Source organism: Xanthomonas bonasiae, from assembly GCF_014836395.1.
GTDB classification, from domain to species: Bacteria; Pseudomonadota; Gammaproteobacteria; order Xanthomonadales; family Xanthomonadaceae; genus Xanthomonas_A; species Xanthomonas_A bonasiae.
The window spans coordinates 56,549-112,155 of sequence record NZ_JACSQX010000011.1; the positions used below are offsets into that span (position 1 = coordinate 56,549).

47 protein-coding genes are annotated in these 55,607 nt (G+C 70.3%); 24 read left to right on the forward strand and 23 right to left on the reverse strand.

The features are described 5' to 3' along the window. Positions 1–107 precede the first annotated feature (107 nt). Together H9658_RS17700 and H9658_RS17705 are read right to left on the reverse strand one after the other, a co-directional pair. Positions 108–749 (reverse strand): NrsF family protein, encoded by a 642-nt coding sequence (locus H9658_RS17700; RefSeq protein ID WP_191826367.1) that lies wholly within the window; start codon positions 747–749, stop codon positions 108–110. Beyond that, entirely contained in the window at positions 746–1,309 is a 564-nt protein-coding gene (locus H9658_RS17705; protein ID WP_191826368.1) for a sigma-70 family RNA polymerase sigma factor, read from the reverse strand. The genes H9658_RS17700 and H9658_RS17705 overlap by 4 nt, the downstream gene beginning before the upstream one ends. A gap of 498 nt (positions 1,310–1,807) precedes the next feature. On the opposite strand from H9658_RS17705, the gene H9658_RS17710 reads away from it, so the two are divergent. The 7 genes from H9658_RS17710 (at position 1,808) to H9658_RS17740 (ending at position 6,166) form a co-directional block, all read left to right on the forward strand. Beyond that, entirely contained in the window at positions 1,808–2,095 is a 288-nt protein-coding gene (locus H9658_RS17710) for a BufA1 family periplasmic bufferin-type metallophore (protein WP_191826369.1), read from the forward strand. A gap of 16 nt (positions 2,096–2,111) precedes the next feature. Then, positions 2,112–2,954, forward strand: coding sequence for an MNIO family bufferin maturase (gene bufB, locus H9658_RS17715; protein ID WP_179570424.1), 843 nt, complete (start codon positions 2,112–2,114; stop codon positions 2,952–2,954). Continuing rightward, positions 2,951–3,712, forward strand: coding sequence for an HvfC/BufC N-terminal domain-containing protein (locus H9658_RS17720; protein ID WP_191826370.1), 762 nt, complete (start codon positions 2,951–2,953; stop codon positions 3,710–3,712). Before bufB (H9658_RS17715) ends, H9658_RS17720 begins: the two co-directional genes overlap by 4 nt. Continuing rightward, positions 3,709–4,167 carry a DoxX family protein gene (locus H9658_RS17725; protein WP_191826371.1) on the forward strand — a complete coding sequence of 153 codons (459 nt, stop codon included), beginning with the start codon at positions 3,709–3,711 and terminating at the stop codon, positions 4,165–4,167. Before H9658_RS17720 ends, H9658_RS17725 begins: the two co-directional genes overlap by 4 nt. Before the next feature lie 86 nt (positions 4,168–4,253). After that, the gene (bufA2, locus tag H9658_RS17730; RefSeq protein ID WP_191826372.1) at positions 4,254–4,529 is read left to right on the forward strand and encodes a BufA2 family periplasmic bufferin-type metallophore; all 276 of its coding nucleotides are present in this window, start codon (positions 4,254–4,256) and stop codon (positions 4,527–4,529) included. A 66-nt stretch (positions 4,530–4,595) separates the two neighbouring features. Next, complete coding sequence (gene bufB / locus H9658_RS17735) at positions 4,596–5,432, forward strand: MNIO family bufferin maturase (RefSeq protein ID WP_191826373.1); 837 nt, start codon at positions 4,596–4,598, stop codon at positions 5,430–5,432. Then, positions 5,429–6,166 carry an HvfC/BufC N-terminal domain-containing protein gene (locus H9658_RS17740; protein WP_191826374.1) on the forward strand — a complete coding sequence of 246 codons (738 nt, stop codon included), beginning with the start codon at positions 5,429–5,431 and terminating at the stop codon, positions 6,164–6,166. The genes bufB (H9658_RS17735) and H9658_RS17740 overlap by 4 nt, the downstream gene beginning before the upstream one ends. Positions 6,167–6,207: 41 nt before the next feature. On the opposite strand, the gene H9658_RS17745 is transcribed toward H9658_RS17740, so the two are convergent. From H9658_RS17745 to H9658_RS17760, 4 genes are all read right to left on the reverse strand, one after another. Then, the gene (locus H9658_RS17745; protein WP_191826375.1) at positions 6,208–7,224 is read right to left on the reverse strand and encodes a TIGR00266 family protein; all 1,017 of its coding nucleotides are present in this window, start codon (positions 7,222–7,224) and stop codon (positions 6,208–6,210) included. A 267-nt stretch (positions 7,225–7,491) separates the two neighbouring features. Next, positions 7,492–8,355, reverse strand: coding sequence for an acid phosphatase (locus tag H9658_RS17750; protein WP_191826376.1), 864 nt, complete (start codon positions 8,353–8,355; stop codon positions 7,492–7,494). 378 nt (positions 8,356–8,733) lie between these two features. Then, on the reverse strand, positions 8,734–9,519 hold the full coding sequence (locus tag H9658_RS17755; protein ID WP_191826377.1) for a rhomboid family intramembrane serine protease: 786 nt from the start codon (positions 9,517–9,519) through the stop codon (positions 8,734–8,736). Between the two features lie 96 nt (positions 9,520–9,615). Continuing rightward, positions 9,616–10,569 carry a TerC family protein gene (locus H9658_RS17760; RefSeq protein ID WP_179570442.1) on the reverse strand — a complete coding sequence of 318 codons (954 nt, stop codon included), beginning with the start codon at positions 10,567–10,569 and terminating at the stop codon, positions 9,616–9,618. A gap of 256 nt (positions 10,570–10,825) precedes the next feature. On the opposite strand from H9658_RS17760, the gene H9658_RS17765 reads away from it, so the two are divergent. From H9658_RS17765 to H9658_RS17810, 10 genes are all read left to right on the forward strand, one after another. Beyond that, positions 10,826–12,007 carry a class I SAM-dependent rRNA methyltransferase gene (locus H9658_RS17765; RefSeq protein WP_191826378.1) on the forward strand — a complete coding sequence of 394 codons (1,182 nt, stop codon included), beginning with the start codon at positions 10,826–10,828 and terminating at the stop codon, positions 12,005–12,007. Positions 12,008–12,735: 728 nt separating this feature from the next. Then, positions 12,736–15,903, forward strand: coding sequence for a TonB-dependent receptor (locus H9658_RS17770; protein WP_191826379.1), 3,168 nt, complete (start codon positions 12,736–12,738; stop codon positions 15,901–15,903). A 137-nt stretch (positions 15,904–16,040) separates the two neighbouring features. Continuing rightward, positions 16,041–16,805, forward strand: coding sequence for a SapC family protein (locus H9658_RS17775; RefSeq protein WP_191826380.1), 765 nt, complete (start codon positions 16,041–16,043; stop codon positions 16,803–16,805). Between the two features lie 5 nt (positions 16,806–16,810). After that, the gene (locus H9658_RS17780; protein ID WP_191826381.1) at positions 16,811–17,830 is read left to right on the forward strand and encodes a cupin-like domain-containing protein; all 1,020 of its coding nucleotides are present in this window, start codon (positions 16,811–16,813) and stop codon (positions 17,828–17,830) included. A 72-nt stretch (positions 17,831–17,902) separates the two neighbouring features. Next, positions 17,903–19,426 carry a tryptophan halogenase family protein gene (locus tag H9658_RS17785; RefSeq protein ID WP_191826382.1) on the forward strand — a complete coding sequence of 508 codons (1,524 nt, stop codon included), beginning with the start codon at positions 17,903–17,905 and terminating at the stop codon, positions 19,424–19,426. 76 nt (positions 19,427–19,502) lie between these two features. Continuing rightward, positions 19,503–20,042, forward strand: coding sequence for a hypothetical protein (locus H9658_RS17790; RefSeq protein ID WP_191826383.1), 540 nt, complete (start codon positions 19,503–19,505; stop codon positions 20,040–20,042). Between the two features lie 147 nt (positions 20,043–20,189). Continuing rightward, positions 20,190–21,440 carry a dipeptidase gene (locus H9658_RS17795; protein ID WP_191826384.1) on the forward strand — a complete coding sequence of 417 codons (1,251 nt, stop codon included), beginning with the start codon at positions 20,190–20,192 and terminating at the stop codon, positions 21,438–21,440. Between the two features lie 160 nt (positions 21,441–21,600). Then, a complete protein-coding gene (locus H9658_RS17800) occupies positions 21,601–22,752 on the forward strand; it encodes a glycerate kinase (protein ID WP_191826385.1) in 1,152 nt (383 codons plus the stop codon). A gap of 217 nt (positions 22,753–22,969) precedes the next feature. Further along, positions 22,970–23,374, forward strand: a complete 405-nt coding sequence (locus H9658_RS17805; RefSeq protein WP_179570456.1) for a DUF2628 domain-containing protein — start codon at positions 22,970–22,972, stop codon at positions 23,372–23,374. Positions 23,375–23,558: 184 nt separating this feature from the next. Further along, a complete protein-coding gene (locus tag H9658_RS17810) occupies positions 23,559–24,770 on the forward strand; it encodes an MFS transporter (RefSeq protein WP_191826386.1) in 1,212 nt (403 codons plus the stop codon). A 235-nt stretch (positions 24,771–25,005) separates the two neighbouring features. Here H9658_RS17810 and H9658_RS17815 read toward each other — a convergent pair whose 3' ends face one another. From H9658_RS17815 to H9658_RS17845, 7 genes are all read right to left on the reverse strand, one after another. Then, the gene (locus H9658_RS17815) at positions 25,006–25,722 is read right to left on the reverse strand and encodes a DUF6882 domain-containing protein (RefSeq protein ID WP_191826387.1); all 717 of its coding nucleotides are present in this window, start codon (positions 25,720–25,722) and stop codon (positions 25,006–25,008) included. Further along, on the reverse strand, positions 25,719–27,143 hold the full coding sequence (locus H9658_RS17820; protein WP_191826388.1) for an amino acid permease: 1,425 nt from the start codon (positions 27,141–27,143) through the stop codon (positions 25,719–25,721). The genes H9658_RS17815 and H9658_RS17820 overlap by 4 nt, the downstream gene beginning before the upstream one ends. Positions 27,144–27,283: 140 nt before the next feature. Next, complete coding sequence (locus H9658_RS17825) at positions 27,284–27,895, reverse strand: response regulator transcription factor (RefSeq protein WP_191826436.1); 612 nt, start codon at positions 27,893–27,895, stop codon at positions 27,284–27,286. Between the two features lie 8 nt (positions 27,896–27,903). Further along, on the reverse strand, positions 27,904–28,977 hold the full coding sequence (locus H9658_RS17830; protein ID WP_406848143.1) for a sensor histidine kinase: 1,074 nt from the start codon (positions 28,975–28,977) through the stop codon (positions 27,904–27,906). Positions 28,978–29,020: 43 nt separating this feature from the next. After that, positions 29,021–29,749 carry an MgtC/SapB family protein gene (locus H9658_RS17835; protein ID WP_179570464.1) on the reverse strand — a complete coding sequence of 243 codons (729 nt, stop codon included), beginning with the start codon at positions 29,747–29,749 and terminating at the stop codon, positions 29,021–29,023. Then, complete coding sequence (locus tag H9658_RS17840; protein ID WP_191826389.1) at positions 29,749–30,177, reverse strand: hypothetical protein; 429 nt, start codon at positions 30,175–30,177, stop codon at positions 29,749–29,751. The genes H9658_RS17835 and H9658_RS17840 overlap by 1 nt, the downstream gene beginning before the upstream one ends. 476 nt (positions 30,178–30,653) lie before the next feature. Then, positions 30,654–31,277: a glutathione S-transferase family protein gene (locus tag H9658_RS17845; RefSeq protein WP_191826390.1), complete on the reverse strand. Its 624-nt coding sequence runs from the start codon at positions 31,275–31,277 to the stop codon at positions 30,654–30,656. Between the two features lie 199 nt (positions 31,278–31,476). Between H9658_RS17845 and rmuC the strand changes: the two genes are divergently transcribed. From rmuC to H9658_RS17860, 3 genes are all read left to right on the forward strand, one after another. Beyond that, positions 31,477–33,069, forward strand: a complete 1,593-nt coding sequence (rmuC, locus tag H9658_RS17850) for a DNA recombination protein RmuC (RefSeq protein ID WP_191826391.1) — start codon at positions 31,477–31,479, stop codon at positions 33,067–33,069. Between the two features lie 184 nt (positions 33,070–33,253). Beyond that, a complete protein-coding gene (locus tag H9658_RS17855) occupies positions 33,254–33,643 on the forward strand; it encodes a hypothetical protein (protein ID WP_191826437.1) in 390 nt (129 codons plus the stop codon). 243 nt (positions 33,644–33,886) lie between these two features. Next, positions 33,887–34,432: a glutathione peroxidase gene (locus H9658_RS17860; RefSeq protein ID WP_191826392.1), complete on the forward strand. Its 546-nt coding sequence runs from the start codon at positions 33,887–33,889 to the stop codon at positions 34,430–34,432. Positions 34,433–35,737: 1,305 nt separating this feature from the next. Here H9658_RS17860 and H9658_RS17865 read toward each other — a convergent pair. From H9658_RS17865 to H9658_RS17890, 6 genes are all read right to left on the reverse strand, one after another. Then, on the reverse strand, positions 35,738–36,799 hold the full coding sequence (locus tag H9658_RS17865) for an MlaA family lipoprotein (protein ID WP_191826393.1): 1,062 nt from the start codon (positions 36,797–36,799) through the stop codon (positions 35,738–35,740). A 4-nt stretch (positions 36,800–36,803) separates the two neighbouring features. After that, positions 36,804–37,118, reverse strand: a complete 315-nt coding sequence (locus H9658_RS17870; protein ID WP_191826394.1) for an STAS domain-containing protein — start codon at positions 37,116–37,118, stop codon at positions 36,804–36,806. Beyond that, positions 37,108–37,773, reverse strand: a complete 666-nt coding sequence (locus H9658_RS17875) for an MlaC/ttg2D family ABC transporter substrate-binding protein (RefSeq protein ID WP_191826395.1) — start codon at positions 37,771–37,773, stop codon at positions 37,108–37,110. Before H9658_RS17875 ends, H9658_RS17870 begins: the two co-directional genes overlap by 11 nt. Continuing rightward, entirely contained in the window at positions 37,770–38,315 is a 546-nt protein-coding gene (mlaD, locus tag H9658_RS17880; RefSeq protein WP_191826396.1) for an outer membrane lipid asymmetry maintenance protein MlaD, read from the reverse strand. Before mlaD ends, H9658_RS17875 begins: the two co-directional genes overlap by 4 nt. Before the next feature lie 100 nt (positions 38,316–38,415). Beyond that, the gene (locus tag H9658_RS17885; RefSeq protein WP_003466288.1) at positions 38,416–39,165 is read right to left on the reverse strand and encodes an MlaE family lipid ABC transporter permease subunit; all 750 of its coding nucleotides are present in this window, start codon (positions 39,163–39,165) and stop codon (positions 38,416–38,418) included. Then, positions 39,165–39,956 carry an ABC transporter ATP-binding protein gene (locus H9658_RS17890; protein WP_179570478.1) on the reverse strand — a complete coding sequence of 264 codons (792 nt, stop codon included), beginning with the start codon at positions 39,954–39,956 and terminating at the stop codon, positions 39,165–39,167. The genes H9658_RS17885 and H9658_RS17890 overlap by 1 nt, the downstream gene beginning before the upstream one ends. Positions 39,957–40,361: 405 nt before the next feature. Between H9658_RS17890 and H9658_RS17895 the strand changes: the two genes are divergently transcribed. Then, the gene (locus H9658_RS17895) at positions 40,362–40,649 is read left to right on the forward strand and encodes a DUF6916 family protein (protein ID WP_179570480.1); all 288 of its coding nucleotides are present in this window, start codon (positions 40,362–40,364) and stop codon (positions 40,647–40,649) included. Here H9658_RS17895 and H9658_RS17900 read toward each other — a convergent pair. The 4 genes from H9658_RS17900 to H9658_RS17915 form a co-directional block, all read right to left on the reverse strand. Continuing rightward, positions 40,642–41,190 (reverse strand): GNAT family N-acetyltransferase, encoded by a 549-nt coding sequence (locus H9658_RS17900; protein WP_191826438.1) that lies wholly within the window; start codon positions 41,188–41,190, stop codon positions 40,642–40,644. The two genes, H9658_RS17895 and H9658_RS17900, sit on opposite strands and share 8 nt — an antisense overlap. A 16-nt stretch (positions 41,191–41,206) precedes the next feature. Further along, positions 41,207–41,746, reverse strand: coding sequence for a phage tail protein (locus tag H9658_RS17905; RefSeq protein ID WP_191826397.1), 540 nt, complete (start codon positions 41,744–41,746; stop codon positions 41,207–41,209). Between the two features lie 60 nt (positions 41,747–41,806). Continuing rightward, positions 41,807–42,334: a phage tail protein gene (locus H9658_RS17910; protein ID WP_191826398.1), complete on the reverse strand. Its 528-nt coding sequence runs from the start codon at positions 42,332–42,334 to the stop codon at positions 41,807–41,809. 67 nt (positions 42,335–42,401) lie between these two features. Beyond that, complete coding sequence (locus H9658_RS17915) at positions 42,402–42,947, reverse strand: phage tail protein (RefSeq protein ID WP_191826399.1); 546 nt, start codon at positions 42,945–42,947, stop codon at positions 42,402–42,404. A gap of 313 nt (positions 42,948–43,260) precedes the next feature. On the opposite strand from H9658_RS17915, the gene H9658_RS17920 reads away from it, so the two are divergent. The 3 genes from H9658_RS17920 (at position 43,261) to recB (ending at position 55,581) form a co-directional block, all read left to right on the forward strand. After that, on the forward strand, positions 43,261–47,994 hold the full coding sequence (locus H9658_RS17920; protein WP_191826439.1) for a putative Ig domain-containing protein: 4,734 nt from the start codon (positions 43,261–43,263) through the stop codon (positions 47,992–47,994). A 325-nt stretch (positions 47,995–48,319) separates the two neighbouring features. Beyond that, positions 48,320–51,733, forward strand: coding sequence for an exodeoxyribonuclease V subunit gamma (recC, locus tag H9658_RS17925; protein WP_191826400.1), 3,414 nt, complete (start codon positions 48,320–48,322; stop codon positions 51,731–51,733). Then, positions 51,730–55,581: an exodeoxyribonuclease V subunit beta gene (gene recB, locus H9658_RS17930; RefSeq protein WP_191826401.1), complete on the forward strand. Its 3,852-nt coding sequence runs from the start codon at positions 51,730–51,732 to the stop codon at positions 55,579–55,581. The genes recC and recB overlap by 4 nt, the downstream gene beginning before the upstream one ends. The last annotated feature ends 26 nt before the right edge of the window (positions 55,582–55,607 follow it).

Below are 55,607 nucleotides of genomic sequence, written 5' to 3' on the forward strand. Positions count from 1 at the left end.
GGAGAGGGCGGAGCCGGCGCGAGCATACCGGGATCGGCCTGCACCGCCCACGACCGGAGGTCATGCACGCTGGCGCACGCGGCGGCACCGCGCGAACGCGGCGCCGGCTACCAGCGCAGCAGGCGCGGGCCGAGCGCGGCGCCGAGCGCGGTCGGCAGCGCCATCCCCAGCGCGTACCAGAGTGCCCAGAACGGGACCGCCATCTCCGGGCAATGGAGGCAATAGGCCATGGTCGCCAGCGCGCCGCCGAGCAGCCCGCCGACGGCGCCGGCCGCGCGCAGGCGGGTCGGCGCCAGTCCGCGCAAGGCCCAGAACACGCTGGCGAAGGTCGGAATCGACAGCAGCGCGATGTTGAACGGACAACTGTGCCAACTCTGGCCCTGCAGCAACGGCAGGCGCAGGTCCGCCGGTGCCGTCCACAGCGCGGCGATGGCGGCGATCCACACCGTTGCGACCGGGACGCCGATCGCGACGGCGGCTGCGCCGACCCGCCGCCCCGGCGTGGCCAGGCGCCAGGTCGCCAGGCCGGCGACGGCGGCCATGCAGGCGGCGAAGCCCAGCTTCGCCCAGAACGCCGGATCGACGGCCGCCGCGGCCAGGTCCGGGCGGACACCGAACACCGCCGCCGCCAGCAGCAGCGCCCCCAGCATCCCGCACGGCAGTGCCAGCGCGAACCGCCGGGCGGAGACATGCCGGTCCACGCGCAGCGGTTCCTGCGCCAGCAGCGCGATCAGCTCATCGGTCTTCATGTCGTACTCCTGATCTTCAGCGCCAGCGCCTTGAGTCCGCGATGCACGCCGATCTTGACCGCCGATTCGGACATGCCGGTCAGCCTGGCGGTCTCGCTGACCGACAGGCCTTGCAGCTTCACGTGCACGATCGGCAGGCGGTGCCGGTCCGGCAATTGTTCCAGCAGCCGGCCGATCTCATGGCGTGCGTGCGCCGGAGCGTCGTCCGCATGCGCGAACAGGTCGTCGGCGGCATCCAGCGGCAGATGCAGCGGACGCTTGCGCGCGTGCGCCCGGTAGAAGTCCAGCAGCTTGTACCGGGCGACCGCATATACCCACGCGGTCAACGGTTCGCTGCGGCGGTAGGTGTGGCGGCTGTTGTGGATGGCCAGCAGGGTCTCTTGCAAGATGTCCTCCACGTCATCGGGCGCGTGGGTCAGGCGTCGGCGCAGGAAGCCGCGCAAGTGGGCGCTGAGTTCGTCGAGGAAGGCGCGGTAGTCGCGCGCGTCGCCATCCAGGCCGGCCACGAACAACAGGCGCAGACGCACCTCCACCGCCTGCAGCGCGTCCAGGCGGCTCATTGCGCCACGCGGCCGGCGGCCGGGCGAGGGATGCGGCGGGAACGGCGGAGGACGGACATGCGGCGTTCTCCAGGGCGGCCTGGCGGACGCCGGCCAGGCAGGATACGACGGCGCTGTCCTGGCCGCAGGACCGGCCCCCCGTGCCCGCCCGTCATCGCTGCCGCCACCAGGCAGCGCCAGGCGCCGCAGCCGGTCGTGCAAGGCGGGCAACGCACGCGCCCGCCGCCGCAATGGATCGCGCTGCAGGCGCAGCCCGTCCGTCCACGGCCGCCACCGGCGTCTGGCTGTTCACGGTTGCTTCCCCGTCTGTGGTCATGTCAGCGGTAGTTCGCCGCATCCGCGGCGGCGGTTACAGCCGACGCCGCCTTCTTTCTTTTTCGCCCGCATCGGCGACCGGCTGTAACCGCGGCGGCGTTCGCCGCGAATGCAGAAGGGTTCCGGCCGCCGCGTGCACTCGCGGCCCGGTCCGTCCCTTCCCTTTTCCGCAGGAGCATTCCCATGAACGTACGCAACGCTGCAACGGCGGCCCTGACCCTGGCCGCTCTCGTCGCCGGAGCCGCGATGGCACAGGGTGCCGATCCCGCTGCCCAGCCCAAGCCGATGGAGAAGTGCTACGGCATCGCCAAGGCCGGCCAGAACGATTGCAAGGCCGGCGCGGGGACCAGTTGCGCGGGCACGTCGAAGCGCGACTACCAAGGCAACGCCTGGAAGAACGTGCCGGCCGGCACCTGCGTCGGCATCAAGACGCCGAAGGGCCATGGCACGCTGACCCCGATCGGCGCCTGAGCGCGGCGCCGCGGCCATGCAGCTCGGCGCCGGCATCGGCCTGAAGCCGCAGCACTACGCGCAGGCGCTGGACTGCACTGCGCCAGGGCTGTGGTTCGAGGTGCACCCGGAGAACTATCTGGTCCAGGGCGGGCCGCGGCTCGCCTGGCTCGAGGCGATCGCCGCGCGCCACCCGCTGTCGCTGCACGGCGTATCGCTGTCGCTGGCGGCCGATGCCGATCCGGACGCGCGGCACCTGCGCCGTCTGGCCGCGCTCGCCGAGCGGGTCCGGCCGTGGCAGGTGTCCGAGCACCTGGCCTGGTCGGTCTGGCGCGGCCGCTACCATCCGGACCTGTTGCCGGTACCGCGCAGCGCCGCGGCGCTGGCGCGCGTGGTGAGCAATGTCCAGCAGGCGCAGGAGGCGCTCGGCCGCCCCCTGGCGATCGAGAACCCGAGCCATTACCTGGCGCTGCCCGGGCACGCGTGGAGCGAACCGGAGTTCCTGGCCGAACTGGTGCGCCGCAGCGGCTGCCGGCTATTGCTGGACATCAACAATGTCCATGTCAGCGCGCACAACCTCGGTTTCGATGCCTACGCCTATCTGCACGCCTTCCCTGCCGATGCGGTGGTGGAAGTGCATGTGGCCGGCCATGCCGAGGATGCGGCGGACGAGCGGACCCTGCTGATCGATTCGCACGATGCGCCGGTGGACGACGCGGTCTGGGACCTGTACGCGCATTTCCTGGACCTCGCCGGGCCGCGGCCGACGTTGATCGAGCGCGATGGCGACGTGCCCGCGTTCGAGGCGCTGCTGTTGGAGCGCGATCGCGCGCAACGGCTGCTGGAGCGGGCCGCGACGCGTCGGCGGTGGGCGGCATGAATGCGTTGGCGCAGTTCCAGGACGGATTCGCGCGCGCGCTGTACGGCGATGGCGACGCCGGCGGCCTGGCGGCGCAACCGGGATTCCGCATCTATCGCAACACCGTGCTGCGTGCCTGCATCGACGCGCTGCAGGCGAATTTTCCGAGCGTGCAGCGGCTGGTGGGCGCGGCATGGTTCGAGGAGGCGGCGCGTGCCTATGCCCGGCGCTGCCCACCCGACGATGTGCGCCTTTTGAACTACGGCGGCGACTTCGATGCGTTTCTCGCCGCGCTTCCCGAGGCCCGGCAACTGCCCTACCTGCCGGGCGTGGCGCAACTGGATCGCAGCTGGCGCGAGGCGCATGTCGCGGCCGATGCCGCGGTACTCGATCCGCAGGCCGTGGCCGCCTTGCCGCGCGAGCAACTGGCCGGCGCGCGCGTGGCCGTGCATCCGAGCGCGCGCTGGCATTGGTTCGAGGCGCTGCCGGTGTACGCGATCTGGTGCGCGCAGCGCGATGCGGCGCCGGTGCCCGAACTTGCGTGGCGCGGCGAAGGCGCGCTGCTGCTGCGGCACGGCGGCCAGGTGCATCGGCAGGCGCTGGGCCTGGGCGGTTGCGCGCTGCTGGAGGCCTGCCGCGGCGGCGCCACGCTGCAGGCCGCCGCAGCGCAGGCGCAGCAGGCCGAGCCGGCGCTGGCCTTGGCGGACACGTTCGCGACGCTGCTGCGCACCGGCGCGTTTTCTTCCCTCGACCTTTCCTCCACGCAAGGAATTCCATGACGCCCCCTCTCGCTTCTTCGGACCCGCGCGCAGCGTGGAATCGTCTCGCCGCCGCGCTGTCGCAGCGGGTCGGCCACTCCGCGCTGGCCCTGCTGTTCCGGCTGTCGATCGCCGCGATCTTCTTCCTGTCCGGACGTACCAAGGTCAGCGGCGTGCTGACCATCACCGACAGCACCTACGCGCTGTTTCGCGAGGACTACCGCGTGCCGCTGCTTCCGCCGGAACTGGCCGCGCACCTGGCCACCTATGCGGAGCACCTGTTCCCGTTGCTGCTGGTGCTGGGCCTGTGCACGCGCCTGTCGGCGCTGGCATTGCTGGGCATGACCGCGGTGATCGAGATCTTCGTCTATCCCGATGCCTGGCCCACGCACCTGAGCTGGGCCGCGCTGTTGTCGTACCTGCTGGTACGCGGCGCCGGCACGCTATCGCTGGACCGTGTGTTGCGCATCGCCTGACACGCGTAGCGCGCTGTAACCGCAGCGACGCTTGCGGCGAAGTACCCGCTGCCAATTCGGCATCTGTCCATCCCCGAGGAACGTCCATGATCGCTACCCGTACCGTCACCGGTTTCGCCGCCACCGCCGCCCTGCTCGCCGTCGCCGCCGCCAGCGTCCCCGCTACCGCCAGCGCCGCCGCCAAGGGCGATGCCAAGCTCGTCGCCTGCTATGGCATCAACAGCTGCAAGGGCCAGTCCGATTGCAAATCCGGCAGCCACGAGTGCAAGGGCCAGAACGCGTGCAAGGGCCAGGGCTTCAAGGACGTGACGGTGAAGCAGTGCACGTCGGCCGGCGGCTCGCTGACTGCACCCGCCGCCTGAGGCGACGCCCCTGTTCCGGCCGGCGCCGCGCGCCCGGCCGGGACGACGCACGAGACCTTGCGCCAGATGGACACGATCGCCCCTTTCCACGGCTTCGGGCTGGGCCTGCGCCCGCCGCACTATCCGCTCTATCTCGAGGAACCGCCCGCGCTGGATTTCGTCGAGGCGATCTCGGAGAACTTCATGGTCGCCGGCGGCCGGCCGCTGCACGTGCTGGACCGCGTGCGCGAGCGCTACCCGGTGGCGCTGCACGGCGTGTCGATGTCGCTGGGCTCGGCCGATGGGCTCGATCGCGACTACCTGCTGCGGCTCAAGCGCCTCGCGCGGCGCGTGCGTCCGTTGTGGGTCTCCGATCACCTGAGTTGGAGCGCGGTCGGCGGGTTCAACGCGCACGATCTGCTGCCGCTGCCCTACGACGGCGAAGCGCTGGACGTCGTCTGCGCCAACATCGCCCATGCCCAGGACGTGCTGGAGCGGCCACTGCTGCTGGAGAACCCGTCCACCTATCTGGCCTTCGCAGGCGCCACCATGAGCGAAGCGGCGTTCCTGCGCGAAGTGTGCGCACGGACCGGCTGCTATCTGCTGCTCGACGTCAACAACGTCTACGTCAGCGCCAGCAATCACGGTGCCGACCCGCAGGCCTATCTGGATGCGCTGCCCTGGGACCGCGTGCGCCAGGTGCACCTGGCCGGCCACAGCCAGGGCCGCGAGTTGCTGATCGATACCCACGACCAACCCGTCTGCGATCCGGTGTGGGCGCTGTACGCGGCGGTGTGCCGCCGTATCGGCGCGATGGCGACGATGATCGAGCGCGACGACCGGATTCCGCCGCTGCCCGAGTTGCTGGACGAGCTACAGATCGCACGGCGTATCGCCGCCGACGTGGCACGCGCGGCCGCATGAGCCTGCTGGAGTTGCAGCGTCGCTTCTCGGGTTGGCTGCGCGATCCCGAGGCCGATGCGGACGCCTACCTGGATGCGCGTCAGCACCCGGGCCTGCGCGTGTATCGGCACGCTTACCGCGCGCAGCTCGGCGACGCGTTGCGCGACACCTACGCCACCACCCTGGCCTGGCTGGGCGAGGCCACGTTCGACGCGGCTGCGGCCGGCTACGTGGCGCGGCATCCTCCGTCTGCCTGGAACCTTGGCGCCTACGGCGACCGGTTCGGCGCCTACCTGGCGACGTGCCATCCCGAGCGTCCGGAACTCGCCGACCTGGCCTGGCTCGACCTGGCGCTGCGCCGCGTCTTCGATGGGACCGATGCGACGCCGGTGACGCTGGCGTCACTGGCCGGCGTGGACTGGGAGCAGGCGCGCCTGCGCTTCGTGCCGACCCTACGCCGCCGCCGCATGCGCAGCAACGCCGCGGCGATCTGGCTGGCCCTGTCGGAGGGGCGTGCGCCGCCCGCGGCGGTGCGCCTGCCCGAGGCGGTGACGCTCCGGGTCTGGCGCAAGGGCTTGTCGCCCTATTTCCAGAGCATGTCGCCGCTTGAGGCGAGCATGCTGCGCGATGCGCTCGCCGGGGCTCCGTTCGGAGTGTTGTGCCGGCACGCGCCTGGCGACGATCCGGCGGTGATCGGGCAGGTGCTGGAGCAGTGGTTGCGCGACGAACTGCTGGAGGCGGTCGCACCGGCGTAAGTGACGCATGCTTGCGCCGCCGCGACCGCGCCGGCGCGGCCTCAGAAGTTGTTGTCGCCGTCCAGCATCCGGCCCAGGCCGCCGAGCACCGAACCTTCGCCCCGGTTCTGCCCGCCGCCCTGCGGCGCGGCGGCGAACATGCGTCCGGCCAGGCGCGAGAACGGCAGCGACTGCAGCCACACCTTGCCCGGGCCGGTCAGCGTGGCCAGGAACATGCCTTCGCCGCCGAAGAACATGCTCTTGATGCCGCTGACCGCGCGCACGTCCATGTCCACCGTGGAATGGAACGCGACCACGCAGCCGGTGTCCACGTCCAGGCGCTCGCCGGCGGCCAGCTCACGCTCGACCACGCAGCCGCCGGCATGCACGAACACCCAGCCGTCGCCCTCCAGCTTCTGCATGATGAAGCCCTCGCCGCCGAACAGGCCGGTCATGATCTTGCGCTGGAAGTGGATGCCCAGCGACACGCCGCGCGCGCCGGCCAGGAAGCTGTCCTTCTGGCAGATCAGGCGGCCGCCGTGCTGGTCCAGCTTCATCGCCAGCACCGTGCCGGGATACGGCGCGGCGAAGGCGACCTTGGCCTTGCCCTGGCCCTGGTGGGTGAACACGGTGGTGAACAGGCTCTCGCCGGTGACCAGGCGCTTGCCGGCCGAGAACAGCTTGCCCATCAGCCCGCCGCCCTGGCTGTTGGAGCCGTCGCCGAACACGGTGTCCATCTGCACCACGGCGTCCTTGAACATCAGCGCGCCGGCCTCGGCGACCGCGCTCTCGCCCGGATCCAGCTCGATCTCCACGAACTGCATCTCGTGGCCGACGATGCGGAAGTCGATGTCGTCGGCGCGACCGCTGCCGCCGGGCGGGGGCGGCAGGTCCGGCGGCAGGCTGGCCGCGCTCGCGCCGCGCAGTTCGTCGATCTGGTCGGCCGGCTTCCAGCCGCTTTGGCCCTGGCGCCAGGCCATTGCGGCGGGGTTGTTGCGGGCGAAGGCGATGGCGTCGGCGTCGTCGAACGGACCGGAGCGGGTCTGCTCGCTGCCGGTCAGGAAATACCACTGGGTCATGGCTGCAGGTCCTTGGCGGAAATCTGCGGCGAGTCTAGCCCGCCGTCCCGGTCGGTTCGCATCTGTCCAAAGGCATGGGGCGGCGGCCCATCGTGAAGTCGGGGACGGCAGTGTGGGAGGGGCTCCAGCCCCGACGCGTCGGACAGTCCGGCGTCGGGGTCGAAGCTCCTCCTACACGATGCGCTCGTTCTGGTGCGAGGTGCCTATGTCTCGTGACGCCGGCAGCGATTCGCCGGCGTCGTGGTCTTACGGCGGCTATCGCTTCGCTTACAGCGCGCTCTCCGGTCGCACCTGCAGGGTCGTGGCTTCCGTGGCGCAGTCCTGGGCCGGCGTCAGGCCCTGCGCGCGCGTGGCGGCGATCTCCTTGCGCGCGCCCTCCAGATCGGCGCGGAACGCCGGGTCGGCATGCAGCCGCGCCACCGTCGCCGCGCCCATGAAGCGGCCGGCCAGCACGTCGCTCTGCCAGTGCACGTTGCACACCAGCCGGCTTTCGCCGTAGTTGCGGCCGCGGGCGATCAAGGCGTCGGCGCGGTCGGGCGCGAGCTCGCCGAGGATCAGCGCCCAGGCCCAGCCGATGGCGCTGTGCCCGGAGGGATAGGCGCCGCTGTGGCGCAGCCCCTCCTCGTCGTCCGGGGTGCAGACCGGCTGCTGGTTGAGCATGAACGGACGCGGCCGCCGGTAGTGGTTCTTGGCGGCCTTGGTCGCGGCGCTGGCGTCGATGCGGCTGCGTTCCAGCAAGGTGTACAGGTGCGGGGTGCGTTGCGCATCGATGGACACGCCCAGCGCGCAGGCGAACTGGCCGGCGCCGGCCGGGAAGCTCAGATCGGCGTCGCGTGCGGCCTGTTGCCAGCGCGCGCTGCCGCGCAGCGCCAGCGCCTCGCGGTTCACCGCCTGGTCCAGCGCCTGCCCGGGCGAACCCTCGGCCGGCGGTGCCGGCACCAGTTGCAGGCTGGCCGGGACCGCGGCAGGCGCGAGGTAGCCGACCGCCTTGCCCGACTCGGCCGCGGCCATCGCCTGGTCCGCTGCCGGCGCCGCCGGCGCACGCGCGGGCGACGTGCTGCACCCGGCGAGCGCGAGCGCCAGCAGGGCGAGGGCGGCAGAACGGACACGGAAGGCAGGGGACGCGGGCATGCGATCTCGGGCGGGCGACGAGGGATCGGCCAGTGTACGGCCGGTGCCGTGGCGCAGCCGGCTGCCATGGCGCGGGTCGGAGGGTCTGGAGCGGGACTGCCTGCGGTAGCCAGATCGATGCGTCCAGCGTGCGCGCGAGGCGGCGTTGGACCGGGATGGCAGCAATCATGCCGAGCGGGTGGCGCAACCTGTGGGAGCGACTTCAGTCGCGACGAGCCCTACCGGTAATGCGTCGCGACTGAAGTCGCTCCCACAAAAAGCCCACACCAGCCGTAAACAGCTGGGGCGCATGCTCTAGCGCTGGCCTCACACGACCAGGCGCAGCAGGCAGCCGCTGTCGTGCTGCGCAGCGAGGTCGCCACGCCCGTGGCGGAGGCCTCAGCCCTCGTCGCGTTCCTGCCGCGGCGGGAAGCGCAACACCACCCCGCGCGGCACCGACGGCGGTTGCCACAGCACAGGCACCTGCGCCGGCGGAGGCGGCTCCAACTCGTCGTGCAAGGGCACCAGGGTTTCCTCGTCCTCGTCTTCCCAGCTGTAGCGCTTGCGCGGCGGCAGCGGGTCGCGGTGGCGCAGCAGCAGGGCCGCGACCGCGCCGCCCAGCGCACCGCCCAGGTGCGACTGCCAGGACACACCGGCTTCGTGCGGCAGCACCGTCACCAGCATGCCGCCGTAGAACAGGAACGCGATCATGCTGGCGGCGATCGCGGCGCGGTCGCGGCGCAGCAGGCCGAGCACGAACACCAGGAACAGCAGGCCGTGGGTGACGCCGCTGGCGCCCAGATGGTGGCTGCCGGGCTCGCCCAGCAGCCACGCGCCCAGGCCCGAGCCCAGCCACAGCAACGGCAGCGCCGCCAGGGTGGCGCGCGGATACACGCTGCCGGCCAGGGTGCCCAGGATCAGCAGTGCGCCGGCATTGGCGGCCAGGTGTTCCAGCGACCCGTGCAGCAAGGGCGCGGTCAGCAGCCCGAGCAGGCCGTCGGCCTGCTGCGGCCCCACCGACCACGGCCGCCAGTCGAACAGGCCCTGGCTGGCGAACACCGCCACCAGCACCGCGATCAGGGCGAGGCTGGCGTTGAAGGCGCGCAGGATCCGGGCCCGGTCGAAGCGGTCCTGCGCCTGCGCATCGTCGGCAGGCGGGGACGGGGAGAGCGAAGAAGTGTCCATGGTCCCTGGATGGCGGCGCCCATCGCCCAAGGCAAGGCGCCGCCGGTGGGAGGGACTGGCCACGGCCGCGGGACAATCCCGCGGCCGTGGCGCGCCTCAGTGCGCCGGCTTGGCCGGGCGCAGCAGGCTCAGCGCCACCGTCGCGCCGATGATCAGCGCTACCGCCAGCAGCGAGACCAGCACCGGGATCTTGTACAGGTCGATGATCAGCATCTTGGTGCCGATGAACACCAGCACGATCGCCAGCCCGTACGGCAGCAGGTGGAAGCGGTCGGCCATGCCCGCCAGCAGGAAGAACATCGCGCGCAGGCCCAGCACCGCGAACACGTTGGAGGTCAGCACCAGGAACGGGTCGGTGGTGATCGCGAAGATCGCCGGGATGCTGTCCACCGCGAAGATCACGTCGGTGATGGCGATCAGCATCAGCACCGCGAACAGCGGCGTGTACCAGCGCTTGCCTTCCTGGGTCACGCTCAGCGCGTTGCCGTGGTACTGCGGGGTCAGGCGCAGGTGCTTGCGCATGAAACGCAGCACCGGGTTGGCTTCCAGGTCCGGCTCCTTGCCCGCCGAGAACCACATCTTGATGCCGGTCAGCAGCAGGAACGCGCCGAACACGTACAGCAGCCAGTGGAACTTGGTCAGCAGCACCGAGCCGGCGAAGATCATGATCGCGCGCAGCACGATCGCGCCGAGCACGCCGATCACCAGCACGCGCTGGCGCTGCTCCTCCGGCACCGCGAAGTAGCTCATGATCATCAGGAACACGAAGATGTTGTCGACCGCCAGCGACTTCTCCACCAGGTAGCCGGTCAGGAACTCCAGCCCGTACTGGTTGCCGGTGGCCACGTCGATGGTCTCGCGCAGGTACCACCACAGGCCGGCGTTGAACGCCAGCGCCAGCCCGATCCAGCCCAGGCTCCACCACAGCGCTTCCTTGAAGGTGACCTTGTGCGGACCGCCGTGGCGCATCAGCACCAGATCCGCCAGCAGCGCCGCGATCACCACGATCGCGAAACCGCTCCACAACCACACGTTGCCTATCGTTTGCATGGGGAATTCCCGTCAGTGAAGGTTGAACCTCGGGCCGCGGCGGCGAGGCGTCCTGGACGGAAACGATGGGGTTCGTTCCAGGGAATGCCTTCGCCACTGCGGCGAAGGTCTCGCTCGCAGCCGATGGTCTGGCTGCCGTTGCACCGGAGCCTGCTGGCTCGAATTGACGGCGACAACGTTGGGAGCTACTCCCCTTCTGCGCCCATTCTTGCGGCTGGCGGCGGTGGCGTCAATCGGGGCGGATACAATGGCGTTCATGAATACTCCCCTGCCCGTAGTCCGCCTCAAGAACGCCTGGCGCTCCAGCCATCCGTGGATCTTCCAGAAACTGGTCGAAAAACCCGCCGCCAAGCCCAAGCCGGGCAGCCTCGTCGATGTGGTCGGGGTGGACGGGGAGTGGATCGGCCGCGGTTTCTACAATGGCCATTCGCGCATCGCCGTGCGCATCCTGGAGATCGATCGCGAGGTGCCGGTCGACGAAGCCTGGTTCGCCGGCAAGATCGCCGAGGCGGTGTCGCTGCGCCGTGACGTGCTGAAGCTGGACGCGGTGTCCGACGCCTGGCGCGTGGTGCATGCCGAAGGCGACGGCCTGTCCGGGCTGGTGGTGGACCGCTATGGCGATCTGCTGGTGGTGGAGTTCTTCAGCGCCGGCATGTTCCGCTACCGCGACTGGATCTACGCCGCGCTGCGCACCCAGTTCCCCGGCGCGCGCTTCTACAGCTTCGCCGAGGAGCACGTGCAGAAGCAGGAGAGCTTCGACTACCGCCCGGTGTCCAGCAGCGGCGAGCGCCCGGAGCCGGCGATCATCAGCGAATACGGCGTGCGTTTCCGCGCCGACCCGGCCGGCGCGCACAAGACCGGCTTCTTCGCCGACCAGCGCGAGAACCGGCAGTGGCTGAGCCAGCAGGTGGCCGGCAAGCGCGTGCTCGACCTGTGCTGCAACACCGGCGGCTTCGCCGTCTACGCCAAGGTGCGCGGCGCCGAGGAAGTGGTCGGCGTGGACATCGACGAGGACGTGATCGAGATCGCCAAGGGCAACGCCAAGCTCAACGACGTGCGGCTCAAGTTCGTGCAGTCCGACATCTTCCCGTACCTGCGCGATGCCGCCCTGCGCGGCGACCGCTACGACGTGGTGATCCTGGACCCGGCCAAGATGACCCGCGACCGCGACCAGGTGATCCCGGCGCTGAAGAAATACCTGGACATGAACAAGTTGGCGTTGGGCGTGGTTGCGCCCGGCGGCCTGTTCGCCACCTTCTCCTGCACCGGCCTGGTCGCCGAGCAGGAGTTCCTGGACATGCTGCGCCGCGCTGCGTATTTCTCCGGCCGCACCATCCAGATCCTGAAGGTGGCCGGCGCTGGCGCCGACCACCCGTTCATGGCCCACGTGCAGGAATCGCGCTATCTGAAAGCGGTGTTCTGCCGCGTGCTGAACTGAGCCGCCGCGGCGCGCCGGCGTGCGCCGCGCGCCGCGAGATCGCGTTACCACGGACACGCCGGGTGGGTTGCCGACACACCGCTGGCACTGCTGCGGGCTGATCAGCGCCCGCACAGTTACGTGTGCCGAGTCGGCCACGCCTTCACGCCGCAGCGCGTACCGCGCTGCATCGCACGCATCACGCCATTGCCCACCCGGCAACGCGCCTGCGGCGCGCGGCGACGTGCGCAACGGCAACGACGTTCGTCGATCGCATACCGCGCGAATTGCGCAACGTCGGCACTGATAACGCTTACATCGTGGTCTGCATCCCAGCGGATGTACGCATAACGTAGCTTTGTTGCGCCGCACGGTGACAAACGCCGGCACGCGGGATTAGGTTTGCGCCGTCGGGTGATAGCGCTATCACTCTCGGCCAGGTGCCGGGATCTGGTGCCGTCGCCTCACTCGCCGCGGCGGCAGCGCCGCACGGATTTCGATTCGGGTTTGCATATCGGCATTCGCTGTAGCGGGCGGCTTGGTCAGCGTCCGGGTTGCAACGGGCAGCGATGGCGCCCGGCGCCCTTCGGGGGAAGGCGCGATCCATCCATCGATCGAGACGTAGGGGATCACATGCAGGCATGCAGCGATGCGTGTCACGTACCAGGGACCGCTTCGACGTAGGCATGCGCCGCGTCGTACGCCGCAGACGGCGTTGCCCGTCCGACTCCAGCACCGAGGACATTCTGATGCGTCAGCAGTTGAAGAAGTTCCGCTCCAAGGCCATGTTCACCTTCGTCGGCGGGGTGCTGGTGATCAATCCGGCGTTCGCCCAGCAGGCGCCGCAGACCCAGGCGCAGACCCAGACCAGCCAGCAGCAGTCCTCTCCTGACGCGACCACGCTGGACACGGTCAGCGTCACCGGCATCCGCAACAGCCTCAACCAGTCGATGGGGATCAAGCGCGACAACGCCGGCGTGGTCGATGCGATCAGCGCCGAGGACATCGGCAAGTTTCCCGACACCAACCTGGCCGAGTCGCTGCAGCGCATCACCGGCATCTCGATCGAGCGCCGCGACGGCGAAGGCGCGCAGGTCACCGCGCGCGGCTTCGGTCCGCAGTTCAATGCGGTCACCCTCAACGGCCGGGTGATTCCCGGTGCCGACGCGTTCGGCGCGCCGGGCGCGGTGCCCAGCGGTGGCGTGGACGGCGGCACCCGCGCCTTCAACTTCGCCCAGCTCGCCTCCGAGGCGATCACCGGCATCGAGGTGTACAAGACCAGCCGCGCCAATGCGCCCAGCGGCGGCATCGGCGCCACCATCAACATCCTCACCGACCGCCCGTTCAACCACAAAGGCCTGGTCGCCAGCGCCGGCGCCAAGGCCGCGTACGACGACTCGCAGCCGTTCGACAACAAGGTCACGCCGGAAGTGTCCGGCATCTTCAGCTACACCAACCCGGACAAGACCTGGGGCATCGGCCTGAGCGGCAGCTACCAGAAGCGCCGCGGCGGATCGGTGCAGGCGACCGAGAACGCCTGGAACATCCAGCCCTGGACCGGCACCGATCCGGCGCTGCGCCCGGACGCCAACGTGCAGAACGCGCCGGCGATCGGCCAGCTCTACGGCATGCCCAACGACCTGCGCTACGCCTTCTCCGACTTCGAGCGCGAGCGGCTCAATGGGCAGGCGGTGGTGCAGTTCGCGCCGACCGACAGCCTGACCCTGACCCTGGACTACACCTACTCGAGCAACGAGATCACCGAGAATCGTGGCGAGCAGGGCATCTGGCTACAGCGCGCCAACAGCTTCACCGACCTGGTGTTCGACACCGGGCAGGCGGTGGCCACGCCGGTGTACCTGCGCGACGTGCCCAACGGTGCCAAGGACTTCGGCATGGAGCAGCAGCGCAGCATGCAGAAGTACAAGCTCGGCTCGCTGGGCTTCAACGCCGACTGGCAGGCCACGGACCGCCTGCGGCTGACCTTCGATGCGCACAACTCCAAGACCCAGAGCCTGCCCAACGATCCGGTCACCGGCGGCAGCGCCACCTATTTCAGCCTGGCCGGCACCAACAATTGCACCGGCGGCACCCAGTGCGGCGGCCAGTGGGCGCAGGAACTCTTTTTCAACAACGGCCTGCCGATCGGCGCGCGCACCTGGTACCCGACCGCGGCCGATTCCATCGCCGGCACCAACGGCCTGGTCAACCAGGATTTCTCCCCGGCCGAACTCGGTTCGCAGGTGCTGCGCATCTACTACCAGAGTCAGGTGACGGAGGTGAAGGAAGGGCGCGTCGACGGCCAGTTCGACTTCGACAACGGCCGCTTCCAGTTCGGCGTCAACAGCGCCAAGACCACGATGAACCGGCGCATCAGCGACACCTATTCGACGCTGGGCGACTGGGGCGTGGCCAATGCCGGCAACGAGCCGGGCATGCTGGCGCTGCTGCAGCCGGTCGGCATCACCGGTCTGTTCGAGGACTTCAACGCCAACGGCGCCGCGCCGGGGGCCTGGCGCGGCAACGCCGACCAGCTGGCGTTGTGGGCGGGCAACGCCTATGGCGCGACCACGCGCTACAACCCGCAGTTCAGTTCCGACAACCAGGTCGAGGAGAAGACCCGCGCCGCCTACATGCAGCTGGAGTTCGACGGCGAGCTCGGCGGCATGACCACCAATACCCGCATCGGCGTGCGCTACGAGAAGACCGACGTGATCTCCTCCTCGGAGGTGGCCACCCCGGTCGCGCTGGAATGGCAGGCCAACAACGACTTCCAGCTGCTGCGCTCCGACGAGGTGCAGCTGTTCAGCGAGAAGCACAGCTACAGCTACGTGCTGCCGAACCTGGACTTCAGCATCAACCTCACCGACTCGCTGAAAGCCCGCGCTTCGTTCGGGCAGAGCATCGCGCGTGCGCCGTACAACAACCTGGTGGTCGGCTCGACCCCGGGCACGCCGGGCGGCTCGATCCTGATCAACCCCTCCACGCGCGCGTCCGGCAGCACCGAGAACCCGAGCCTGGACCCGCTGGAATCCAACAACCTGGACCTGGCGCTGGAGTGGTACTTCGCCGACGCCAGCTACGTGTCGCTGACGTTCTGGGACAAGCGCGTGTCCAACTTCATCGGCACCAGCGTCACCCGCGAAACCATGTACGGCCTGCGCGACCCCACCTCCGGGCCGGATGCGCAGGCGGCGCTGGCCTTCCTGCAGAGCGGTGCCTGCGCCGCGCAGGTCGGCGCCGCCGGCAACGACGTGGCGGCGGCCTGCTCGGCCAACGACACCTCGCTGTTCTCGGCGATGGCGCTGCTGCGCAACGCCGCGGCCACCGGTGGACTGGGTGCCTACAACGGCAGCTCGGCGCAGACCCTGGCGCTGGAGAACGCCTACGACCTGGTCGGCGAGGCGGACGATCCGCTGTACGAATTCGACGTGTCGCGCCCGGTCAACCAGAACAAGGCCAAGATCCACGGCTGGGAACTGGGCGGGCAGTACTTCCTCGGCGACACCGGCTTCGGCGTCTACGCCAACTACACCCTGGTCAAGGGCGACGTCGGCTTCGACAACACGGTGCTGGACCGCGACCAGTTCGCGCTGCTCGGCCTCAGCGACACCGCCAACGTCATGCTGATGTACGAGAAGTACGGCTGGAGCGCGCGCCTGGCCTGGAACTGGCGCGACGAGTACCTGATCGCGGCCAACCAGAACGGCTCCAACCGCAACCCGTACTACGTCGAGCCTTACCAGCAGTTGGACCTGAGCGTCAGCTACGCGATCACCGACAACCTGTCGATCGGCTTCGAGGCGATCAACATCACCAGCGAGGACGTGCGCTGGCACGGCCGCTCGGAGAAGCAGGTGATCAAGGTGCTGGACCAGAGCCCGCGCTACACCCTGGGCGTGCGCTACAACTTCTGAGCCCGGCAGGCCGCGCGCGGCGATGGCCGCGTGCGGCAACGGCGCCCACGCCGCAGCGCGTCTTGCGGGCGCGGCGCTTTGCTGCAATGGTCGCGTGGCGCCCCACCCAGTTCCGCCACCGATCCGCCGGAGTCCAGATGGCCCGATACGAATTGCTCAACAACGTGGCCCACCAGGACCTGCGCGTGATCCTGCGCTTCGGCCCGGAGTTCGGCGACGCCACCGGCGTGGTCCAGGCGTTCCCGACCGAATACGCCGAGTTGCAGCGCGAGTATCCGATCCTGCTGCGCAAGGACCCGGACGGCGGCGGTTTCCAGTCGGTGGCGCTGCTGGGCTTCGAGCAGCAGGAAAACCTGTTCCTGCAGGACGCGCACTGGAATGCGGCGTACCTGCCGGGCATCGTCGCCAAGGGACCGTTCCTGATCGGATTCCAGGAGCAGCACGAGGACGGCGTGCTGCGCCGCGAACCGGTGATCCACGTCGATCTGGACCACCCCCGGGTGAGTTTCGACGAAGGCGAACGGGTGTTCCTGCCGCAAGGCGGCAACAGCCCGTATCTGGAGCACATCATCACCGTGCTGCGCGGCATCCGCGACGGCGTGGAAGGCGGCGACGCCATGTTCGCCGCCTTCGATGCGCTGGGCCTGATCCAGCCGCTGCGCATCGACGTGCAGCTCGGGCAGGAACACAACGTGCATCTGGCCGGGCTGTACGGCATCGACCGCGAACGGCTGGCGGCGCTGGATGCGGCGTCGCTGCATGGGCTGCACCGCGCCGGGTATCTGGAAGGGGTCTATCTGCTGCTGGCGTCGCTGCACAACATGCGCCGGCTGATGGCCGAGAAGCAGCGCCGCCTGCAGCACGTCGGCGTGGACGCGGTCGCCTCCGGGCAGGCCGCCTGAGCGGCGTGGACGCGTTGGCGGCGATTGCCGAGCGCAGCGATTGCCGGGCCGGCGCAGTGCCGCTGGCCGACCTGCTCGCCGCCGGCGAACCGGTGGTGTTGCGTGGCGTGGCGCGCGACTGGGCGCTGGTCCAGGCCGGCCTGCGCGGCACGCGCGAGGCCATGGACCTGTTGCGCGGGCACAGCAACGGCCGCGCGCTGCAGTACTCCTACGGCGCGCCGGAGATCGCCGGCCGGCCGTTCTACAACGACGACTTCACCGCGTTGAACTTCGACGTGCGGCGCAGCGACCTGCACGGCCTGCTGGAGGCGATCGCCGCGCACCTGGACGATCCGCGGCCGCCGGCCTACTACCTGGCCTCGCTGCCGGTGGACGACAGCCTGCCTGGATTCCGCGACGGCAACGATGTGGACTTCGCCGCGCATGGCATGCAGGTGCGGCCGAGCATCTGGATCGGCAACCGCATCACCGCGTCCTGCCACTACGACGCGCCGAACAACCTGGCCTGCTGCGCGGTCGGCCGGCGCCGCTTCACCGTGTTCCCGCCGGAGCAGATCGGCAATCTCTATCCCGGCCCGCTGGAGCCGACCCCGGGCGGGCAGGCGATCAGCGTGGTGGATTTCGCCGCGCCCGATGTCGCGCGCTACCCGCGCTTTCGCGACGCGCTGGCGCACGGCCGCAGCGCGGTGCTGCAACCCGGCGATGCGCTGTTCCTGCCCAGCCTGTGGTGGCATCACGTGGAAGGGCTGGAGCCGTTCAACGTGCTGGTCAACTACTGGTGGAGCAGCGCGCCGGCCCATCTGCCGGCGCCGATGCAGGCGCTGTATCACGCGCTGTGGGCGATCCGCGACCGGCCCGAGGCGGAGAAGGCGGCGTGGCGGGAGGTCTTCGACTACTACGTATTCGGCCCGGCCGAGCGCGCCGGCGCGCACCTGCCGGCGCCGGCGCGGCAGCTGCTCGGCCCGATCGACGACACCCAGGCGCGGCAGCTGCGCGCGATGCTGCTGGCCAAGCTCAACCGCTGACCACGGACCCCATCCAGGGCCGCGTGCGCCGCCGCGCGCGCCACCATTCATCACTGCAGGAGAGACGACGCAATGGCCCAGATACGCAAGGTGGTGATCGCGGGCGGCGGCACGGCGGGCTGGATCGCCGCCTGCGCGCTGGCGCACCAGTTCCGCGAGCTGCTGGACATCACCCTGATCGAGTCCGAACAGATCGGCACGGTCGGCGTCGGCGAATCCACGGTGCCGCCGATCCGCAGCTTCCACCGTTTCCTGCAGATCGACGAGCAGGAGTTCCTGCGCAGCGTGGCGGGCACCTTCAAGCTCTCCATTTCCTTCGAGAACTGGCCACGGCACGGCGAGCGCTACATCCACCCGTTCGGCCTCACCGGGCAAAGCACCCTGGTCTGCGCGTTCCACCATTTCTGGCTGGAGGCGCAGCGGCGCGGGATGGTCTCCGACCTGGGCGACTACTGCCTGGAAACCGTCGCCTCGCGCGTGGACCGCTTCGCGCTGCAACAGTCGCCGCCGGTCAACTACGCCTACCACCTCGATGCCGGGCTGTACGCGCGCCTGCTGCGCCGCCACGCCGAGCGCCACGGCCTCAAGCGCGTGGAGGGCAAGATCCAGCAGGTGCGGCAGCACGCCGAGAGCGGTTTCGTCGAGGCGCTGCTGCTGGAAGACGGCACGCTGATCGAAGGCGACCTGTTCATCGACTGCACCGGCTTCCGCGGCCTGCTGATCGAGCAGACCCTGCACACCGGCTACGAAGACTGGAAGCAGTGGCTGCCGTGCGATCGCGCGGTGGCGGTGCAGACCGAGGCGGTGGCGGCGCCGGTGCCGTACACCCGCGCCATCGCCCATGCCGCCGGCTGGCGCTGGCATATTCCGCTGCAGCACCGCGTCGGTTGCGGGCTGGTGTTTTCCAGCGCGCACCTGTCCGACGACGAAGCGCGCGCCAAGCTGCTGCACGACGCCGCCGCGCCGCCGATCAAGGACCCGTGGCTGGTGCCGTTCCGCACCGGCCGCCGGCTCAAGGCCTGGAACAAGAACGTGGTTTCCTTGGGCCTGGCCAGCGGCTTCATCGAACCGCTGGAATCCACCAGCATCCACCTGACCATCGCCGCGGTGATGCGGCTGCTCACGCTGTTCCCCACCGACGGCATCGCCCCGTCGATGGCGGACATCTACAACGACGTCAGTCGCGCCGAGATGGAACACGTGCGCGATTTCATCATCCTGCACTACCACGCCAACCAGCGCGACGAACCGATGTGGCGGGCCTGCCGCGAGATGACATTGCCCGACTCGCTGCAGCAGCGGCTGCGCGCCTGGCGCGAGCGCGCGCACGCCTGGCAGGGCAGCGACGAACTGTTCCGGGTGGATTCGTGGATCCACGTGCTGCTCGGCCAGGGCATCGTGCCGGCGCAGCACCACCTGCTGGCGCGCGCGTTGCCGGACCAGCAGCTGCAGCAGTTCCTCGACACGATCCGCCAGCCCATCGACCGCGCGGTGGCGCAGATGCCGTCGCAGCAGGACTTCATCGCGCGCTATTGCCAGGCCGGGCCGGAGGTATGGGCGGGACGCGCTGCAACCGCGGCGCCGGTGTCGGCATGATGATGCGTGCCGCCGCTCGCGGCGTGCCGCGGCGCGTATCGCTTGCCGTGCCAGCGGACGACCGGTCGGTGGCATAGTGCGGCGCGGCCTCGCCGCGGATCGAGGGGAGGTCGTCGTGCACAGACCAGCAGCAACCGCTTGCCCGGACCCGGCGTCGCCGCTGCGCTACCCGCCCGGCTATCCGCCGACCGGCAGGCGCGAACGATTCTTCATCGGCGTCAGATGGCTCGGCCCGGATCTGTCGTTCTTCGGTCGATTGTCGGCGCAGCAGAAGGCGCGCAGCGTCGATCTCATGGAACTGTGGGGTGGCGGCACGCGGCAGCGGGCGGCAAGCGCAATCGGGGCGATCCTGGCGCGGCGGCTACGCTGGCCCGGTCCGTGTTTCCTGCCCGACGACGTGTTCGCCGTCGTCTGCGGCGGACCGCGCTTCGAGATGCTCGACACCGGCGCCGACGTGGAGGATGCGATCGGCGAGATCCAGACGCAGCTCGGGATCGCACTGCCGGCGTCCTTCTGGGAAGGCACGGCGACGTGGACCCTGGGCGAGGTGGTCGATGCGTTGTTGGCGGCGGGCGCGGCCTGCGCCGAAGCCTGCGCGTCGCCTGCGCCTGGCTGAGCGGACGCCGCCGCGCCGCGCGGCAGGTTCGATTGTGCAGGGCGACCTGCGCGCCACCCCGATGCACCCACCTACCCGTCGCGGGGCAACCCGGCAGGCGTGGCATGGCTATCATCGAATCGTCGCCCTGTTCGAGAGTTCCTGCGCATGAACCTGCACGCCCTGTGTCTTTCCGTGTCGTTGGCGCTGGCCGCGGCGCTGCCGGCGCATGCCGTCGACTTCACCAAGGCGGAACTGGCGCGCGCCACCGCGCTGCAGCAGCGCCTGCTGACGCTGGATTCGCATCTGGATACGCCGGCCAATTTCGAGCGCGGCGATTTCGACATGATGGCCGCGCACGCCGGCAATCGCCTGGCGCAGGTGGACTATCCGCGCATGGTGGCCGGCGCGCTGGACGGTGGCTTCTGGGCGATCTACACCGGCCAGGGCGACCGCAGCGCGCAGGCGCACCTGGACGATCGCGACGCCGGGCTGCAGCGCCTGATGGCGATCCACGCGCTGCTCGCGGCGCACCCGCAGCAGTTCGGCATGGCCACCACGCCGGCCGATGCGGCGCGGATCAAGGCCGCCGGCAAGCGCGTGGTGTACCTGAGCATGGAGAACGCCAGCCCGCTGGTCGCCGATCCCACGCTGCTGCGCTTCTACTACGCGCAAGGCCTGCGGCTGATGAGCACGGCGCATTTCCTCAACAACGAGTTCGCCGATTCGGCCACCGATCCGAAGGGACCGGAATGGCATGGCTTGAGTCCTGCCGGGCGGGCGCTGGTGCAGCAGGCGCAGAAGCTGGGCATCGTCATCGACCAGTCGCATGCCTCCGATGCGGTGTTCGACCAGCTGATCGCGTTGTCGCCGGTGCCGATCCTGCTCTCGCACAGCGGCGCGCGCGCGGTGCATGCGCATCCGCGCAACCTCGACGATGCGCGGCTGAAGGTGCTGGCCGCGCACGGCGGGGTGATCCAGATGAATTCCTACGGCGGCTACCTGATCGACAATGGCGCCAGCCCCGAGCGCAAGGCGGCCGAGCAGGCACTGATCGCCAAATACGGCGGCTGGGAGCATCTGCAACTGGCCGATGGACCCAAGCTCGGCGAAGAGATGAAGGCGCTGGATGCCAAATATCCGGTGCGGCAGGCGACGCTGGACGACTTCTTCGCGCACCTGGAGCACGTGCTGGCGCTGATCGGTCCCGAGCACGTGGGCATCGGCATGGACTGGGACGGCGGTGGCGGGGTGGTCGGCATGGAGGACGTGTCCGATCTGCCCAAGATCACCGCCTGGCTGTTGCGCAAGGGCTACAGCGAGCAGCAGATCGCCGCCATCTGGGGCGGCAACGTGCTGCGGGTGATGCAGCAGGCGCAGGAGTGGGCGGCGGCGCAGGCGCGCGCCGGGTCTTCCTGAGACCTTGTGCCGGCGCGGCCGTCTCGCGCGATTGCGCCTGGCCGTGGCGCTTGGCCTGGCGCCCGCCGAGGGCTGACGGCCGGCCTAGCCCGGTCGCCGGAGTGCGCGGTGCCGCACGCGCCGAACCGGTGCTGTCGCATCGGCTAGCATCGGGGCGACCATGAAGATCGTCATCGCCCCGGATTCGTTCAAGGAAAGCCTGTCGGCGCTGGAGGCGGCCACGCAGATCGAGGCGGGGTTTCGCGCCGTGTTCCCGGCGTGGACCTACCTCAAGGTGCCGGTCGCCGACGGCGGCGAGGGCACGGTCGCGGCGCTGGTCGCGGCCAGCGGCGGCCGCATCGTCGGCCGCACGGTGACCGGACCGCTGGGGGAGCCGGTCGAGGCCTTCTTCGGCATCGCCGGCGATGGCCGCACCGCCGTCGTCGAAATGGCCGCGGCGAGCGGGCTGGCGCTGCTGCCGCCGGTGCGGCGCGACCCGCTGGCCGCCACCAGCTACGGTGTCGGCGAGCTGCTCCTGGCGGCGCTGGATGCCGGCGCGCGCAAGCTCATCGTCGGGGTCGGCGGTAGCGCCAGCAACGACGGCGGCGCCGGCATGGCGCAGGCGCTGGGCGTGCGCCTGCTCGACGCCCAAGGCCATGCGCTGGATCCCGGCGTGGGCGGTGGTGCACTGGCGAGGCTGGCGCGGATCGATGCCAGCGGCCTGGATCCGCGCTTGCGACAGTGCGTGATCGAGGTCGCCTGCGATGTCGACAATCCGCTGACCGGGCCGGCGGGCGCCTCGGCGGTGTTCGGGCCGCAGAAGGGCGCCACGCCGGCGCTGGTCGCCCAGCTTGACGCCAACCTGCAGCACTACGCCACGGTGATCGAAGCCGACCTCGGCATCGCGCTCGCCGGGTTGCCCGGCGGCGGCGCCGGCGGCGGCGTGGGCGCGGCGCTGGTGGCCTTTCTGGGCGCGCAGCTGCGCCCGGGCGCGGACATCGTCGCCGAGGCGCTGGGGCTGGACGCGCTGGTGGCCGACGCCGACCTGGTGATCACCGGCGAGGGCTGCCTGGACAGCCAGAGCGTCCACGGCAAGACGCCGCTCGGCGTGGCCCGCATCGCCAGACGCCACGGCAAGCCGGTGGTCGCGATCGCCGGCGGGTTGGGCGTCGGCGCCGAGCTTCTGCACGCGCACGGCGTCGACGCGATGTTCGGCGCGGTGCAGAGGGCCTGCACGCTGGAGCAGGCGCTGGCCGAGGCCGCGGCGAACCTGCGCCTGGCGGCCAGGAACGTGGCCGAGGCGATCAGGATCGGGCGCGGCCTGGGACGCTGACCGAGCGTGGCGTCGCACGCATGCGGCGTCTGCCGCGTCCGCAGGCCGGGTTCCTGACGCGTAACGGCCCGATATCCATGGGGGCCTGACTCCCGTGTGGCCTACTGCATCGACCCACCATACGCACCACGATGGTGCCAGTCTGTGCCGAGGATGGTGCGTAGCGGGCCTATTCAGCTACAATGTAAACGATTACAAGAAAAGGAATTGCCTCTCCATGAGTACCCAGAACCTCCCCGAACGCGCGCCGCTCAGCCCCAAGTGGCAGTTCCGCTTCGACTTCTTCGACCGCCACGGCGGGCCGGCCTCGCCCGGCTTCAAGCCGGCGTTCAAGGCGCTGCCGTCGTTCGGCGACCGCCTGAAGATCAACATGAACTTCTTCGCGTTCTTCTTCGGCTGGATCTACTTCTTCATCCTCGGCCTGTGGCGCAAGGCGATCGTGCTGATCGGCATCTCGCTGCTGATCGGCGTGCTGTCGTTCTTCCTGCCGAAGATGGTCGTCAACGGCCTGGGCGTGGCGTATTCGGTGCTGGTCGGCATGATCGCCAACTACGCCTACTACCTGGAAGTGAAGAAGGGCAGCACCAGCTGGAACCCCTTCGAAGGCATGCGCTGGTGGTAACCCGCTCGCGCCGCGCCGGCTGAGTCCGCGCGGCGCGCGCCCAGGGCATGCCGCCGCTTCCCGCGCAGATCGCGCGGGGGCTGGGCACACGCCCTGGCCACGACGCAACGCTGTGTCGTGGCGGGACGGCTTGAGTCTGCCGGCGTCGGCGCCTACCGTGGCGCCTTCGCTGCCAGGCTCCCCCATGTCCCCACACGCTTCCCAGGCCGATGCGGCACCCGCCGGCCTGTCCTCCGGCCTGATCGCGCTGTTCGCCGCCGCCTGCGGCCTGGCGGTGGCCAACATCTATTTCTCGCAACCGCTGATCGGCATCATCGCGCCGGAACTGCGCCTGCACGCGGGCCTGGCCGGGCTGATCGTGGCGCTGACCCAGCTCGGCTATGGCGCCGGCCTGCTGTTGCTGGTGCCGCTGGCCGACGTGGCCGAGAACCGGCGCCTGGCGATCCTGCTGCTGGGCGGGGTGGTGCTGGGCCTGCTCGGCATCGGCCTGTCGCAGTCGGCGGCCGGGTTCCTGATCGGCTCGTTCGTGGTCGGCGTGTGCGCGGTGGCCACGCAGATCCTGGTGCCGTTCGCCTCGCACCTGGCGCCGGAGGCCAGCCGCGGCCGCGTGGTCGGCACGGTGATGGGTGGGTTGCTGGCCGGGATCATGCTGGCGCGGCCGTTTTCCAGCTTCGTCGCCGCCAGTCTGGGCTGGCGCGCGGTGTTCTTCCTGTCCGCCGGCATGATGCTGCTGCTGATGGCGGTGCTGCGCTGGCGCCTGCCGCAGCGCCGGCCCGCGCAGCGCGCGTCCTACGCCGCGGTGCTGGCCTCGCTGCCGCGCCTGTACGCCGCCACCCCGCTGCTGCGCCGGCGCGCGTTCTACCAAGGAATGATGTTCGCTGCGTTCAACGTGTTCTGGACCGGCTCGCCGCTGTTGCTGGCGCAGTCCTTCGGCATGGACCAGCGGCACATCGCGCTGTTCGCCCTGGCCGGCGCCGCCGGCGCCCTGGTCGCGCCGCTGGCCGGGCGCATGGCGGACCGCGGCTGGACCCGCCCGGCCACCGGCTGGGCGCTGGCCGCCGCGGCGCTGTCGTTCGGCATCGGCGCCTGGGCCGCGCACGCGCATGCGCTGCTGTGGCTGGTGATCGCCGCGCTGGTGCTGGATGCGGCGGTACAGGTGTGCCAGGTGCTGAGCCTGCGCAGCATCTACATGCTGGCCCCGGAGCAGCGCGGCCGCCTCAACGGCCTGTTCATGACCTCGGTGTTCGTGTGCGGCGCCGCCGGGTCGTTGCTGGCCGCGGCGGTCTTCGCCTATGCCGGCTGGCCGGGGCTGTCGTTGCTCGGCGCCGGCTTCGGCACGGCCGCGCTGCTGTTCTACTTCAGCGAATTCAGGCGCGCGGTGGTGCCGGCGCGTTGAGTGCGCTTCTGCCTGGATCGGGTGACGCTCGCATCCGTTCCAAGGCATGCATTCATGGCAACCGGCAGGACCCGGCGCAGCGCAATTTGTCCCTTCTCCCGTTGGAAGCAGGCCCCGCAGGGGCGGACGAGGGTACGGGCGCAGCCTCGTGCATCCACACTCGGCGAGACGCTTTCGCGCCGGACCCTCACCCCAACCCCTCTCCCGAGGGGAGAGGGGCGATGCGTGGCGGTCGTTATTTTTTCCAGAACTGCCATTTCGGCGCCGGCTTGCTCGTCACCGTGGGGGTTGATTGCGGGGCGAGGCTGCCTTGCAATTGGGTCAGGCGATCCAGCGCATCGAAGCCAAGCGTGATCCGGCTGCCGCCGCGCGTGGCGACGGTCTGCCCGGGTTCGCGCTGCAGCGCATAGCCCTGGTCGTCGAGGAAGCCTTCGGTCATCGCGCGGTGGTCGAGCGGGAACTGCGCGACCAATTGTCCGAGCAGGCTGAGTACGCGCGGATCGTCGCACGGCGCGAACACCGCGGCGGGGACGTCGTCGAGCAGGAAGAACAGCGCACCGCCGCGGTACGGGCCACGGTAGTAGCAACGCGCGCTCAGCGCGGCGGCGAGCAGGGCAATCGTATGGCCTTCGTCGTCCAGTGGCAGCGACGCCGTGGCCAGTTCGGCCGGACCGTCGCGCTCGCCACGCTCGCGCAGCGCGTTCGCCGCGACCAGCAGGTTCTCCGGCAGGTTGCTGGCGGTGTTGGCCCAGGCCCACAGCCAACTGGCGCTGTCCTCGGCGGCGCTGCCCAGCAACTGCACCGGGAAGTGCAGGTCGTCGCCGAAGTGCGCAATGCCCTCGGCCAGATCCAGGCGCCAGCCGCGTTCGCCGAGCAGGTCGGCCAGCGCCATCTGCCGGGCGAAGGCGCTGCCGATATGGCGCGCCAGCAGGGCCTGGAAGGCCGGCGTCACGGTCGCGGTTCCCCGCGCTGCAACAGGCTGTGACGGCGCCCGTAGAGCAGGTAGGCGACCACGCCGATCCCGTTCCACAACGCGAACCACTTCTGCGTGGTGTGCGGCAGGCTCCAGAACAGGTACAGGCAGCCGCCGATCGCCAGCGGTGCCACCACCCACGCCAGCGGCGTGCGGAACTTGCGCACCCGGTCGGGCTCGCGCACGCGCAGCACCAGCAGGCACGCGGCCACCGCGATGAACGCGGCCAGGGTGCCGGCGTTGGCCAGCGCGGCGATTTCGTCCAGCCGCGCCACGCCGGCCAGCGCCGCCACCAGGATCGCGGTGAACAGCGTGGTCGCCACCGGCGTACCGGTGCGCGCGCTGACCTTGGACAGGCCGCGCGGCAGCAGCCCGTCGCGCGACATCACGAAGAAGATCCGGCTCTGCCCGTACAGGAACGCCAGCAGCACCGTCGGCAATGCGATCACCGCGGCCGCGGCGATCAGTGTCGCCGCCTTGCCCTGGCCGAGTTCGCGCAGGATCAGCGCCAGCGGTTCGGCGCTCTGGCCGAACACCGTGTAGCTCATCGCGCCGACCGCGGACAGCGCCACCAGCACGTAGATCAGGGTGCAGCCGACCATCGAGCCGAGGATGCCGATCGCCAGGTCGCGCTCGGGCTTCTTGGTTTCCTCGGCCGCGGTGGAGATCGCGTCGAAGCCGTAGAAGGCGAAGAAGATGATCGCCGCGGCGGCCATCACCCCGCGCTCGACGCCGTCGGCGCCCATCGATTTGGCGAAGCCGAACGGCATGAACGGCTCCATCCGCGCGCTGTCGAAATGCGGCAGCGCGATCACCACGAACACGGTCAGGGCGACGATCTTCACCGCCACCAGCACCGCGTTGACCGTGGCGCTGGCCTGGGTGCCGAGCATCAGCATGCCGGCGACGACGAAAGTGATCAGCACCGCCGGCAGGTTGACCACGCCGCCGGCGTGCGGCCCGGCGGTCAGCCACAGCGGCAGGTCCACGCCTAAGCCCTTGAGGAAGCCGACCGCATAGCCCGACCAGCCCACCGCCACCGTGCTGACCACCAGCGAGTACTCCAGGATCAGGCTCCAGCCGACCACCCAGGCGATGCTCTCGCCCAGCGCGATGTAGCTGTAGGTGTAGGCGCTGCCGGCGGCCGGCATCAGCGTCGCCATCTCCGCGTAGGCCAGCGCGGCGCAGGCGCAGATCGCCCCGGCCACCGCGAACGACAGCAGCACCGCCGGCCCGGCCAGGTGCGCGCCGACCCCGATCAGGGTGTAGATGCCGGTGCCGACGATCGCGCCGATGCCCAGCGCCACCAGGTGCGGCCAGCTCAGCGTGGGCACCAGCCGGCGCCCGGCTTCGTGGACGGTGACCAGATCGAGCGACTTGCGCCGGAACAGGAACGACATGCGGGCCTCGGGGAGCGACAGGACAAGCCCGCGAGTGTCGCCGAATGCGGTGCAGCAATGCTATGCCCGGCCGCCTTGCCCGCCGGCGGGACGGTGGCGAACGCCGCTGGCATTGCGATGCGCGGCCACCGTCGCCGTCGCTACAACCCGATCCGCTCGGCCAGCCGCACCAGTTCGGCGAGCGAGCCGGCTTTCATCTTGCGCATCGCCTGGCCGCGCCGCACCTTCACCGTGATCTCGCTGAGCTGCAGCCGCGCGGCGACCTGCTTGTTCAGCAGCCCCTGCACCACCAGCCGGGTCACCTCCTGCTCGCCCGGGGTCAGCGTCGCCCAGCGGCCGCGCAGTTCGGCCAGCGCGGCCTCGCGCTGGCGGCGCTCGCGGTCGCGGGCGATGCCGTGCTGGATCACGTCGAGCAGATCCTGGTCGCGGAACGGCTTGGTCAGGAACTCGATCGCGCCGTTCTTCATCGCTTCCACGCTCATCGCGATGTCGCCGTGGCCGGTGATGAAAATGGTCGGCAGGTTCAGTCCGGTCTCGAGCAGCTGCCGGTGGAATTCCATGCCGCTCTGCCCGGGCATACGGATGTCCAGCACCATGCAGCTGGGCGCGTCGGCCAGCGGGTGCTGCAGGAATTCGCGGCTGGAGCCGAACGCGTGCACCTGCAGGTCCACGGAGGCGAACAGGTCTTCCAGCGCGGCGCGGATCGAGGCGTCGTCGTCGATCAGATACACCACCGGGCGCCGTTCTGACAGCGGCAGGTTCATGGGCGGGCTCCTGGTTTTGCAATCGGCAGGCACACGCCGAACACCGCGCCGCAGGGGCTGCGCGGCGCGGCCCAGATGCGCCCGCCGCTGGCTTCGACGATGCTGCGGCTGATGCTCAGGCCGATCCCGATGCCGTCGGGCTTGGTGGTCCAGAACGCGTCGAACAGGCGCGCCTGCGCCTCGGCCGACAGGCCGACGCCGGCATCGGCCACGGTCAGCCGCACCGAACCCGCATCCTCCTGCGCGGTGCCGATCAGGATCGACCGCGCCTCGGCCGGCGTGTCCGCCATCGCCTCCATCGCGTTCAACAACAGATTCACCACCACCTGCTGGCTCTGCACCCGGTCGGCCAGCACCGGCGGCAGCGCCGGCGCCAGTTCCACCCGCACCGCGATAGCGTTGCGCTCCAGCTCGCCGCGCGACAGCGCCAGCACGTCCAGCACCGCGGCGTTGAGGTCGAACGCGCTCTTGCGCGGCGCCTCGCCCTTGCTGAGGCTGCGGATTCGCGCGATCACCTCGCTGGCGCGGTTGGCGTCGTCGAGGATCCGCTGCAACGCCGCCTGCGCCCGCTCCAGGTTCGGCGGCTGCTGGCCGAGCCAGCGCTGGCAGGCATTGCCGCTGGTGACGATCGCGGCCAGCGGCTGGTTGACCTCGTGCGCGATCGAGGCGGTCAGGCTGCCCAGGCTGCGCGCGCGGGCCAGGCGCAGCAGCTGCGCCTGCGCGGCGTGCGCGGCCGCCTTGGCGCGCTCCATCTGCACCGCGATGGACGTGGTCACCGCCACCACCACGATGCTGATGGCCGAGTTGATCACCCCCACCCGGTACGCGCCGGCGGAGCTGAGCTGGAAGCTGAGCACGATCAGCACGATGCACGCGCCGGCGAGCAGCAGCATGCCCATGCGCGTGAGCAACCGCACCGCGAACAGGATCACCACCGTGTAGAACAACGCGGCGGCCACCCCGTAGTCGGTCAGCGTATCGGCGGCGAAGATCGCGCCCAGCGCCAGCAGCAGCGCCGCCAGCGCGAGCAGGCGGCGATGCGGCGAGGGCGAGGTGAAGCAGCGGGTCATCGGCGTCATGGCGGTGGGCGAATGCGGGTGCGGGGCCGGGCGATCAGCCTTCGGCCCCGGCGTTCCAGAACGCCTGTTGTACACCGGGTTCGCCTTCCAGGTGCTGGATCACCGTATCCAGCTCTTCGGCGCGCACCGCGGTCGCGTACAGCGTCGCGGCGATCTCCACGTCGTGCTGGCCGAACGGATGCTGGTCCACCTCGCGCGCCGGGTAGTGGGCGGTTTCCAGCAGCTCGATCAGCCGCTCGCGCACCTCGCCGTGCACGCCGCGGGCGCAGATCACGTAGAACACGTAGGTCGCCTCGATCGAGGATTCCTCCAGCGGCCGGCGGTTGATCCGGTTCACCACCGGGCGCAGCAAGGTGTTGCTGAGCAGCACGAACAGCGCCGCCAGCACCGCCTCGGCGACCAGCCCGGCGCCGGCGCAGGCGCCGACCGCGCCCGAGCCCCACAGCGTGGCCGCGGTGTTCAGGCCGGTGACGTTGGCGCCTTCCTTCATGATCGCGCCGGCACCGAGAAAGCCGATGCCGGAGACCACGTAGGCCACCACCTGCACCGCGCCCTGGGTACCGCCATGGATTTCGAACAGGCGGTCGCCGAGCGAGACGAAGATGGCCGCGCCGACGGCGACCAGGGTGTTGGTGCGCAGGCCGGCGGTGCGTTGCCGCACCTGCCGCTCGAAGCCGATGAGCGCGCCCAGCGCGAAAGCGGTGGACAGGCTCACCAGGGTGTCGAGCAGCGAGGCGAGATTGAACAGGCGCAGCGCTTCCATCAGCGCGGCGACCGGTGGCGGAGCGGAGGGGTCATCGCAATGCCTGCGGAGATGTCGGACGACAGGGACCGGGCATGATGCGGCAGATGCGTGGCAATCGCGCGTCGCAGCGCCGCCACCGAATCCGACCACCACTCCAGCATCCTCTGCCGCCAGCCCGGCAGCATCGCCACGGCGGGACCGGGCTGGCACAGGCGCCGCCGCGCTGGCCGCGACAGACGCACCAGCACGCGGATGCGGTCCTCGCCCGGCAGCAGCGACAGCGCATCGGCGAGCACGCGCCCGGGGAAGCCGGACAAGGCCTTGGCAAACGCGCGCACGCCATGGGCGGCGAGCAGCTGGCACAGGATATCGGCGCGGTGCATGGCCACCGCCGCGCGCAGCGCGCGTTGCAGGGTGCGTTGGAAACGGGACGTGTACAGCAGCATGAGAACCTCCTTCCGGCGCGCTGCCGGAAGGGGCGCCTCACCCTTGCGGATGGGCGGACGTCTCCGGGGCGGGACCGGGCAAGCGTGAACAGGACAGCGCAGGCGGGAGCGTGGCGATGGCGCCACGCGGATGCGGGTCGGGGTCCATGGCGGTCTCCTGATGAGGGCGGAACGTGCGCGGTTGCGGCGTCGGCGGCGGACGCAGGCGTTGCGGGCGTGGACGCGGCGGCGGCGTTGGCGCTGCGACAAGACACGGCATCCGCACGCCGCCAACGCGGGCGGCAGTGGGGACGCACGAGGTCTTGCCGCGCTGGCCGGGCTGCAGCTTCGCGACGCGGCAAAGCTTGGCATACGTGGCCTGGCGACGGCCACCGCGCATGCGGCGCTTTTTCATGGCCATGCGCATCGCCCGCCTATACCAACGTATCGCCATGGGCAAAGGCAGCGCCGCGGCGGCACGCGCTGCGCAGGAACGGTTACGGCATGCCGTTGCGGCCGTGCGCCAGAAAGCCCGGGCGTGCCGACAGGCGTTCGTAGTACGCCGCCACCGCCGGCAGCGGCGGCCGCTGCATCGGCGTGGCCATCCAGCGCTGGGTGGACAGCCCGAGCACGATGTCGGCCAGGGTGAAGTCCGCGCCCGCCGCATAGGCGCCGGTGCGCTGCAGCTGCGCGTCGAGAATGCCCATGTGCCGGTGCCAGCCGGCCATGCCCTGCGCCAGCGCCTGCGCATCGCGATGCGCTGGGCTGTCGCGGACCAGCGCCATGAACGCGTAGCGCCACGCGTTGTTGAGTTCGGTGGCCTGCCAGTCCATCCACTGCTCGACCGTTGCCCGCGCCTGCGGCGCGGTCGGCAGCAGGTCCGCGCGCTGCTGGCGCGCCGCCAGGTAGCGGCAGATGCTGTTGGACTCCCACAGCACGAAGTCGCCGTCGCGCAGCACCGGCACCAGCGCGTTCGGGTTCAATGCGCGGAACGCCGGCGTGTCCACCGCGGCGAAGCCGGTACCGTAGGGCAGCTGCTCGATCTGCAGCTCCAGTTCCGCGCACAGCCACAGCACCTTGCGCACGTTGATCGAGGACGATTTGCCGTAGAGGGTGAGCATGGAAATCCGGGCCAGGTTGGAGCGATCGAGCCTGCATCACTACGTCGCCCTGTGCAATGCAGCCGCAGCGCGGTCGCCGAGATGGCGCGGACCGTGGCGCGCCTGGCTTCCACCATCGGCAGGCCATCCGCGCAGGTAAGGTAGTGCGAAGGTCGCCGCATGGCGCAGCGCCTGAGACGCGGCCGGCTACACTGGCGGCATGCAAACCGATCCCCATTTCCTGATCCTGGCCGGCCTGCTGTGCGCCGTGCTCGTGCTGCTGCTGGCGTTGTTGCTGCGGCGGACCAACCACACGGCGCTGGAGCAGGCCCTGCGCGAGGAACAGCGCGGCGGCCGCGGCGAACTGCGCGAGCAGCTCGACAGCCTGGCGCGGCAGCAGGATGCGCGCAGCGAAGGTTTCGCCCGCCATCTCGCCGACCTGTCCACCCGCACCGACCAGCGCCTGGACCTGCTGCGCGAGGCGCTGACCGAAGACGCGCGGCGCGGCCGGGTCGAGGCCGGCGAGGCGCAGCAACGCGTGGCCGAACTGCTCAACCAGCGCCTGGTCGAAATGCGCAGCCAGCTCGACGCCTTCGGCCAGCAGCAGGACGCGCGCATGCTGCACTTCGGCCAGCAGCAGAGCGAGCTGATCGCGCGCATCGACGCGCACCTGACCGCGCTGCGCGAGACCCTGGTCGAGGACGCGCGCAAGGGCCGCCTGGAAGGTGCCGAGTCGCAGCAGCGCTTCGCCGACACGCTCGGCCAGCGGCTCAACGAACTGATCCAGCGCAACGAGCAGCGCATCGGCGAGATGCGCAGCACCCTGGAAGAGCGCTTGAAGGAACTGCAGGCCGACAATGCGGCCAAGCTCGAGCAGATGCGCGGCACCGTCGACGAGAAGCTGCAGACCACCCTCAACACGCGCCTGGACGCCTCGTTCAAGCTGGTCTCCGAACGGCTCGAGCAGGTCCAGCGCGGGCTGGGCGAGATGCAGCAGCTGGCCACCGGCGTCGGCGATCTCAAGCGTGTGCTGAGCAACGTCAAGAACCGCGGCGGCTGGGGCGAAGTGCAGCTGGAGAACATCCTCGAGCAGACCCTGACCCAGGAACAGTACGCGCGCGGCGTGCGGGTGCGTCCAGAGCGCAACGAGGCAGTCGATTTCGCGGTGCGCCTGCCCGGCCGCGGCCACGAGGACACGCCGGTGTGGCTGCCGATCGATGCCAAGTTCCCGCGCGAGGACTACGAGCGGCTGCTCGACGCGCAGGAGCAGGGCGATGCGGACCAGGTGCTGGCGATGGGCGCGCAATTGGAGCGCGCGATCCGGGTGCAGGCCAAGTCGATCAGCGACAAGTACATCGCGCCGCCGCACACCACCGATTTCGCGGTGATGTTCCTGCCCACCGAGGGCTTGTACGCCGAAACCCTGCGCCGGCCCGGCCTGGCCGACCTGCTGCAGCGCGAGCACCGCATCGTCATCGCCGGCCCCACCACCGTCACCGCGCTGCTCAACAGCCTGCAGATGGGCTTCCGCACGCTGGCCATCGAGAAGCGCTCCAGCGAAGTGTGGGGCGTGCTGGCCGCGGTCAAGAGCGAGTTCGGCAAGTTCGCCGGCATCCTGGAAAAGGCCGAAAAGCAGATCAGCACCGTCGGCAAGAGCCTGGGCGATGCCAGCCGCAAGACCCGCACCATCGAGCGCCGCCTGCGCGGGGTGGAGACGCTGGCCGATGCGCAGTTCACCCCGCTGCTCGATCTCGAGTTGCCCATCGCCGATGCCGAGGCGGACGAGGATCCGGCGCGCGACGAGCAGGAATAGGCGGTATCGGGCACGCCACACACCTCGCCGCGCGCGCTGCTTCGAGTTGCCCATCGCCGATGCCGGCGACGACGATCTCACGCGCCAGGACAAGGACGCGGCGCGATCGCGCACGCCCATGCACCCGCTCGCCACAGGCGCATTGCGATACTGCGCGCCGAAACCTGGCCGAATGGAGACGCCGATGTCGATGCGATGGTGCATGCCACTGTTGTCCTGCCTGCTGCTGGCTGCCTGCAGTAGCGGTCCAAGCCCGCAGGCGACCCCCGTGGCATCCGCGCCACAGGCGGGCGGCGATGGCAGCGCTGCGGCCGACGCCGCGGCGTGCACGGCACAGGGCGGTAGCCTGCGCCCGCTCGGCCGGCGCGGACTGCTCAAGTGCGTGATCCCGTTCGCCGATGCCGGCAAGACGTGCAGCGACAAGAGCCAGTGCCGCGGCGACTGCCTGGCGGTCACGCCGGTGCCCACCGGCGCCGCCGCGCAGGGCGTATGCCAGCGCGACATCAGCGAGAACTACGGCTGCCGGCAGGCCGTGCAAGGCGGCGTGGGCGGATCGCAGGTCTGCATCGACTGAGGGCGCGCGCTCCAGCGCCGAGCGGGGCGCGCTGGGTCTGCCATCACCAACCCGCAGGGCCGCTCCTGCGTGCGCGGGGGCAGCGTCATGACTCCGGCGTGGACGCATGCGCGCTTCCTGCCCCATGCACGGACAGGAGCGGCACGGTTTGCCCGGATGAAGCACACGCCCAGGTCGACGCGCGATAGCCGCTGCGCGGCCAGGCGCCTATGCTTGCGCTCCATCTTGTTGCAGGAGCCGCACGTGAATCAATCGATCTACGACATCCCGTTGACCACCATCGATGGCCAGCCCGCATCCCTGGCCGCGCATCGCGGCAAGGTGCTGCTGGTCGTCAACGTCGCCTCCAAGTGCGGCCTGACCAAGCAGTACGAAGGGCTGGAAGCGCTGTACCGCGAAAAGCACGCCGCCGGGCTGGACGTGCTCGGTTTCCCGGCCAACGACTTCAAGGGCCAGGAGCCGGGCAGCGAGGCGGAGATCCAGCAGTTCTGTCAGCTCACCTACGACGTGACCTTCCCGATGTTCGCCAAGATCGCGGTCACCGGCGAGGCCACGCATCCGCTGTACCGCGCGCTGATCCAGGCGCAGCCGCACACCGAGGGCGAAGGACCGATGCGCGAGAAGCTGGTCGGCTATGGCATCGAGCCCAATCTGGCGCCAGGCGTGCTGTGGAACTTCGAGAAGTTCCTGGTCGGCCGCGATGGCCAGGTGCTGGGCCGTTTCGCCCCGGACGTGACCGCCGAGGACTCGCGCCTGCGCACGGCGCTCGAGGCGGCGCTGGCCGCCTAAACGCCCGCGGTGTCCGCAGCCTGCTGGATGCCGCAGGCGCTGCTGGCTATCCGGATGCACTGCAGGAGGGGCTTCAGCTCCGACAATTCGCCGAGCGCGTAACGATTCCTGGCTCCGTTCGTCGCGGCTGAAGCCGCTCCTACAGGAGCGCGGCTGGCTTGCCGAGTGCACGATAGGAGGGATGCTGGTTATCGGCTCCGGGATCGATGGAGGTCGGAGCTGCTTCCATGCGTTCATCGCTTCGGAAGGCCGAACGCATTCGGAGTCGTCTCACGGCGGCCGTCAGGGCATTACAGCCAGCGATCTGATGCGAAGGCGTCCCGATGGTCGCCGCGATGGCGCTCAGTCTGCTGCGGTTCTTGCCGGCACTTTCGCCGCCTCCGCCTTTGCAGTTGCAGTTGCTTTGGCATTGCTGTTGCTTTTGACTTTCCGGGTTCCCTTCCGCAGCGGCGGATGGACCGGGGAAAAACCCGAAAGGCGGCGCACATGGATGTGCGCCGTTCGCGGCAGGGGCAGGATGCCCCTTCCGCGAATCCCCGGTGCATCCGCGGACCCGGAGCGCGCAGCGCGGAGGGCGCAAGGCAGGGCGCGCTTTCTTTTGGTTACTTTTCTTTGCGCGAGCAAAGAAAAGTGACTCGCCGCAAGGCGAAAGCTTTTGCCATTGCCTTGGTTCTGGCATTGAGATTTTGAAGCTTTGGAGCTTGAAGCTTGAAGCTTTGAAGCAAGAGCAACAGCTTCCGCTGGCGCGGGTCACTTTTCTTTGCTTGTGCAAAGAAAAGTAACCAAAAGAAAGCACCCCCCGCAGCGCGCCTTCCGCGCTGCGCGCTCCAGGTCCGCAGCCCCAACGGGCATTTTTCGATGGCACTTGTCCGCTACGCGGCCAAGCCCGGGGCAGGCGCCGCGCGGCGCCGGCCCGTTCGCCGGGGCGAAGCAGTGCTTCGCCTTTATCCGGCTTACCCATGTGCCAACGAAAAACGTCGCGCATCCTGCGCGCCGCCCTTCGGGTATTCGCCCGCCGGGTCTGCCGCGCTGAGGGGACCCGGTAGATCAAAAGCAGAGCAACAGCAGGAGCAACAGCAGGAGCAACAGCAGGAGCAACAGCAGGAGCAACAGCAGGAGCAACAGCAGGAGCAAGTACGCTGGGGGCGGGACATTCGTCGTGACCATCGCGTGCCGCAATATCTGGCGTCCACCAATAACCGCTGGGGAGCGCGATGCCCCTACCTTGGCGGTGACAGGAAAAAACCAGCCACAAAAAACCCGGCCGAAGCCGGGTTTCTTCAGGGTCGCCCGAATCGGCGCGACTCAGCGGCTGCCGCCGCGCCATTCCGGGATCGGCATCGCGTCCACCGGGACGGTCGGATTGGTCTCTTCCTCGCGCAGATAGTCGGGCAGGTCGTTGTCCTGGCGCTTGTTGTGGCTGCGCAGGTCGCCTTCGATCTGGTAGGCACGGCGCTGCATCCACGCGTCGCGGGTCAGCTGGTACTCGTCCGGCGCGTTGTCGCGCATGCTGTCCAGCGACAGCAGCTGCGCGCGCGTATCCACCAACTGCAGGCCCTGCAGACCGATGCGCACCGTGTCTTCCTCGATCTGCCGCAGCGGCGACAGCGGCGCGTCGCCGGCCAGGCCGAACACGTCGCGGACCGTGCGCGGCCCGAACAGTGGCAGCTCCACGTAACGCGAACGGCGCCAGCCCCAGGCGCCCAGGGTCTGGCCGAAGTCCTCGCTGCGCCGCGGCAGCTTGGCGTCGCTGGCCGGATCGAAGATGCCGCCGATGCCCAGCGTACTGTTCATCACGAACCGGCCCAGGGTCTGCCCGGCCTGCAGCGGACGGCCCTGCAGCAGCTGATTGACCATGGTCAGCGGCGAGCTGAGGTTGTCGAAGAAGTTGGTGACGCCCAGCCGCACCGGCCGCGGCACCACGTTGACGTAGGCGCGCGCCAGCGGCCGCGCCACGGTGCGGTCGACCACGTTGTTGAACTTGTGCACCTTGCGGTTGAACTTCTCCCACGGATCGTAGCTCTGCGGCACGGCGACGCCGGCCGGCAGGGTCGGATCGGCCACCGGGTTGTACGGGTCGCCGCCGTACAGCGCGGCGTAGTCGTCTTCGGCCGTGGTGGCTGCGCCAGCGGTCGGCGGCACGCTCGCCGGTGCGGCCAGCGTGTCGCCGGCGACGGCGGCCGGCGCGGCCTGCGCATCGGCCGCTGGCGCCGCGTCCACGGCGCCGCTATCGGCCACGGCGGCGTCGGCCGGCGTGGCCGGCTCCACGGTCGCGGCCGGCGGCGGCGGGGAACGCTTGGGGGCACCGGCACAGGCGCCCAGGGCGGCGGCCAGGGCCAGGGAAGTGAGGATACGCAGCACGTTCATGGGGTCAGCTCGCCGCCAGGGGAGATTGGAAATCCAGGGTCGGCGCCAGCCGGTAGGCGGCGCTCAATTCGGTCAGGCCGGCCGGGGCGCCATGGATGGCGACCTCGGCCTGGCCCTGCGCACGCAGGCGTGCGGCCAGTTCGGCGAGCAGCGCCAGGCCGGCGCTGTCCACCTGCGCCACCTCGCGCAGGTCCAGCGCGCGCGCGTCGGCCAGCAGCGGCAGCGCCGCCGGCCACAGCGCGGTGGCCGCGGCGCGGTCGAGCACGCCGCTCAGCGCGAGCGTGTCGCCGTCGCGACGCAGGCGTGGCTCACTTGCCACTGTTGCTCGCCGGTGCCACCTGCAGCGCGCCGTTGCGCAGATCGGCCGCGACCTGCGGGATCGACTTGGTGCGCAGCGGCGTGTCGAACTGGTTGCGGAAGGTCTGCACGTACGACACGCCTTCCACCATCACGTCGAAGATCTTCCAGCTGCCGCCGACGTTGCGCACCAGGTAATCGACCGGGATCGGGTCGCCGCCGCTGCGCAGCAGTTCGGTGGAGACCTTGGCGCCGCGGCCGCCCGGCAGCGGGGTTTCCGACTTCACCCGCACCTGCGGCTTGCCTTCGAAGGTCAGCAGCGAGGTGCCGTAGCGCTGCATCAGGTTGTCGGCCATCGCGTCGGCGAACAGCTTGACGTCGGCATCGGAGGCGCCGCGGCCGTGCACGCCGAGCACCAGGCGCGCGGCGTAGTCGCGGTCGAAGGACTTGTTCATCTCGCTGTCGATGAACTGCTTGAGCGCGGCGTTGTTGTTCTTGAACTCGGCGCGGCGCTGTTCCAGCGTGGTCAGGATGCGGGTGCTGTTGTCGAGCACGACCTTGCTGGCCGACCCCTGCTGGGCGGCGGCAGCGGCAGGCGCGGCCTGGGCCAGCGCGATGGCGGGTGCGGCGGCGGCCAGGGCGGCGGCGAGAGCGGCGGAAAGCAGTTTGTTGGTCATGGCTTGGGTTCCGTTTCCGTAGAGGGAGTGGCGGTGTTCGCGGAGGATGCGGCAGCGGGCGTCGCGCCGGCGTTACCGCCGCTGCTGCCGCCGCCGAACATGTACTTGCCGACCAGTTGGATCAGGTCCACCGCCGGCTGGGTGAAGGCGATCTCCTGGCCGGGCTTGAGCGTGTCGGGGTCGCCGCCGGGCTGCAGGCCGACATAGCTCTCGCCGAGCAGGCCGCTGGTGAGGATGCCGGCCGAGGTGTCCGCCGGCAGGTCCTTGTAGCGGTCGTCGATGGCCAGGGTCACCACCGAGTCGAACTTGGCCGGGTCCAGCTCGATCTTGGCCACCTGGCCGATGATCACCCCGCCGATCTTCACCGGCGCCTGCTGGCGCAGCTGGCCGATCTGCGAGAAACGGGCGGTCAGTTCGTAGCGCCCGCCGCCGAAACCCCACTGGCGGTTGGTGGAAGCGAGCGCCAGCACCAGCAGCGAGGCCAGACCCAGCAGCAGGAAGGCGCCGACGGCGAACTCGAGACGGGGACCACGGATAGCCATAACGTGTCTACCTTGTTGATTCATCTGGGCCGCGGCGACAGTGCCGCGGCCGGTGTTGCGCAAGCGCCCGCCGGCGAGGGCGGACGGTGGCGCGCGGTCCCTACTGGAACAGCAGCGCCGACAGGACGAAATTGAACATCAGCACCAGCAGCGAGGCGTTCACCACCGCGCGGGTGGTGGCTACCGAGGTGCCCTCGATGGTCGGCTCGGCGTGGAAGCCCACATACGAGGCCACCAGCGCCGCGGTGCCGCCGAACACCGCCGACTTCAGCATCGCCACGCCGAAGTCGTCCCAGAAATCCACGCTGCTCGACAGCGCCGACCAGAACGTGCCCTTGTCCAGGCCCAGCACGTGCACCGCTTCGAAGTAACTGGCGCTGATCGCCAGCGAGCAGAAGATGCCGGTCAGCAGCGGCACGGTCAGCACCGCCGCCCAGAAGCGCGGCGCCACCGCCTTGGCCACCGGGTCGATCGCCATCAGCTCCAGCGCCTTGATCTGATCGGTGGCGCGCATCAGCCCCAGTTCGGCGGCGATCGAGCTGCCGGCGCGGCCGATGAACAGCAGCGCGGTCAGCACCGGCGCCAGTTCGCGGTACAGCGACAGCCCCAGCAGCGTGGACAGCGCATCGGAGGCGCCGTAGGTCTGCAGCGTGCGGTAGCCCTGCAGGGTCAGCACCAGGCCGACGAAGGCGCCGCCGACGGCGATGATCGGCAGCGAGCGCGCGCCGACCTTGTAGATCTCGCGGACCAGTTCGGCCAGGAAATCGCGGGTCGGCAGCGAACCGCGCAGCACGGTGATCGAGAACAGCCCGGCGCGGCCCAGCGCACGGATCGAGGCGACGGCGCCCATCAGGCGGCACTCCGCGGGCGCGCCGGCGCATCGAACGGGATCGGGCCGTCCGGGCGGCCGTGCAGGAACTGCTGCAGCAGCGGATCGGCGCTGGCCTGCAACGCGTCCGGGGTGCCGGCGAAGACCACGCCGCCATTGGCGATGGCCACCGCCTGGTCGCAGATCGGCAGGGTCTCGTGAACGTGGTGGCTGACGATGATGCTGGTCAGGCCGAGGGTGTCGTTGAGGCGTTGGATCAGGCTCATGATCACCCCGGAGGCGATCGGGTCCAGGCCGGTCAGCGGTTCGTCGTAGATCATCAGCGGCGGGTCCAGGGCCAGCGCGCGGGCCAGCGCCACGCGCCGCGCCATGCCGCCGGACAGCTCGCGCGGCCAGGCATCGGCGGCGGCGAGCAGGCCCACCGCATGCAGCTTCAGCGCCACCAGCCGTTGCAGCACCGGCTCGGGCAGGCGGGTGTGGGCGCGCAGCGGCAGCGCCACGTTCTCGGCCACGCTCAGGTCGGTGAGCAGGCCGTTGCCCTGCAGCAGCACGCCGATGCTCTTGCGCGTCTCGCGCAGCGCGCGGCTGCCGCGCGGCAAGGGCTGGCCGAAGACCTCGACCGTGCCTGCGACCGGCACCAGCTCGCCGGTCAGCGCCGCCAACAGGGTCGACTTGCCGCTGCCCGACGGGCCGAGCACGGCAGTGATGCTGCCGCGCGGCACCGCCAGCGAGACATCGCGCAGGATCGCGCGGCCGCCACGGTCGATGCGCACGCCCGACAGCTGCACCACATTGGATTCGGAAGACGCCATCGCGGCCTTTAACGAAAAATCAACACAGGATTGAACCAGTCCGCTGAACTTAACCGAACTGGGCCGTGCAGTATTGTCGCATCCGTGAAGCCCGTGTGCGCGTGGTCCGGGGATGCCGTACATGCAACAGCGTGTATTGGACCTGGGGCTGTCCGGTTTGCCGGTGCGGGTGACACAGCGCCGGCGGCTCCGGCGCGGGTGTCTGCAGGCCGTGCGATCCCGCGTCGCGTTAGGAACCGCATGGCCGCCGCCGCCGCCGCTGCGCGCGGTCCGGTGCCGCTCAAGCGAGGCCGCCTCCATCGCCGAATCGCTGGATCCGGGTGCCGTCGCGGTGCCGGTCTTGTGCGCAGTGCCGGGTCGCGCCACGATGCAGGGCGGCGATGGCGCCGCGACAGGGAGTCGTGCATGGAATTGCTGACGTTGGAACATTTCGCCGGGAGCGTGAACGAGACCTTCGCGGCGGAGTTGAACGAGGGCGAGATTTCGTTCGTGCTGGTCGAAGCCCGGCCCCTGCCGATCAAGACGGCCGCGCCGCGCGCGCCGTTCTCGCTGCTGTTCCGCAATACCTCCTCGTTCCTGTTCCCGCAGCAGACCTACCGGATGCGGCACGCACGGCTGGGCGAACTGGGGATCTTCCTGGTGCCGGTGGCGCGCGAACGCGACGGCTTCCTGTACCAGGCGGTCTTCAACTGAGCGCCGGCGCCGCGCAGGCGGCGCGCCAATGCATCTCCAGGTGGGTGTCGCTGGCGTCGCCGGCGACGAAGCCCAGTCGCGCATACAGGCGCTGCGCGTCGGGATTGGCATGCAGCACGTGCAGCGACAGCGCGCATCCGGCCGCGGCCGCAAGTGCCTGCGCCTGCGCGATCAGCGCCGTGCCCATGCCTTGCCCGCGCCAGGCCGGCAACAGGCTGATATCGACCAGCACGTGTTGCGCCGCGCCGCGCTGCAGGTAGAGCCTGCCCAGCGGCGCCTGCGCGGTTTCCACGATCAGGAAGTCGGCGTCGGCGAAGTGGCGCAGGTAGTGCGCGTGCTGCAGCGCGAACTGCTGGTCGAGGAACGCGCGCTTGGCCGTTTCTGGCCATGGCACTGCCGCCAGCTCCGCGCTGCGGGTGCTGGCGTACAGGTCGCGCAGCCAGGGCAGGTCGGTCTCGACCGCGGCGCGCAGGCTGATGCCGCGCGCGCGCAGCGCCGCCGGTGCGGCGACGTTGGCGCACCGGTCCGGGAAGCCGGCCATCTGCACGGCGCTGGCCTCAGTCGAACGCCGGATAGGTTCCCGACAGCGCGATGCAGAAGTTCACCGCCAGGTAGGGCTGTTGGTTCGCGTGCGCCACGCCGTTGCCGGTGGGCAGCAGCGCCGTCGGCGAGAACTGCGTCTCGGGCTGCGCCACCGTCGCGAACGGACGCGCCGCGCTATTGCCCAGCGACGACAGCGCGACGCCGTTGGCGGGCGTGCCGCTCTTCTTGGCCGGATCCGATTGCGAGAACGCGGTGATGCCGTGCTGGTGCGGCGGAATCTGCGTGGGCAACAGGCTCACTTCGGCCGAGCCGAAGGTATTGCCCAACTGCCGGCTGCTCAGTCCTGGACCCAGTCCCTGCTCGCAGCCGGCGCGTCCGCAGAAGTTCGGCAATTGGAACGTGGTCGTACCGTTGCCGCCGTAGGCGACGCCGAGCAGCGAGTACAGCGTGGTGTTCTGCTGCAGAGGCAGCGTGGCACCGTTGCACAGTGCCCAGCCGACGGGATTGAAGTCGAAGCCGAACAGCTGGATTTCGCCGATATAGGGTTCGGTCATGAACGCGGTCCTCCGGTGGAACGGGCAGGCGCCGCGGCGAGCGCGGCGCGGCGAATGGGGTCAGCTCTGCTGCGGAAAGATGCCGGCGGTGGAGATGCAGTACTGCACCGTCAGCGTGGGCATGACGTTGTCGTGCGGCAGGCCGCCACCGGTGATCGTGGTCGATTGCGTGGCCATCGGCAGCGCCGTGGCGCCACCGGTGTCGGTCGCGTAGAACACGTCGCCGGCGACCGTGCCGGGCAGCAGGCCGGCCGGCGCGGTGGCGGTGGCGGCAGTGGGCGTGGCCACCAGCGTGTGCGTGTGCGCAGGCATCTGCAGACCGGTCAGCGTGACCGTCTCGGTGCCGGAGGTCTGGGCGATGACGTAGTTGCTCAGGCCCGGCCCCTGGCCCTGGTGCAGCGGCAGGCGCCCGCGCAGGTCCGGTACCGCGAAGGTGTTCTGCCCATCGCCGCCGTAGGTGGTGCCGATCAGCATGAACAGGACTTCGTACTCGGAGATCGACAACAGGCTGCCGTCGCAGGCCTGCCAGCCCTGCGGGGTGCGGCCGAAGCCGAACATGCGGATCTCGCCGATGAATGGAGTGGCCATGGTGTCCTTCCTAGTCGTGGTGCGCCGCGCGCCGCTGCCGGCACGCCGCGTGTATGAAGTGTCGGCGCTAGCTGCGCGAAGGGAAGATGCCGGACAGCGCGATGCAGAAATTGATCGTGGTGTACGGCTGCAGATTCGGATGCGGCTGGCTGCCGCCGGCCGGACCCACCGTTGCCGGATTCATCGCCACCAGCGTTCCCGGCGCCGCATACAGCGGCGTTGCAGGCCCGGAGGTGCTGGCGTTGTTGGCGAACGAGCGGCCGGAGGGATTGCGGTTATTGCCCGCAGTGCTCGAGCACTCCAGCAAATGGTTGTGCGCAGGCAGATTGCTGGGCAGCAGCGAGACGTTCTCGGCGCCGGCGCTCTGGCCCATCGGCAGCGGCGAGGGTTGCCAGCTCGGATCGGCCGAGGGCGAAAAGCCCAGCGGCGTCCGCCCACGCATGTCCGGCAGCGCGAAGTTGGTGCTGCCATTGCCGCCGAAACGGGTGCCGAGCAGGCTGAATAATGCCTGGTTCTGATTGATCGGCAGTAACTGCCCATTGCACTGCGCAAAATACTTAGGCGCGAAAACGAAACCGGTCATCATGATCTGACCAGCGAAGAACTCGCTCATGCGGATCTCCCCCCGAATTGTTTGACGCCGACATCGTGCCTGGCGCAGACCTACTTAATCACGTCTTTTGCGGCGCGCAAGACTTGATAATGCTGTACCAGTCAGTCTCACGCGATTTGTTGCTTTACCAAAGCGTGAATTTGTTGTTCAAATGTCCCCCGCAGCGTGGAGGGGAATACGCCTTTGCAGGCTTATTTCCACGCTGTCTGAGGCACCAGGAGCGTTGCCAGCGCCAGTGGGATGGCGCGATCTTTCGGGGAAATCGAATATGTCTACGAATTGCACCGCGGCGTACGTCAGTACGCGTGCCTTTGTGCGCTTGCCGCTAATTTTTGCGCTGTTGTTGCTGGCGCTGCTGTATTCCGGCCTGGCCGCCGCGGCGCCCTCGGCGGTCTGCCCGACCGTGAGCAGAACCGTCGTGCAGGGCGGTTCGGTGGTCATAGACGTCAGCAACTGCGACGGGCCGTTGGATCTCGGACTCGGTTCGGACAGCAGTCAGCCGGCGCACGGCACGAGCGTGCTCAGCAATCAAGGCGCGGGTGGGGCGCAAACCGTTACCTATACCCACAACGGCGATTCTGCGACATCCGATAGCTTCTATTTCTTCGACGAGGATGGCGACACCATCACCTTCAACATCACCATCACCCCGGCGCTGTCGGCCAGCATCGCGGTGAGTCCGGCCAGCCGCAACGAAGACAGCGGCGCGGCCTTCACCTACACGGTGACGTTGAGCCAGACCAGCAGTTCGGCGACCACGGTGAACATCGCCTCCAGCGGCACCGCCACCAGCGGTGGGGACTACACCGGCGCGGTGGGCAGCGTCGTGGTCCCGGCCAATACCACCACCGCCACCTTCGCCATCACGCCGGTCGCCGACGGCACCGTGGAAGCGGACGAGACAGTGATCATGAGCGTGGCCAGCGGCAGCGGCTACGGCATCGGCAGCCCGTCCAGCGCCACCGCCACCATCCTCGACGACGACGTGCCCAGCGCGTCGATCGCGGTGTCCCCGGCCAGCGTGTCCGAGGACGGCGCCACCAATCTGGTCTACACCGTCACGCTCGACCAGGCACCGGTGAACGCGACATCGGTCGCCTTCAACGTCGGCGGCAGCGCGACCTCGGGCACCGACTACGCGGCCGTGAGTTCGCCGCTGGTGATCGCCGCCGGCCAGACCAGCGGCACCATCACCATCAATCCGACCGCCGACAGCACCGTCGAACCCGACGAGACCGTGGTGATCAGCCTGGCCTCGGGCAGCGGCTACAGCGTGGGTTCGCCGGATAGCGCCACCGGCACCATCCTCAACGACGATGTGCCTTCGCTGAGCATCAACGACGTGAGCCTCAACGAAGGCGATGCCGGCACCAGCAACGCGACCTTCACCGTCTCGCTCAGCCAGCCGGCCGGCGCCGGCGGCGTCAGTTTCGACATCGCCACCGCCGACGGCTCCGCCACCGCGGGCGTGGACTACGTCGCTTCCAGCCTCACCGGGCAGACCATCCCCGCCGGCAGCAGCAGTGCCACCTTCACCGTGCTGATCAACGGCGACACGCTCAACGAAGCCAGCGAGAACTTCTTCGTCAACGTCAGCAACGTCAGCGGCGCCAGCGTCAGCGACGCCCAGGGCCAGGGCACCATCGTCAACGACGATGCGCAGCCGACGCTGTCGATCGACGACGTCAGCGTCAACGAAGGCAACAGCGGCACCACCACGGCCACCTTCACGGTGAGCCTGAGCGCGGCCAGCGGCCAGACCGTGTCGGTCAACTACGCCAGCGCCGACGGCACCGCAACCGCCGGCAGCGACTATGTCGCGCGCTCCGGCACGCTGACCTTCGCGCCGGGCACCACCGCGCAAGGCGTTGCGATCACCGTCAACGGCGATACCGCGGTCGAGCCGAACGAGACCTTCAGCGTCGATTTGTCCGGCGCCAGCAACGCGGGCATCGCCCGCCCCACCGGCACCGGCACCATCCTCAACGACGACGCGGTAGTGACGGTCGGTCCGGCGTCGCTGCCATCGGCGACGGCGGCCAGCGCCTACAACCAGACCCTGACCGCCAGCGGCGGCACCGCGCCCTACTCCTTCGTGGTCAGCGCCGGCGCGTTGCCGGCCGGCTTGACCTTGAGCGCCGCCGGCGTGCTGTCCGGCACGCCCACCGCCAGCGGCAGCTTCAACTTCACCGCGACCGCCACCGACAGCGGCGGCAGCCCCACCAGCGGCAACCGCGCCTACGCGCTGGTCGTGGCCAGCCCGACGCTCACCCTGCCGGCCACCACCCTGGCCGGCGGTACTGCCGGCCAGGCGTACACGGCCGCCATCAACCCGGCGACCGGCGGCATCGCGCCGTACACCTATACGCTCAGCGCCGGTGCGTTGCCGGCCGGCGTCACGGTCAACAGCGCGACCGGTGCGCTCAGCGGCACGCCCACCGTGGCCGGCAATTTCAACTTCAGCCTGACCGCGACCGACAGCACCACCGGCAGCGCCGGGCAGGCGAGCCAGAGCTACAGCCTGAACATCGTGTCGCCGACGCTGACCATCGCACCGCCGACCTTGCCTGCCGGCGCCATCGGTACCGCCTACAGCCAGACCCTGAGCGCCAGCGGCGGCACCGCGCCTTACAGCTATGCGATCAGCGCCGGCGCACTGCCGGGTGGCCTGACCCTGACCACGGGCGGCGTGCTGTCGGGCACCCCGACCGTCGCCGGCAGCTTCGCCTTCACCGTCAGCGTCACCGACGCGGGCGGCTTCGGTGCGGCGCAGGCCTACACGCTGGCGATCGCCTCGCCGACGCTGAGCATCGCGCCGGCGACACTGCCTGCCGGTACTGCCGGCAGCGCCTACAACCAGACCCTGAGCGCCAGCGGCGGCACTGCGCCGTACAGCTACGCGCTCAGCGCCGGTGCGTTGCCGGCCGGTCTGAGCCTGACCACGGCAGGCGTGCTCTCGGGGACGCCGACCGTCGCCGGCAGCTTTAGCTTCACCGCCACCGTCACCGACAGCACCGCCGGCGTCGCCGCGCAGGCAAGCCGCAGCTACACGCTGACGATCGCTTCGCCGACGTTGGTCATCGCGCCGCCGACGCTGCCGTCGGGCAAGGTCGGCAGCGCCTACAGCCAGACCCTGAGCGCCAGCGGCGGCACTGCGCCGTACAGCTACGCGGTCAGCACCGGCACCTTGCCGGCCGGGCTGGCCCTGGCCGCGAACGGCGCGCTGTCCGGTACCCCGACCACGGCCGCCAGTTCGGCGTTCACCGTCAGCGTCACCGACGCGCACGGCTTCACCGCGGCGCAGGCCTACACCGTGGCGATCGCCGCGGCGGTGCCGGCACCGGTGGCGGTGGACGACACCGGCGCCACGCTGGTCGAGACCGCGCTGACCCTGGCGGTGACCGGCAACGACACCGGCAGCATCGACACGATCGCGGTGACGACGGCGCCGACCCACGGCACCGCAGTGGTGACCGGCGTGGAGCTGGTGTACACGCCGGCGGCCGGCTATGTCGGCGCCGACACCCTGAGCTACACCGCAACCGGCGCAGGCGGCACCTCGGCGCCGGCCACGGTCACCATCACCGTCAATGCGCGCCCGGTCGCGGCGTCGGCGACGATGCAGGCGGTGTCCGGCGAAGCGCAGACGGTGGACCTGACCCGCAACGCGACCGGCGGGCCGTTCGTGGCCGCCGCGCTGGTGGCGATCATGCCGGCCAATGCCGGCACCGCGACCATCACCCGCAGCGGCGGCGCGGCAGCGGCCGGCGTTCCGACCGCGGCCGCGGCCGATGGCCCCAGCTTCATCATGACCTTCACCCCGAACCCGGCGTTCTCCGGCCAGGCCACGGTGCGCTTCACCCTGTCCAACGCCTATGCGACGTCGGCCGAAGCGGCCATCGTGTTCGTGGTCGCGCCGCGTCCGGATCCGACCCTGGATGCGGAAGTGCGCGGCCTGATCGATGCGCAGGCCGAATCGACCCGGCGTTTCGCCAAGGCGCAGATCGACAACTTCCAGCGCCGGCTGGAGGCCACCCATCGCGGCGATCGCAGCTTTGACAACAGCCTGAGCTTCCAGTCCACCTCGCACTGCCGCCAGGCCGAACGTGGCATGCCCGCGCAGCCGTGCAGCCAGGCCACCTGGGACAAGGATGCGGATCTGGATGCCGACGACGCGGCGGCGACACCAACCGCCAAGACCGCGGTCAACGGCGAACTCGGCCTGTGGGTGGGCGGTGCGATCCGCTCCGGCAGCCTGGACAAGCAGAGCCAGCGTGCCGGCGTGGACTTCCAGACCGACGGCCTGAGCATGGGCGCCGACTACCGCGCGTCGGATGCGCTGGCGCTGGGTGCGGGCGTGGGCTGGGGCCGCGACGACAGCGATGTCGGCAACAACGGCAGCCGCAGCAAGGCCACCGCGTACACGCTGGCGCTGTATGCCAGCTTCCACCCGGGCCGGCATTTCTTCTTCGACACGTTGGTCGGCTACCAGCTGCTGTCCTACGACCTGCGCCGCTACGTGACCGGCAACGGCGAACTGGCCGAAGGCCGCCGCGACGGCAGCCAGTGGATCGGCTCGGTGTCCACCGGCGCCGACCTGCAGCATGGCGATTGGCAGATCACGCCGTATGCCCGCGTGGACATGGCCCGCGCCACGCTGGACGCGTACAGCGAAGCGGCGATGGCGCCTTACGCGCTGCACTACGCGGACATGGACGTGTCCACCACCACCGGCAACCTCGGCCTGCGCCTGGAGTGGCGTCGCGAGATGAGCTGGGGTCAGTTCACCCCGCAGCTGCGCGTGGAATACCAGCGCGACTTCCAGGGCCGCGGCGACGCCACGCTGAGCTATGCCGACATCGTCGACGCTGGCCTGCTGTACCGCACCGGGCTGAGCGTGTTCGATCGCAACCGGCTGATGCTGGGGCTGGGCGCGGTGTTCACCACCGAGCAGGGCCTGTCCACCCGCGTCGAATACCGCGGCGTCACCGACGGCGACAGCGGCAACGACCAGACCTGGATGTTCAACGTCGAGAAGAAGTACTGACCTATAGCCCCTCTCCCGTCGGGAGAGGGGTTGGGGTGAGGGTCCGGCGCGAAGCGTCTCGCGGAGTTCGGGTACACGAGGCTGCGCCCGTACCCTCATCCGCCCCTTCGGGGCACCTTCTCCCGAGGGGAGAAGGAACAGCCGACTAGCCCCTCTCCCCTCGGGAGAGGGGTTGGGGTGAGGGTAAGGCGCGAAGCGTCTCGCGGACTCGGGCGCACAAGGCAGCGCCCGCCTGAACTCCACTTACGACTACGGCTATCAGCCAACCCGCATCTCGCATCCCGCAACGACGCCGCACCCGCGCATCCGGCACAATGCCGCACGCATGCACGCCCCTTCCGCGCCCGATTTCCGCCTGTACCCGTCCAACGCGCTGGATACCCTGGCCGCCCTGCTCGCCGAGGAACTGCGCCGGCCGGTGCCGGAGCAGCCCTTGCTGGCGCCGGAGGTAGTGCTGATCCCGCAGGTGGCGATGCGCCGTTGGCTGCAGTCCACCCTGGCCGCCGCGCACGGCGTTGCCGCGAACCTGGAATTCCTCACCCCCGGCGAATTCGTCGCGCGCGCGCTGGACGCCAACCTCGGCGCGGCCGCCGACGATCTGGACATGGCCACCACGCAGTGGCGGCTGTACGCGGCGTTGCAGGCCGATCTCGGCAGCGACGCGGCGCTGGCGCCCTTGGCCGGCTACCTGGCCGACGGCGACGTGCTCAAGCCCTGGGCGCTGGCCGGCGAACTGGGCAACGTGTTCGAGAAATACCAGGCCTGGCGCCGCGACTGGCTGCTGCGCTGGGAAGGCGGCGCCGACGCCGACGACCCACAGGCGCGCTTGTGGCGCAGGATCGCCAGCGGCCGCCAGTACCGTGCGCGCCGCATCGGCCAGTACCTGGACCGCTACGCGCGACCCGACGGCCCGTTGCCGCAGGGCCTGCCGAAACGGCTGTTCGCCTTCGCCATCCTCAACATCTCGCCCGACGTGCTGCGCGTGCTCGCCACCCAGGCGCGGGTGGGCACGCTGCATTTCTACCTGCCCACGCCGACCCAGGGCTACTGGGGCGATCTGCAGACGCTGTGGCAGCGCCGGCGCGAGGACGGCGCCGTCGACCTGTTCGCCGCGCAGGTGCAGGAAAACCCGCTGTTGCAGGCCTGGGGCGCGGCCGGGCGCGATTTCATGGCGCTGGTCGGCGATTACGAAGTGGTGCACCCGCTGGCCGAGATCGCGGTCTACGCCGACCCGCTGGCCTCCGGCCAGCGCCCGCTCGCCGGCGGCGGCCTCGGCGACAGCCTGCTGCGGCGCATGCAGAGCGACCTGTTCCACCGCCGCGCGCCCGCCGTGCCGCCACCGTTGCCGCAGGTGGACCTGGCCGATCCCAGCCTGCAGATCCACGCCTGCCATACCCGCCTGCGCGAACTGCAGGTGCTGCACGACCAGCTGCGAGCGCTGCTCGACGACCCGCGCTTCGACCCGCCGCTGCAGCCGCGCGAGATCGCGGTGCTGTCGCCGGACATCGATCCCTACGTGCCGTATTTGGACGCGGTGTTCGGCGGCCACGGCCGCGACGACGCGCTGCCGTATGCGCTGGCCGACGCCAGCCCGCTGGCCAGCGAGCCGCTGGCCGAAGTGTTCCTCAGCCTGCTCGGCCTGCCGTTGTCGCGCTTCGGCCTGCACGAGATCCTCGACCTGCTGGCCAGCGCGCCGATCGCCGAGGCCGCCGGGCTGGACGAGACCGGGCTGGAGCGCCTGCGCGGCTGGCTGCACGCCGCCGGCGTGCGCTGGGGCCTGGATGCGGCGCACCGGTTCCACCACCAGGCGCCCGCCGACGACGCCTACACCTGGCGCTTCGCACTGGACCGGCTGCTGCTCGGCCACGCCAGCGGCGCCGAGGACGATATCGCCGGCGTCGCGCCATGGCCGCAGCTGGAAGGCAGCGCGCTGGTGGCGCTGGATACGCTGCTGCGGCTGCTGCGCGTGCTGGACCGCCACCAAGCCATGCTGGCCGAGCCGATGGCCCCGGCCGACTGGCGCGAATGCCTGCTCGGCCTGCTCGATGCGTTGATCCCGCAGGCGCCGTCGGCGCCGCGTGCGCAACGCGCGCTGGACCGGCTGCGCAGCGTGATCGACCAGTTCGCCCGCGACGCCGCGCGCGCCGAATACGCCGGCAAGGTGCCGGCCGAGGTGGTGCGCGCGCATTTCGCCGCGGTGCTGGGCGAATCGGACACGCGCGCGCCGCTGCTCACCGGCGGCATCAGCTTCGGCCGCATGGTGCCGATGCGGCTGCTGCCGTTCCGCGTCATCTGCCTGCTCGGCATGAACGATGGCGACTTCCCGCGCCGCGACCCGGCCGCCGGGCTCAACCGCCTCACCGCCGAACTGGGCAGCGCGCGCCGCCGCCACGGCGACCGCTCCACCCGCGAGGACGACCGCTTCCTGTTCCTGCAGCTGTTCGCCTCGGCGCAGGACGTGTTCTACCTCAGCTATCTCGGCGCCGATGCGCGCGACGGCAGCGTGCGCGAGCCGTCGGTGCTGGTCAGCGAACTGCTGGCGAGCGCTGCGCAGTACCACGCCGACCCGAAAGCCAGCGAAACCCTCGTGGTGCGCCACCCATTGCAACCGTTCGCCGCCGCCGCGTTCGGCGCGCTCGGCGAGGACGGGGCCGATCCGCGCCGCTTCAGCTATCGCCGCCAGTGGCGACCGGCGGTGGACAGCCTGGCCGGACAGCGCCAGGCGCTGCTGCCGTGGGTCGCCGCGGCATTGCCCGCGGATGACATGGCCGTGCCGACCAGCGTTTCGATCGACGACCTGCGCCGCCTGTTCGCCGATCCGGCCGGGCAGTTCCTGCGCCATCGCCTGGGCATGCGCCTGCCCGACCCGGCCGGCGAGGACAGCGATCTGGAACCGTTGCTGGCGCCGGGCAGCGGGCTGGAGCAACACGACTTGCAGCAACAGGTGCTGGAGGCGGTGCTGAGCGGCGCCACCGATGCGCTGTACGCCCGCCTGCGCGCGCGCGCGCTGCTGCCGTCCGGGCCGCTGGGCCGGCGCCTGCTCGACGAACGCCTGCGCCAGCTGCGCCCGTACGCGGAAGCGTTCGCGCAGTGGCGTGGCGACGCGCCGGCGCAATCGCAGCGGCTGCAGCTGCACCTCGACGGCGTCGATCTGCATGGTCGCCTGCCCGGCTGGTATGCGAACGGCGTGGGCCGGGTGCAGGTCGGTGCGATCGGCGGCCGCGCCGCGATCCGCCACGGCCTGGAATGGCTGCTGCTGCGCGCCGCCGGCGAGCGCGCACCGTTCGTGCGTTTCTTCGAAGCCGACGACGGCCTCGGCCCGCATCCGATGGACGCGACCGCGGCCGAACCGCTGCCGCCAGCGCAGGCGCAGGCGGCGCTGGCCGACCTGCTGCGGCTGTATCGGCGGGGCCTGCAGGCGCCGCTGGCGTTCGCGCCTTACAGCAGCTGGAAGTATTACCAGGCCGCGCGCAACGGCGACCTCGACAAGGCGATCAAGGACGCCGCCGCGCAGTGGCAGGCCAGCTTCGGCTGGAGCGAAGCGGCCACGCCGGAACTGCGTCTGGTGCACCGCGGGCGCGACCCGTTCGCCGATGCGCAGCGCTTCGCCGAGTTCGCCGCCACCAGCCACACGCTGTACTCCCTGCTGGAACGCGGCAGCGCCGACAGCGCGCTCGATCCGGCACGGCTGACCGAAAGCTGGCGGCAGTGGCGCGGCGCGCAGGAGGACGCCGAATGAGCGCCCCCGCGCACGACCCGTACCTGGCCCTGCCGCTGCACGGCGTGCGCCTGATCGAGGCCAGCGCCGGCACCGGCAAGACCTTCACCCTGGCCACCCTGTTCACCCGGCTGGTGGTCGAGCGCGGCCTGCGCATCGGCCAGATCCTCGCGGTCACCTTCACCGAAGCCGCCACCCAGGAACTGCGCCGGCGCATCCGCGAGCGCCTGGCGCTCGCGGCGACGCTGGTGCCCGACGCTGCCCCGCTTCCTGTAGGAGCGGCTTCAGCCGCGACAGAGAGCATGGACGACCTGTCGCCGTCCCGGAGCGCAGACACCCTGTCGCGGCTGAAGCCGCTCCTGCAGGAAGCGCCGGACGCCGTTCTCACCCGCGCGATCCTCGCCGCGCACCTGGCCGCCAGCGACGAAACCTCCGCCGCCCTGCGCCGCCGCCTGCAACAAGCGGTGGAGGAAATCGACCTCGCCGCCATCTTCACCATCCACGGCTTCTGCGCGCGCGTGCTGCGCGAGCACGCGCTGGAGAGCGGCCAGACCTTCGCCGCGCCGGAACTGCTGGCCAACGACCGCGACCTGCTCGGCGAAGTCGCCGCCGACCTGTGGCGCCAGCGCGCCGCCGACGCGGCGATGGCCGACGACCTGGTCGCGCTATGGCCGGGCGGACCCGACGCGCTGGCCAGCGACCTGCGCGAACTGGTGCGGCATCCGCACCTGCTGCCGGCGGCACCGGTGCTGGCCGACGATGTCGCCGCAGCCACGCAGCAGGTGCAGGACGCGGCCGCCGCGCTCGCCGCCGCGTTCCACGCGTACGGCACCGCATTTTTCGAAGCGATCGCCGCCGCCATCGAAGACGGCGTGCTGAGCAAGGTCAGCTACAAGCCGGAATGGCTGGCATCGCTCTGGCATTGGTGCGACGGCTTCGCCGCCGCGCCTGCGGCGGGCCTCGCGCCGCATGCCAAGCTGATCAAGCTCACGGCAGCGGAGCTGGCATCCGGCACCAACAAGAAATTCGTCGGGCGCACGCCGGCCTCGCCGATGAGTCACGAGATCGACGGCTATCTGGCCGCACTGGCGCGGTTGGAAGAAGCGCGCGCCAGGCGCCGCATCCGCCTGCTGCACGCGCTGCGCGGCGATGCAGTGAAGCGGCTGGCCTTGCTCAAGCGCCAGCGCCGCGTACAGACCTACGACGACCTGGTCGATGGCGTCGCGCACGCGTTGCGGCCCGACAGTGCGCAGGCCGACGCGCTGGCGCGGCGGCTGCGCGCGCAATACGCCATCGCGCTGGTGGACGAATTCCAGGACACCGACGATCGCCAGTGGGCGATCTTCTCCAACGTGTTCGGCGAAGGCGCGCTGGCGCGCGAGGCGAGGCTGGAACCGGCGCTGTTCGTGATCGGCGATCCCAAGCAGGCCATCTACGGCTTCCGCGGCGGCGACGTGCAGACCTACCTGGCCGCGGCCGCCGACGCCGAACCGGCGCCGCCGCTCGGCCACAATTTCCGCTCGCGCCCCGCGCTGCTGGCAGCGATCGACGCGCTGTACGCGCAGGCCGGCTATGCGCAGGCGTTCCTGACCGACGGCATCGCCTTCCATCCGGTGCAGCCCGGCAGCAAGCGCCACGATGCCGAGCTGCAGCGCGACGGCGCCACCGCCCCGGCGCTCACGCTGTGGCGTGCGCCGCAACCGCCGCCGCCGCCGGCCGCGTCTGCGGCCAAAAACACATCCGCAGGCAAGCCCAAACCGTGGAGCGCCGGCCGCGCCCGCGCGCTGTGCACCGCCGCCTGCGTCGCCGCGATCCGCGACTGGCTGGCCGGCGGCCGCGCCGGCACCGCCATGCTTGGCGGCCGCGCGGTGCAGGCCGGCGACATCGCGGTGCTGGTGCGCAGCCACGGCGAGGCCACCCGCATCCAGCAGGCACTGGGCGCGGTCGGCATTCCCGCGGTGGCCGCCGGCCGGCAGAGCCTGTTCGCCACCGACGAAGCGCTGGAGCTGCTGACCCTGCTGCAGGCGCTGCTCGACCCGGGCGACGACAGCCGCCTGCGCGCGGCACTGGCGACGGTGCTGATCGGCGAAGACGCCGCCGCGATCGCCGCACTCGAACACAACGGCGACCGCCACCGCAGCTGGCAACAGCAGGCGCTGGACTGGCGCGAGCGCTGGCAGCGCGGCGGGCCGCTGGCGCTGATCGGCGACCTCGGCGCCGCGCACGCGCAACGCCTGCTGGCGCTGGTCGATGGCGAGCGCCGCCTGACCAACTACTTGCAGCTGGCCGAAACCCTGCAGGAAGCCGACACCCGCGCGCTCGGCCCGCACGGCCTGGTCGATTGGCTGTCGCGGCGCATCGCCAATGCCGACGACAACGACGAGACCCAGCAGCTGCGCCTGGAATCGGACGCGCGCCGGGTGCAGATCGTGACCCTGCACAAGAGCAAGGGCCTGGAATATCCGCTGGTGTTCCTGCCCTACATCGGCATCGGCCGCAGCGACCGCGGCGCCGGCCGCCACTGCGTCGTGCACGCGCCGCCGCTCGGCCGCCAGCTGCACTGGAACACGGGCAAGGACGACCCGGCCTGGAGCGCCGCCGAGGCCGCGTGGAAACAGGAACAGCGCGCCGAGGACGCACGCCTGCTCTACGTCGGCCTGACCCGCGCCGAGCACGCGCTGTGGATCGCCACCGGCCCCTTCCACCAGCACGAGCGCACCGCGCTGGCAGCGATGGTCGGCGACCTGGACGCGTTGCAGGCCGCCGCAGGCGAGGGCGCCATCGCCATCGACACCACGCCGCCGCCGGCCACCCTGCCGCGCCTGCCGCTGGCCGACGAAATCCAGGTGCCGCCGGCGCGCGTGCCGCAGCGGCATGTCGTGCCGGAGTGGTGGGTGTACAGCTTCACCCAGCTGGCCAATGCCGATGCCGGCGCCGCCGCCGACCCGATGGCCAGCGCCACCGTGGTCGGCAGCGGCGGCAGCGACGAGCCGTCCACCAGCGAGGCGGTCGCGACGACGCTGGACGTGGAAGCGTTCGACCGGCGCTTCACCGGCAACCGTTTCGGCGTGGCCATGCACGACGTGTTCGAACGCTGCGACTTCGCCGCCTGGCGCGATTGGCATCCCGGCCAGCCGGCGCCGGACGGGCAGACCGCGGCACTGCTCGAAGCCCTGCAACGCGGCGGCTACGCCCAGGACGAACTGGAGGATGGCGCGGCCATGCTCACCGCCCTGGTCGGCCACACCCTGACCGTCGCGTTGCCCGAAGGCACCCACCTGGCCGCGGTGCCCGAACCGCAGCGCCGCAACGAAATGGAATTCCACTTCACCATGCGCCCGACTCGCGTCGACGCGCTGCTGGCGCTGCTGCACCGCCACGGCGTGGTCGGCGAACGCCAGGCGTTCGGCGCGCGCCAGCGCCTGGAAGGGCTGATGACCGGCCTGATCGATCTCACCTACCAGCACGACGGGCGCTGGTACGTGCTCGACTACAAATCCAACCGCCTGCCCAGCTACGACGCCGACGCGTTGGCGCGGGCGATGGCGCACAGCGAATACGAACTGCAGGCGCTGATCTACACCGTCGCGCTGCACCGCTGGCTGCGTTTCCGCCTGGGCGACGCCTACGACTACGCCCGCGACTTCGGCGGCGTGCGCTACCTGTTCTGTCGCGGTCTGGACGCCACCCGCGACCCCTCGCCGGGCGTCCACGCCTGGCGCTTCGACCCCGCCCTGGTCTCGTCCGTCGACGCCCTCTTCGCCGGCGCCCCGCTCGAGCCCCTCTCCCCTCGGCGACCGCAGGAAGTCCCCGTGGGAGAGAGGGGGTGGGGTGAGGGTACGTCCGCCCACGGAACCCCCACCCCGTGAACCGACCCAAGCTCCTAGCCGCCCTC

What these genes read in the sequence shown, in the direction of transcription:
- H9658_RS17705 (WP_191826368.1), bottom strand. Translation starts at nt 1,309, where the DNA reads ATGAGCCGCCTGGACGCGCTGCAGGCGGTGGAGGTGCGTCTGCGCCTG.
- H9658_RS17760 (WP_179570442.1), bottom strand. Translation starts at nt 10,569, where the DNA reads ATGCAAACGATAGGCAACGTGTGGTTGTGGAGCGGTTTCGCGATCGTG.
- recC (WP_191826400.1), top strand. Translation starts at nt 48,320, where the DNA reads ATGCACGCCCCTTCCGCGCCCGATTTCCGCCTGTACCCGTCCAACGCG.
- H9658_RS17710 (WP_191826369.1), top strand. Translation starts at nt 1,808, where the DNA reads ATGAACGTACGCAACGCTGCAACGGCGGCCCTGACCCTGGCCGCTCTC.
- H9658_RS17855 (WP_191826437.1), top strand. Translation starts at nt 33,254, where the DNA reads ATGTCGATGCGATGGTGCATGCCACTGTTGTCCTGCCTGCTGCTGGCT.
- H9658_RS17915 (WP_191826399.1), bottom strand. Translation starts at nt 42,947, where the DNA reads ATGAGCGAGTTCTTCGCTGGTCAGATCATGATGACCGGTTTCGTTTTC.
- H9658_RS17720 (WP_191826370.1), top strand. Translation starts at nt 2,951, where the DNA reads ATGAATGCGTTGGCGCAGTTCCAGGACGGATTCGCGCGCGCGCTGTAC.
- H9658_RS17890 (WP_179570478.1), bottom strand. Translation starts at nt 39,956, where the DNA reads ATGGCGTCTTCCGAATCCAATGTGGTGCAGCTGTCGGGCGTGCGCATC.
- H9658_RS17755 (WP_191826377.1), bottom strand. Translation starts at nt 9,519, where the DNA reads ATGGACACTTCTTCGCTCTCCCCGTCCCCGCCTGCCGACGATGCGCAG.
- recB (WP_191826401.1), top strand. Translation starts at nt 51,730, where the DNA reads ATGAGCGCCCCCGCGCACGACCCGTACCTGGCCCTGCCGCTGCACGGC.
- H9658_RS17785 (WP_191826382.1), top strand. Translation starts at nt 17,903, where the DNA reads ATGGCCCAGATACGCAAGGTGGTGATCGCGGGCGGCGGCACGGCGGGC.
- H9658_RS17775 (WP_191826380.1), top strand. Translation starts at nt 16,041, where the DNA reads ATGGCCCGATACGAATTGCTCAACAACGTGGCCCACCAGGACCTGCGC.
- H9658_RS17835 (WP_179570464.1), bottom strand. Translation starts at nt 29,749, where the DNA reads ATGGAAGCGCTGCGCCTGTTCAATCTCGCCTCGCTGCTCGACACCCTG.
- H9658_RS17740 (WP_191826374.1), top strand. Translation starts at nt 5,429, where the DNA reads ATGAGCCTGCTGGAGTTGCAGCGTCGCTTCTCGGGTTGGCTGCGCGAT.
- H9658_RS17765 (WP_191826378.1), top strand. Translation starts at nt 10,826, where the DNA reads ATGAATACTCCCCTGCCCGTAGTCCGCCTCAAGAACGCCTGGCGCTCC.
- H9658_RS17725 (WP_191826371.1), top strand. Translation starts at nt 3,709, where the DNA reads ATGACGCCCCCTCTCGCTTCTTCGGACCCGCGCGCAGCGTGGAATCGT.
- H9658_RS17820 (WP_191826388.1), bottom strand. Translation starts at nt 27,143, where the DNA reads ATGTCGTTCCTGTTCCGGCGCAAGTCGCTCGATCTGGTCACCGTCCAC.
- H9658_RS17800 (WP_191826385.1), top strand. Translation starts at nt 21,601, where the DNA reads ATGAAGATCGTCATCGCCCCGGATTCGTTCAAGGAAAGCCTGTCGGCG.
- H9658_RS17795 (WP_191826384.1), top strand. Translation starts at nt 20,190, where the DNA reads ATGAACCTGCACGCCCTGTGTCTTTCCGTGTCGTTGGCGCTGGCCGCG.
- bufA2 (WP_191826372.1), top strand. Translation starts at nt 4,254, where the DNA reads ATGATCGCTACCCGTACCGTCACCGGTTTCGCCGCCACCGCCGCCCTG.
- H9658_RS17865 (WP_191826393.1), bottom strand. Translation starts at nt 36,799, where the DNA reads ATGAACGTGCTGCGTATCCTCACTTCCCTGGCCCTGGCCGCCGCCCTG.
- mlaD (WP_191826396.1), bottom strand. Translation starts at nt 38,315, where the DNA reads ATGGCTATCCGTGGTCCCCGTCTCGAGTTCGCCGTCGGCGCCTTCCTG.
- rmuC (WP_191826391.1), top strand. Translation starts at nt 31,477, where the DNA reads ATGCAAACCGATCCCCATTTCCTGATCCTGGCCGGCCTGCTGTGCGCC.
- H9658_RS17770 (WP_191826379.1), top strand. Translation starts at nt 12,736, where the DNA reads ATGCGTCAGCAGTTGAAGAAGTTCCGCTCCAAGGCCATGTTCACCTTC.
- H9658_RS17810 (WP_191826386.1), top strand. Translation starts at nt 23,559, where the DNA reads ATGTCCCCACACGCTTCCCAGGCCGATGCGGCACCCGCCGGCCTGTCC.
- H9658_RS17700 (WP_191826367.1), bottom strand. Translation starts at nt 749, where the DNA reads ATGAAGACCGATGAGCTGATCGCGCTGCTGGCGCAGGAACCGCTGCGC.
- H9658_RS17745 (WP_191826375.1), bottom strand. Translation starts at nt 7,224, where the DNA reads ATGACCCAGTGGTATTTCCTGACCGGCAGCGAGCAGACCCGCTCCGGT.
- H9658_RS17750 (WP_191826376.1), bottom strand. Translation starts at nt 8,355, where the DNA reads ATGCCCGCGTCCCCTGCCTTCCGTGTCCGTTCTGCCGCCCTCGCCCTG.
- H9658_RS17830 (WP_406848143.1), bottom strand. Translation starts at nt 28,977, where the DNA reads ATGACCCGCTGCTTCACCTCGCCCTCGCCGCATCGCCGCCTGCTCGCG.
- bufB (WP_191826373.1), top strand. Translation starts at nt 4,596, where the DNA reads ATGGACACGATCGCCCCTTTCCACGGCTTCGGGCTGGGCCTGCGCCCG.
- H9658_RS17905 (WP_191826397.1), bottom strand. Translation starts at nt 41,746, where the DNA reads ATGACCGAACCCTATATCGGCGAAATCCAGCTGTTCGGCTTCGACTTC.
- H9658_RS17910 (WP_191826398.1), bottom strand. Translation starts at nt 42,334, where the DNA reads ATGGCCACTCCATTCATCGGCGAGATCCGCATGTTCGGCTTCGGCCGC.
- H9658_RS17805 (WP_179570456.1), top strand. Translation starts at nt 22,970, where the DNA reads ATGAGTACCCAGAACCTCCCCGAACGCGCGCCGCTCAGCCCCAAGTGG.
- H9658_RS17845 (WP_191826390.1), bottom strand. Translation starts at nt 31,277, where the DNA reads ATGCTCACCCTCTACGGCAAATCGTCCTCGATCAACGTGCGCAAGGTG.
- H9658_RS17900 (WP_191826438.1), bottom strand. Translation starts at nt 41,190, where the DNA reads ATGGCCGGCTTCCCGGACCGGTGCGCCAACGTCGCCGCACCGGCGGCG.
- H9658_RS17875 (WP_191826395.1), bottom strand. Translation starts at nt 37,773, where the DNA reads ATGACCAACAAACTGCTTTCCGCCGCTCTCGCCGCCGCCCTGGCCGCC.
- H9658_RS17895 (WP_179570480.1), top strand. Translation starts at nt 40,362, where the DNA reads ATGGAATTGCTGACGTTGGAACATTTCGCCGGGAGCGTGAACGAGACC.
- H9658_RS17885 (WP_003466288.1), bottom strand. Translation starts at nt 39,165, where the DNA reads ATGGGCGCCGTCGCCTCGATCCGTGCGCTGGGCCGCGCCGGGCTGTTC.
- H9658_RS17840 (WP_191826389.1), bottom strand. Translation starts at nt 30,177, where the DNA reads ATGCTGCTGTACACGTCCCGTTTCCAACGCACCCTGCAACGCGCGCTG.
- bufB (WP_179570424.1), top strand. Translation starts at nt 2,112, where the DNA reads ATGCAGCTCGGCGCCGGCATCGGCCTGAAGCCGCAGCACTACGCGCAG.